54 protein-coding genes, 1 tRNA gene and 2 pseudogenes (2 of these 57 running past the window's edge) are annotated in these 56027 nt (G+C 67.9%); 18 read left to right on the forward strand and 39 right to left on the reverse strand.

What is annotated here, in order from left to right; genetic code table 11:
- The 4 genes from B5Y19_RS04170 to B5Y19_RS26385 form a co-directional block, all read left to right on the forward strand.
- Positions 1-2432, forward strand: the 3' portion of a protein-coding gene (locus B5Y19_RS04170) for a DUF3772 domain-containing protein (protein WP_055729038.1). Its footprint begins 190 nt before the window's first position; the window shows 2432 of its 2622 coding nt (coding positions 191-2622); its start codon lies off the left edge, out of view; the stop codon is at positions 2430-2432.
- 4 nt (positions 2433-2436) lie between these two features.
- Positions 2437-2961 (forward strand): CAP domain-containing protein, encoded by a 525-nt coding sequence (locus B5Y19_RS04175; RefSeq protein WP_244555475.1) that lies wholly within the window; start codon positions 2437-2439, stop codon positions 2959-2961.
- Positions 2962-3057: 96 nt separating this feature from the next.
- Positions 3058-4260, forward strand: coding sequence for a winged helix-turn-helix domain-containing protein (locus B5Y19_RS04180; protein ID WP_055729037.1), 1203 nt, complete (start codon positions 3058-3060; stop codon positions 4258-4260).
- A gap of 102 nt (positions 4261-4362) precedes the next feature.
- Entirely contained in the window at positions 4363-5049 is a 687-nt protein-coding gene (locus tag B5Y19_RS26385) for a DUF930 domain-containing protein (protein WP_244555476.1), read from the forward strand.
- 12 nt (positions 5050-5061) lie between these two features.
- On the opposite strand, the gene mutT is transcribed toward B5Y19_RS26385, so the two are convergent.
- The 6 genes from mutT to B5Y19_RS25590 form a co-directional block, all read right to left on the reverse strand.
- On the reverse strand, positions 5062-5466 hold the full coding sequence (gene mutT / locus B5Y19_RS04190; RefSeq protein ID WP_055729036.1) for an 8-oxo-dGTP diphosphatase MutT: 405 nt from the start codon (positions 5464-5466) through the stop codon (positions 5062-5064).
- An 11-nt stretch (positions 5467-5477) separates the two neighbouring features.
- The gene (locus tag B5Y19_RS04195; RefSeq protein WP_055729035.1) at positions 5478-5996 is read right to left on the reverse strand and encodes a peptidase associated/transthyretin-like domain-containing protein; all 519 of its coding nucleotides are present in this window, start codon (positions 5994-5996) and stop codon (positions 5478-5480) included.
- Complete coding sequence (locus tag B5Y19_RS04200) at positions 5993-6922, reverse strand: DMT family transporter (protein ID WP_055729034.1); 930 nt, start codon at positions 6920-6922, stop codon at positions 5993-5995. The genes B5Y19_RS04195 and B5Y19_RS04200 overlap by 4 nt, the downstream gene beginning before the upstream one ends.
- A complete protein-coding gene (gene argJ, locus B5Y19_RS04205) occupies positions 6903-8153 on the reverse strand; it encodes a bifunctional glutamate N-acetyltransferase/amino-acid acetyltransferase ArgJ (protein ID WP_055729033.1) in 1251 nt (416 codons plus the stop codon). Before argJ ends, B5Y19_RS04200 begins: the two co-directional genes overlap by 20 nt.
- Before the next feature lie 162 nt (positions 8154-8315).
- Positions 8316-9173: a peptidylprolyl isomerase gene (locus B5Y19_RS04210; RefSeq protein ID WP_055729032.1), complete on the reverse strand. Its 858-nt coding sequence runs from the start codon at positions 9171-9173 to the stop codon at positions 8316-8318.
- On the reverse strand, positions 9170-9418 hold the full coding sequence (locus B5Y19_RS25590) for a hypothetical protein (protein ID WP_139384257.1): 249 nt from the start codon (positions 9416-9418) through the stop codon (positions 9170-9172). The genes B5Y19_RS04210 and B5Y19_RS25590 overlap by 4 nt, the downstream gene beginning before the upstream one ends.
- 122 nt (positions 9419-9540) lie before the next feature.
- Between B5Y19_RS25590 and secA the strand changes: the two are divergent.
- Both secA and B5Y19_RS26705 read left to right on the forward strand, forming a co-directional pair.
- Positions 9541-12082: pseudogene (gene secA, locus B5Y19_RS04215) on the forward strand (preprotein translocase subunit SecA); the annotation flags it as partial.
- 77 nt (positions 12083-12159) lie between these two features.
- Positions 12160-12327, forward strand: a pseudogene (locus B5Y19_RS26705) (SEC-C metal-binding domain-containing protein); the annotation flags it as partial.
- 157 nt (positions 12328-12484) lie between these two features.
- Here B5Y19_RS26705 and B5Y19_RS04220 read toward each other — a convergent pair.
- On the reverse strand, positions 12485-13540 hold the full coding sequence (locus B5Y19_RS04220) for an acyltransferase family protein (protein WP_055729030.1): 1056 nt from the start codon (positions 13538-13540) through the stop codon (positions 12485-12487).
- 185 nt (positions 13541-13725) lie between these two features.
- Here B5Y19_RS04220 and B5Y19_RS04225 point away from each other — a divergent pair, with 185 nt between their 5' ends.
- The 5 genes from B5Y19_RS04225 to serA all read left to right on the forward strand — a co-directional run bounded on the left by B5Y19_RS04225 (position 13726) and on the right by serA (position 17676).
- Positions 13726-14079, forward strand: a complete 354-nt coding sequence (locus B5Y19_RS04225; protein WP_055729029.1) for a DUF2200 domain-containing protein — start codon at positions 13726-13728, stop codon at positions 14077-14079.
- Between the two features lie 114 nt (positions 14080-14193).
- The gene (locus B5Y19_RS04230) at positions 14194-14724 is read left to right on the forward strand and encodes a dihydrofolate reductase family protein (protein WP_055729028.1); all 531 of its coding nucleotides are present in this window, start codon (positions 14194-14196) and stop codon (positions 14722-14724) included.
- A gap of 150 nt (positions 14725-14874) precedes the next feature.
- Positions 14875-15855, forward strand: coding sequence for an SPFH domain-containing protein (locus tag B5Y19_RS04235; protein ID WP_055729027.1), 981 nt, complete (start codon positions 14875-14877; stop codon positions 15853-15855).
- 7 nt (positions 15856-15862) lie between these two features.
- Positions 15863-16309, forward strand: a complete 447-nt coding sequence (locus B5Y19_RS04240) for an NfeD family protein (protein WP_055729121.1) — start codon at positions 15863-15865, stop codon at positions 16307-16309.
- A 107-nt stretch (positions 16310-16416) separates the two neighbouring features.
- A complete protein-coding gene (serA, locus tag B5Y19_RS04245; RefSeq protein ID WP_055729026.1) occupies positions 16417-17676 on the forward strand; it encodes a phosphoglycerate dehydrogenase in 1260 nt (419 codons plus the stop codon).
- Positions 17677-17696: 20 nt separating this feature from the next.
- Here serA and B5Y19_RS04250 read toward each other — a convergent pair whose 3' ends face one another.
- Complete coding sequence (locus tag B5Y19_RS04250; protein WP_055729025.1) at positions 17697-17879, reverse strand: hypothetical protein; 183 nt, start codon at positions 17877-17879, stop codon at positions 17697-17699.
- A gap of 192 nt (positions 17880-18071) precedes the next feature.
- On the opposite strand from B5Y19_RS04250, the gene B5Y19_RS04255 reads away from it, so the two are divergent.
- Positions 18072-19073: an LLM class flavin-dependent oxidoreductase gene (locus B5Y19_RS04255; protein ID WP_055729024.1), complete on the forward strand. Its 1002-nt coding sequence runs from the start codon at positions 18072-18074 to the stop codon at positions 19071-19073.
- A 3-nt stretch (positions 19074-19076) separates the two neighbouring features.
- Here B5Y19_RS04255 and B5Y19_RS04260 read toward each other — a convergent pair whose 3' ends face one another.
- The 4 genes from B5Y19_RS04260 to B5Y19_RS04275 are packed head-to-tail and all read right to left on the reverse strand — an operon-like array spanning position 19077 to position 22619.
- Complete coding sequence (locus tag B5Y19_RS04260; RefSeq protein ID WP_055729023.1) at positions 19077-19931, reverse strand: metal ABC transporter permease; 855 nt, start codon at positions 19929-19931, stop codon at positions 19077-19079.
- Positions 19928-20791, reverse strand: coding sequence for a metal ABC transporter permease (locus tag B5Y19_RS04265; protein ID WP_055729022.1), 864 nt, complete (start codon positions 20789-20791; stop codon positions 19928-19930). Before B5Y19_RS04265 ends, B5Y19_RS04260 begins: the two co-directional genes overlap by 4 nt.
- Positions 20788-21705 carry a manganese/iron ABC transporter ATP-binding protein gene (locus tag B5Y19_RS04270; protein WP_411914136.1) on the reverse strand — a complete coding sequence of 306 codons (918 nt, stop codon included), beginning with the start codon at positions 21703-21705 and terminating at the stop codon, positions 20788-20790. The genes B5Y19_RS04265 and B5Y19_RS04270 overlap by 4 nt, the downstream gene beginning before the upstream one ends.
- Positions 21702-22619, reverse strand: coding sequence for a metal ABC transporter substrate-binding protein (locus tag B5Y19_RS04275; protein WP_055729021.1), 918 nt, complete (start codon positions 22617-22619; stop codon positions 21702-21704). The genes B5Y19_RS04270 and B5Y19_RS04275 overlap by 4 nt, the downstream gene beginning before the upstream one ends.
- Positions 22620-22745: 126 nt before the next feature.
- On the opposite strand from B5Y19_RS04275, the gene B5Y19_RS04280 reads away from it, so the two are divergent.
- The gene (locus tag B5Y19_RS04280) at positions 22746-23201 is read left to right on the forward strand and encodes a Fur family transcriptional regulator (RefSeq protein WP_055729020.1); all 456 of its coding nucleotides are present in this window, start codon (positions 22746-22748) and stop codon (positions 23199-23201) included.
- Positions 23202-23379: 178 nt separating this feature from the next.
- Here the strand turns inward: B5Y19_RS04280 and B5Y19_RS04285 are convergent, their stop codons facing one another.
- Both B5Y19_RS04285 and B5Y19_RS04290 read right to left on the reverse strand, forming a co-directional pair.
- Positions 23380-23652 (reverse strand): GNAT family N-acetyltransferase, encoded by a 273-nt coding sequence (locus B5Y19_RS04285; protein WP_055729019.1) that lies wholly within the window; start codon positions 23650-23652, stop codon positions 23380-23382.
- A gap of 16 nt (positions 23653-23668) precedes the next feature.
- On the reverse strand, positions 23669-25279 hold the full coding sequence (locus tag B5Y19_RS04290) for an OpgD/OpgG family glucan biosynthesis protein (RefSeq protein ID WP_055729018.1): 1611 nt from the start codon (positions 25277-25279) through the stop codon (positions 23669-23671).
- 276 nt (positions 25280-25555) lie between these two features.
- On the opposite strand from B5Y19_RS04290, the gene B5Y19_RS04295 reads away from it, so the two are divergent.
- From B5Y19_RS04295 to B5Y19_RS04310, 4 genes are all read left to right on the forward strand, one after another.
- The gene (locus tag B5Y19_RS04295; RefSeq protein ID WP_055729017.1) at positions 25556-26116 is read left to right on the forward strand and encodes a glyoxalase superfamily protein; all 561 of its coding nucleotides are present in this window, start codon (positions 25556-25558) and stop codon (positions 26114-26116) included.
- Positions 26117-26912: 796 nt separating this feature from the next.
- Entirely contained in the window at positions 26913-28058 is a 1146-nt protein-coding gene (locus B5Y19_RS04300; protein ID WP_055729016.1) for a type III PLP-dependent enzyme, read from the forward strand.
- A 329-nt stretch (positions 28059-28387) separates the two neighbouring features.
- Entirely contained in the window at positions 28388-28924 is a 537-nt protein-coding gene (locus tag B5Y19_RS04305; protein ID WP_055729015.1) for a GNAT family N-acetyltransferase, read from the forward strand.
- Between the two features lie 152 nt (positions 28925-29076).
- Positions 29077-30513 (forward strand): homospermidine synthase, encoded by a 1437-nt coding sequence (locus B5Y19_RS04310; protein WP_055729014.1) that lies wholly within the window; start codon positions 29077-29079, stop codon positions 30511-30513.
- Between the two features lie 178 nt (positions 30514-30691).
- Here B5Y19_RS04310 and B5Y19_RS04315 read toward each other — a convergent pair whose 3' ends face one another.
- The 4 genes from B5Y19_RS04315 to B5Y19_RS04330 form a co-directional block, all read right to left on the reverse strand.
- The gene (locus B5Y19_RS04315) at positions 30692-32086 is read right to left on the reverse strand and encodes an MFS transporter (protein ID WP_055729013.1); all 1395 of its coding nucleotides are present in this window, start codon (positions 32084-32086) and stop codon (positions 30692-30694) included.
- On the reverse strand, positions 32083-32754 hold the full coding sequence (locus B5Y19_RS04320) for an LON peptidase substrate-binding domain-containing protein (RefSeq protein WP_055729012.1): 672 nt from the start codon (positions 32752-32754) through the stop codon (positions 32083-32085). Before B5Y19_RS04320 ends, B5Y19_RS04315 begins: the two co-directional genes overlap by 4 nt.
- A 22-nt stretch (positions 32755-32776) precedes the next feature.
- The gene (gene trxA, locus B5Y19_RS04325; RefSeq protein WP_055729011.1) at positions 32777-33676 is read right to left on the reverse strand and encodes a thioredoxin; all 900 of its coding nucleotides are present in this window, start codon (positions 33674-33676) and stop codon (positions 32777-32779) included.
- Positions 33677-33760: 84 nt separating this feature from the next.
- Positions 33761-34285, reverse strand: a complete 525-nt coding sequence (locus B5Y19_RS04330; RefSeq protein ID WP_055729010.1) for a prolyl-tRNA synthetase associated domain-containing protein — start codon at positions 34283-34285, stop codon at positions 33761-33763.
- Positions 34286-34542: 257 nt separating this feature from the next.
- On the opposite strand from B5Y19_RS04330, the gene B5Y19_RS04335 reads away from it, so the two are divergent.
- Positions 34543-34617: transfer RNA gene (locus tag B5Y19_RS04335), tRNA-Gly, on the forward strand.
- A 415-nt stretch (positions 34618-35032) separates the two neighbouring features.
- On the opposite strand, the gene B5Y19_RS04340 is transcribed toward B5Y19_RS04335, so the two are convergent.
- The 21 genes from B5Y19_RS04340 to B5Y19_RS04435 form a co-directional block, all read right to left on the reverse strand.
- Positions 35033-36148, reverse strand: a complete 1116-nt coding sequence (locus B5Y19_RS04340) for an SGNH/GDSL hydrolase family protein (protein ID WP_055730540.1) — start codon at positions 36146-36148, stop codon at positions 35033-35035.
- A 5-nt stretch (positions 36149-36153) separates the two neighbouring features.
- Positions 36154-37986 carry a carbamoyltransferase family protein gene (locus B5Y19_RS04345; protein WP_055730539.1) on the reverse strand — a complete coding sequence of 611 codons (1833 nt, stop codon included), beginning with the start codon at positions 37984-37986 and terminating at the stop codon, positions 36154-36156.
- Between the two features lie 8 nt (positions 37987-37994).
- Entirely contained in the window at positions 37995-38144 is a 150-nt protein-coding gene (locus B5Y19_RS26010) for a DUF5989 family protein (RefSeq protein WP_176168560.1), read from the reverse strand.
- Between the two features lie 18 nt (positions 38145-38162).
- Complete coding sequence (locus B5Y19_RS04350; protein ID WP_055730538.1) at positions 38163-38582, reverse strand: SxtJ family membrane protein; 420 nt, start codon at positions 38580-38582, stop codon at positions 38163-38165.
- A 482-nt stretch (positions 38583-39064) separates the two neighbouring features.
- On the reverse strand, positions 39065-40534 hold the full coding sequence (locus B5Y19_RS04355) for an NAD-dependent succinate-semialdehyde dehydrogenase (RefSeq protein ID WP_055730537.1): 1470 nt from the start codon (positions 40532-40534) through the stop codon (positions 39065-39067).
- 134 nt (positions 40535-40668) lie between these two features.
- Positions 40669-41181: a homoprotocatechuate degradation operon regulator HpaR gene (hpaR, locus tag B5Y19_RS04360; protein WP_055730536.1), complete on the reverse strand. Its 513-nt coding sequence runs from the start codon at positions 41179-41181 to the stop codon at positions 40669-40671.
- 59 nt (positions 41182-41240) lie between these two features.
- Positions 41241-41654, reverse strand: a complete 414-nt coding sequence (locus B5Y19_RS04365; RefSeq protein WP_055730535.1) for a 5-carboxymethyl-2-hydroxymuconate Delta-isomerase — start codon at positions 41652-41654, stop codon at positions 41241-41243.
- Between the two features lie 19 nt (positions 41655-41673).
- Positions 41674-42834, reverse strand: coding sequence for a pyridoxal-phosphate-dependent aminotransferase family protein (locus B5Y19_RS04370; protein WP_055730534.1), 1161 nt, complete (start codon positions 42832-42834; stop codon positions 41674-41676).
- 49 nt (positions 42835-42883) lie between these two features.
- Positions 42884-43621 (reverse strand): amino acid ABC transporter ATP-binding protein, encoded by a 738-nt coding sequence (locus B5Y19_RS04375; RefSeq protein WP_055730533.1) that lies wholly within the window; start codon positions 43619-43621, stop codon positions 42884-42886.
- Positions 43622-43641: 20 nt separating this feature from the next.
- Positions 43642-44760, reverse strand: a complete 1119-nt coding sequence (locus tag B5Y19_RS04380) for an amino acid ABC transporter permease (RefSeq protein WP_244555477.1) — start codon at positions 44758-44760, stop codon at positions 43642-43644.
- A complete protein-coding gene (locus B5Y19_RS04385) occupies positions 44757-45941 on the reverse strand; it encodes an amino acid ABC transporter permease (RefSeq protein ID WP_139384258.1) in 1185 nt (394 codons plus the stop codon). The genes B5Y19_RS04380 and B5Y19_RS04385 overlap by 4 nt, the downstream gene beginning before the upstream one ends.
- A 67-nt stretch (positions 45942-46008) precedes the next feature.
- Positions 46009-47046: an amino acid ABC transporter substrate-binding protein gene (locus tag B5Y19_RS04390; protein WP_055730532.1), complete on the reverse strand. Its 1038-nt coding sequence runs from the start codon at positions 47044-47046 to the stop codon at positions 46009-46011.
- Between the two features lie 181 nt (positions 47047-47227).
- Positions 47228-48031, reverse strand: coding sequence for a 2-oxo-hept-4-ene-1,7-dioate hydratase (gene hpaH / locus B5Y19_RS04395; RefSeq protein ID WP_055730531.1), 804 nt, complete (start codon positions 48029-48031; stop codon positions 47228-47230).
- 3 nt (positions 48032-48034) lie between these two features.
- On the reverse strand, positions 48035-48901 hold the full coding sequence (locus B5Y19_RS04400) for a fumarylacetoacetate hydrolase family protein (protein WP_055730530.1): 867 nt from the start codon (positions 48899-48901) through the stop codon (positions 48035-48037).
- A 433-nt stretch (positions 48902-49334) separates the two neighbouring features.
- Positions 49335-50813, reverse strand: coding sequence for a mannitol dehydrogenase family protein (locus B5Y19_RS04405; protein WP_055730529.1), 1479 nt, complete (start codon positions 50811-50813; stop codon positions 49335-49337).
- 4 nt (positions 50814-50817) lie between these two features.
- Complete coding sequence (locus B5Y19_RS04410) at positions 50818-51558, reverse strand: glycerophosphodiester phosphodiesterase family protein (protein WP_244555478.1); 741 nt, start codon at positions 51556-51558, stop codon at positions 50818-50820.
- A gap of 28 nt (positions 51559-51586) precedes the next feature.
- On the reverse strand, positions 51587-52477 hold the full coding sequence (locus B5Y19_RS04415) for an ABC transporter permease subunit (protein WP_055730527.1): 891 nt from the start codon (positions 52475-52477) through the stop codon (positions 51587-51589).
- A gap of 10 nt (positions 52478-52487) precedes the next feature.
- Positions 52488-53495 carry an ABC transporter permease subunit gene (locus B5Y19_RS04420; RefSeq protein ID WP_079591148.1) on the reverse strand — a complete coding sequence of 336 codons (1008 nt, stop codon included), beginning with the start codon at positions 53493-53495 and terminating at the stop codon, positions 52488-52490.
- Positions 53479-54792 carry an extracellular solute-binding protein gene (locus tag B5Y19_RS04425; protein WP_055730526.1) on the reverse strand — a complete coding sequence of 438 codons (1314 nt, stop codon included), beginning with the start codon at positions 54790-54792 and terminating at the stop codon, positions 53479-53481. Before B5Y19_RS04425 ends, B5Y19_RS04420 begins: the two co-directional genes overlap by 17 nt.
- Positions 54793-54954: 162 nt before the next feature.
- Positions 54955-55902 (reverse strand): sugar-binding transcriptional regulator, encoded by a 948-nt coding sequence (locus tag B5Y19_RS04430; RefSeq protein WP_055730525.1) that lies wholly within the window; start codon positions 55900-55902, stop codon positions 54955-54957.
- Between the two features lie 6 nt (positions 55903-55908).
- On the reverse strand, positions 55909-56027 hold the final stretch of the coding sequence (locus B5Y19_RS04435) for an HAD family hydrolase (protein WP_055730524.1). 556 nt of this gene lie beyond the right edge of the window; the window shows 119 of its 675 coding nt (coding positions 557-675); the start codon falls outside the window, past its right edge; the stop codon is at positions 55909-55911.

Genomic DNA, 56027 nt, shown 5'->3' on the forward strand with positions numbered 1-56027 from the left:
CCTCGCCCGATTCGAGTGATGCCGAGCTGCAGCGGCAGCGCATCCGGCTTCAGCCCTCGCTCGATCAGCTGCGCCTGATCGTGGACGAGCAGACGCCGCGCGTCGATCAGGCCAAGCTCCGGCTCGACCAGCTCGGCGCGAAGCCCGATGCCAATGCTCCGCCCGAGAGCGCCGAGATCACGCGCGACCGCGAGGCCCGGGCCAAGGCATATGCCGATGCCGACGAGACGTTGAAGCTCGCCAAGGCGTCGCTGCTGCAGGCCGAGCAACTGCAGAGCAGCATCGGCGACAAGCGCCGCGAGATATTCGCCAAGGCGTTGTTCGCTGCCGGCCCTTCGGTCGCCAATCCCGAGGTCTGGAGCAACGCCATCGCCACCGCGCCCGAGGATCTGCGCGCGTCCGGCTACATCTTCGGCGGTTGGCTCGAGGGGGTGGGCGACGCCTTCTCGGGCGCGCGCGGCGGCGTGGTCGGCCTCGCCCTGCTCGGCGCCATCCTGCTCTATGTGGCCCGGGCCCGCTATCTGCCGCGCTTCAAGGCGCGCTACAGCAATCTGCAGGATACCGGCAACCTGCACTGCCTCTATATCGCGCTCGCCCATATCGTCGCCGGCGCGGCGCCGCCGATCCTGGCGAGCTGGCTGATCTACAAGGCGTTGAGCACGACGGGGCTCCTGCCGCCGCGCATCCAGCCCGTGATCTGGGCCGTGGTTGTCGGCCTCGCCTTCTTCGCCTTCATCCAGGCGCTGGCCGACGCTCTGTTCGCGCCGTCCAGCCCGCAGCGGCGCCTTGTCCGCGTCCTCGATGAGACGGCCCGGAGCGCCGTCTGGATCGCGTCCTCGCTCGCGCTCGTCATGTCGGTCGGCAAGGTCTTCGAAGCCTGGCTGCAGGCGATCGCTGCCGGTCTCGCCATCTCGATCATCGTCAAGGCATTCTTCGCCGTTCTTTTCGCGCTGACGCTGATCGCCGGTCTCTATCAGATCCGCGACGACGACGAGGTCGAGCAGGAAGCCTGCCTCGGCCCCTATGTTCCGGTGGATGGGGCGAGCCTCGGTCCGGTCCGGATCCTCGGCTGGGTCATCGGCTTCACCATCATCGCCGCCGTGCTCAGCGGTTATGTCGTTTTCGGCGCCTTCCTGGCCGAGCAGACGCTGTGGGTCGGCCTGGTCGCCTGCCTGTTCCTGCTCGCCTATCAGTTCATCGACCTCGGCATTCCGCGGCTGCTGACCGGGACGAGCCGCCTCGCCCTGACGCTCAAGGCTGGCATGGGGTTGCGCAGCACCACGCTCGACAAGGTCGCGGTGATCAGCGTCGGCGCGCTGAAGCTGCTGCTGATCGTCGTCACCGTCCTCATGGTGCTCGCACCCTGGGGGCTGGAATCGACGGATTTCCTGGTGTCGCTGCGGGCCGCCTTCTTCGGCTTCCAGGTCGGCGGCGTCACGATCTCGATCTCGACCATCGTCGTCTTCGCCTTCTTCTTCGCACTCGGCGTCGCGGCGACCCGGGCGCTGCAGCGCTGGCTCGACCACAAGTTCCTGCCGACGACCGCGCTCGATCCCGGCCTGCGCAACTCGATCACGACCGCGGCGGGCTATGTCGGCTACATCGGCGCGGTGGCGATCGCCGTCTCGGCGGTGGGCCTGAGCCTGGAGCGCCTGACGCTGGTCGCCTCGGCGCTCTCGGTCGGTATCGGTTTCGGCCTGCAATCGGTGGTGTCGAACTTCGTCTCGGGCCTGATCCTGCTCTGGGAGCGTCCGATCCGCGTCGGCGACCAGGTGCTGGTCGGCGACATCGAAGGCATCGTCAGGCGCATCAATGTCCGCTCGACCGAGATCGCGACCTTCGATCGTTCGACTGTGATCGTACCCAACTCCAACCTGATCTCCGGCGTGGTGCGCAACCGCGTCCGCAGCGACCGGACCGGCCGGGTGCTGATCGCGCTCACGGTGCCGCGCTCGCTTGAGGCCGGGCAGGTCAGGGCGATGCTGGCCGAGGTGGCCGGCGGCCATGGTGACGTGATGCAGAAGCCGCCGCCATCGGTTCAGTTCAAGAAGATCGGCACCACGACGATGGATTTCGAGCTGGTCTGCGTCGTCGCCGAGGTGGAGATCGCCGGGCGGGTCACCAGCGACCTCAACTTCGCCATCCACAAGCGCCTGGCGGAGATGGAGCCGGCAGCGGCAACCCCCGAATTGATGGTGCGCGGTCTCGAAGGCGTAGAGCACTCGCTCGACAGCATCGCGGCAGCGGTGGGACGTGGTGAGGGCGAACGCGGCCGCGCCAAGCGCCCGGCCGCGAAGCAGGCGGCGGCGCCTGCGCCGCGCCGTGCCCGCAGGCCGGTCGAGGCCGAGGAAACCGAGGAGGAGGAGCAGGCGAAGCCGGCTCCCGCTCCCGCCTCGGCCTCCGAGCCCGCCAAGGACGACAGCAAGGAATGATCGGATGCCCAGCTTTCTGCGCCGCGCCGCGGCTTCGCGCGCGATGACCTGCCCGGCGGCCATCGCCGGCGCGCTCGCCCTTCTCGGCGTCGCCGGCTGCACCGAGCCGCAACGCCAGGGGCAGCCGGCCTTCTATCGCGATCTCGGCTCGGCCTCGGCCCAGGTCGATGCCGAGCAGGCGCGGGCGATGATCTCCGCCTATCGCCTGAATGCCGGGCTCGGCACGCTCGCGCTCGATCCGGTGCTGGCCGAGGCGGCGCAGCGCGAGGCGGCGGCGATGGCCTCCTCCGACAAGCCGGCCCAGGCCGATGCGGTAAAGGCGCGCCTTGCCAAGCAGGGGCAGCCGGGCGCCGAGGCCAATCTCTCGGCCGGCTACCGCCGTCTGGCCGAGGCCTTCTCCGGTTGGCGGGACTCGCCCCAGCACGATCGCGTCATGAAGGACGCCAAGGCGAAGCGCATGGGCATCGCAACGGCTTATGCGCCGGGCTCGAAATACCAGGTCTACTGGGCGCTGATCGTCGCGCCCTGACGCCTTGCGGCGGGCGCTTCGCTCCCGCCACCGGCTGTCAGCGGCGGGGGCCCGCACCCCTTACGGCGCGGCGTGGAGCGGGCTAGCCTGCGGATCATGCCGCCGCGCCCCCGCCAACCCCTTTCCCTCACCACCGAACAGGCGCGGCGCATCTGGCTCCGGGCCCAGCGGCTCGATAGCCGCGAGCCCTTCGGGGCGGGGCCCGCCGCGGCGCGGGCGGCGATCGAGCAGCTCGGCTATGTCCAGATCGACACGATCAACGTGATCGAGCGCTGCCATCACCATATCCTCTATGCCCGCATCCCGGCCTATCGTCGGGCCGACCTCGCCCATCTGCAGTCGGTCGAGAAGAGCGTCTTCGAATACTGGACGCATGCGCTCTCCTACGTGCCTACGCGCGACATCCGCTATTTCCTGCCCGAGATGAAGGCGCATCGCGAGGAGCCGAAGCGCTGGTCGGCGGTCGGCGCCCGCGAGGAGACGCGCAAGCTCCTGCGCCGCATCCGCAAGGACGGGGCGCTCACGATCCGCGACATCGAGGAGGAACTGATCGAGAAGGCGCATCTCTGGGCCAGCAAGAAGCCGTCCAAGGGTCTGCTGGAGCGCGCCTTCTACGATGGCGAGCTCGCGATCGCGGCCCGCGCCGGCATGGTCAAGACCTATGAGCTGTTCGACCGGCACTTCCAGTGGGAGAAGAAGCCGACCCCGGCGAGCGAGCGGCAGATCACCGCCTACAAGCTCGACCGCGCGCTGCGCGCGCAGGGCCTGGTCAGCCTCGATTCGGCCTGCCATCTCGACGCGCCGAGCAAGAAGGCGGTGGCCGAGCTGATCGCGGCCCACGTCAGGCGCAAGGAACTCGTCCCCGTCGCGGTGGAAGGCGCCGGCAAGACGCAGCATTGGGCGATGCCGGCGTCGCTGGAGACGCCGGAAGCGCCCGAGGAGACGCTGATCCACATCCTCTCGCCCTTCGATCCGCTGATGATCCAGCGCAAGCGGGCGAAGCTGTTCTTCGACTACGCCCATGTCTTCGAGGCCTATCTGCCGAAGGAGAAGCGGACTTACGGCTATTTCGGCCTGCCGGTGCTGGCGGGGGACCGCATCGTCGCCGTACTCGACCTGAAGACCGACCGCGCCGCCGGCCGGCTCCTGATGCAGCAATGGACCTGGCTCGACGGCCAGGAAACGCCGGCGCTCAAGGCCGCGATCGAGGAGGAGCTGCAACGCTTCGAGCGCTTCCAGCTCGGCCGTGACGAAGCCGAGCCGGAGCCGCTGTCGGTGATCACAAAAATGTCGGCTTGATCGGCGCTGTTGCGCCCGTCGGGGCGAAAGGCGCGAAGCGAGCGGATGGCAGCGAGATTCCGGCCCGGTGCCACCGTGCCGCTACGGTATGCGGCTTGAGCCATGGCGGTCGCGCGCCGCATGCGCTGGGCGCTGCCCGATCCCGGCCTGCCGGCCGCAGGGATCATCCATGCGGCGCTGCTGGCCTGGCTCGCCTCGGTCGCCGTCCAGCGTTTCGACCAGCCCCCGGCCTTCGTCGAGCAGAGCGTCGACGTCGAGCTGCAGACGCCTGAGCAGTTCGAGGCGATGACGCGCCCACCGCCGCCGCCACCCGCGCCGGCGGTCGCGCCGGAGCCGGCCCCGCCGCCGTCCGTGCCGCCCGTCCCGGCACCCGCGGCGCCGCCGGTCTCGGCCGAAACGAGCGGGCTGGTCCGGCCGCGGCGCCTGCTGTCGCAGCAGGTCCTCGCCGATCCGCGCAGCCTGGACACGCGGGCGATGCTGCCGCGTCTGGCGCCGGAGGAGCGTGTCGAGCAGCTCTGCGGGCTGGAGGCGATGGGGCAGATCCATGCCTGGCAGGCGCGCTACGAACCGGATCGGGTCAGCGCCTATGCGACGGCCGACACCCGTTACGCCGATCGCATTCTCCGGGCCGAGGGCGCGGCCTTCCGCAGCCGGCGGCGCTGGTATGGGCTGCGCTTCGAATGCACGATCTCGACCGACCTCAAGCGGGTGACGGCCTTTGCCTTCCGGGTCGGCGAGCCGATACCGCAGGCGCGCTGGCAGGCGCTCGGCCTGCCGGCGCTGCATTGAGCCCGATGGCCGTCAGGCGCCGAGCAGGTCGATCAGCGGCGGGATGAGCGGCTCGTCGGCTGGCGGCATGGCGAGATCGCGCAGCTTGCCGGGGCGCATCCATTTCAGGGCCTGGCCCTCGCGGGAGACGACGGTGCCCTGCCAGCGCCGGCAGATATAGAGCGGCATCAGCAGGTGGAACTCGGGGTAGGCGTAGCTCGCGAAGGTAAGCGGCGCCAGGCAGTCCTCCTTCACGGTGATGCCGAGCTCCTCGGCGAGTTCGCGGATCAGCGCCGGTTCCGGCCGCTCGCCGGCCTCGAGCTTGCCGCCCGGGAACTCCCAGAGGCCGGCCAGCTGCTTGCCCTCCGGGCGCTGGGTGACGAGGACGCGGTTGTCGGCATCGATCAGGGCGCAGGCGACGACGAGGAGCAGCTTCACGAGGCGATGTCTCAGTTGCCGGAGAGGATGACCTGGACGGGCTCGGTTTCCTTGCCCGTCAGCGTGACGCTGTCATAGACCGAGCCGCCCTCCCGGGTGAAGGCGTTCTCGTCGCCCCAGATCACCTGGGTGGTGACGAAATAGGTGCCGGGCGCGACCTTGTCGAAGGTAAAGCGGCCATTCGCCTCGGCCTTGGTCGTGCGGGTGTAGTCGGCATAGGCGGGGTCGACGGCGTCATCGGCCGGATAGGCGCGGTGCGGGACGTATTTGTTCCGGCCGTAGAGCTGTGCGAAGCGCTCGCGTGCGAAGCCCGTGGCGGGCACGAGGCGCACGACCTGGCCGGCGGCGTTGACCACCACGCTGCTCGGCTTGGTGCGGAAGGCGTGGCCGGTGATCGTGCCGGCTCCCGGCTTCCGGATGAAGGCGGCCTCCTCGGCGGAGAAGGCCACCGTCGCCGGCGGGCGGCTGGCCTGACAGCCGGCCGTGATGGCGCCGGCCAGCGCCGCCGCAGCGAAGATCCCGGTTTTCATGACGCCCCCACCCTGCGCGGCGCCGTCGTGACGAGGAAGACGCCGGCCAGGATGATGCAGCCGCCGAGGACCTGCCGCAACTCCAGGGCTTCGTGCAGGACGATGACGCCGAGGATCACCGCCACGGTCGGGACGAGATAGCCTGTCATCGCCGCTCGCGTCGGCCCCGCCGCCCGGATCAGCCGCATGAAGACGGTGACGGGGATGGCGGTGGCGAAGACGCCGAGCGCGAGCATCGCGGGCAGGTGGTTGCCGAGGGGAGCGAAGGCCGAGGGGCCGAGCACGGCGAGCGTCAGCGTCGTCGCGATTATGCCGGAGAGCATTTGCTGGCCCAGCGCCAGCCGGGCCGGGTCGCCGGTGGCGGAGGGAACCGTCCGAACATAGATGTTGGCGGATGCATAGCTCAGCGTCGCCCCGATCATCGCCAAGACGCTGAGCGCGGTGCCGCCGCCCTCGAACAGGCGCGGCCCGATCAGCAGAGCGACGCCGGCCATGCCGAGCAGGATGCCGCCGAGCCGACGCCGGCTCAGCCTCTCCTCCGAGAAGGCGAAATGAGCGATGAGCGCGACGACGAGAGGCCCCGCCGCCTGGATCATCGCCGCCGGACCGCTGGCGAGCTGCGTCAGCGCATAGGCCACGAGCACGTTCGGCAGCCAGCCATTGGTGGTGCCGAGTACGATCCAGGGGATGATCTCCGCTCGGCGCGGCAGCGGGCTGCGCCGCCGCCCCAGGCTCCAGAGCGCCAGGACGCCGGCGCCGAGCAGGCCGCGGCTGGCGGCGATGGCGAGCGCCGGGACGTCCCCGCTCATCAGCTTGATGAACAGGTAGCTCGACCCCCAGAGCAGGGAGCAGATCAGCAGGTTGACGGCGATGAAGCTGCGCCCGGGCTCCTGCGGCGCTGCTGCCTCAGGAGCGATAGTCGCCATTGATCTCGACATAGGCCTTGGTCAGGTCGCAGGTCCAGACCGTGGCCTTGCCGCGTCCCAGCCCGAGATCGGCGGTGATGACGATATTGTCGCCCTTCATATACTCGGATACCGCAACCTCATCGTAAGACGGGGCGCGCGCGCCCTGCTTCGCCACGACGATGTCGCCGAAGCCGATGTCGAGCTTGTCGCGATCGGCCGGCTCGCCGGCCTTGCCGACCGCCATGACGACACGGCCCCAATTGGCGTCCTCTCCGGCGAGGGCGGTCTTGACCAGCGGCGAATTGGCGATCGAGAGCGCGACGCGCTTGGCGGAGCGGGCGGAAGCGGCGCCGGTGACGCGCACCTCGACGAACTTCCGCGCGCCTTCACCGTCCTTGCAGACGAGGTGGGCGAGCTCGAGCAGTATCGAATTCAGCGCGCGCTTGAAGCCGGAGAGCCTGATGTCGTTGACCTCGGTGATCGCGGGCACGCCCCGCGCCGCCGCCTTGCCGGTGGCGAAGAGCATCAGCGTGTCGGAGGTCGAGGTGTCGCTGTCGACGGTGACCGCGTTGAAGGAGCCCTTTACGCCCTTGGAGAGCAGGGCCTGCAGCACGGGGGCGGCGATCGGAGCGTCGGTGAAGACGAAGGAGAGCATCGTCGCCATGTCCGGCGCGATCATGCCGGCGCCCTTGGCGATGCCGGCGATGACGACCTCCTTGCCGTCGATCTTGGCCTTGCGGGTCAGCGCCTTCGGGAAGGTGTCGGTGGTCATGATCGCCTTGGCGGCGTCGATCCAGGGGCCGTCGGCGGCGCGCTTGGCGCATTCATCGAGCACGCCCTTGAACTTGGTCGCGTCGAGTGGTTCGCCAATCACGCCGGTGGAAGCGATGAAGACCTCCTCCGGCTTGCAGCCGGCGGCCTTGGCCGCGATCTCGGCGGTGAGCTTGACCGCGTCACGGCCCTTCAGGCCGGTGAAGGCATTGGCATTGCCGGAATTGACGACGACGGCGCGGGCCGAGCCTTGGCTCAGGTTCTCGCGGCACCAGTCGACCGGGGCGGAGGGGCATTTCGAGCGGGTGAAGACGCCGGCGACCTGCGTGCCCTGGTCGAGCAGCGCGAACCAGACGTCCTGGCGGCCCTTGTAGCGGATGCCGGCCTCGGCGGTGGCGAAGCGCACGCCCGGGATCGGCGGAACCTTAGGCTGGCGCTTCGGCGCGAGCGGGGAAACGGGGACATCCTTGCCGGCCATCGCGACTTCCTCCTGCGGAGCGCTGCTGGAAGACCGGCGAATCGTCCTTGTCGCCGGGCAGCGCGTCTCGTTCGAAAGCCCTCTGCCGCAGGCCGATGACGAAAACAAGAAGGGCGGCCGCAAAGGCCGCCCGCGAAATTGGTCTGAGACGGAGCGAAACGCTCAGTTCTTCTTGGGCTCGGTCGGCTTGGCGGCGTCGGGCTTGGCGGCCGGCGCCTCCGCCGGCTTGTCGAGCCGCTCGACCTTGGCCTTCTCGCGCAGCGCCAGGACGAGGTCCTGCTGGGCCTTGCGCTCGAGATACTGGTCGATCTGCGGCTTCACCGCGGCGAAGTCCGGCAGCGGCTTGGCGCGCTTGTCCTCGAGCCGGATGACGTGCCAGCCGAACTGGCTCTTCACCGGCTCCGAGACCTCGCCCTTCTTCAGCTTGAAGGCGGCCTCGGCGAATTCCGGCACCATGCGGTCCTTGGTGAACCAGCCGAGATCGCCGCCCTCCTTGCCGGAGCCGGGGTCCTTGGAGAGTTCGGCGGCGACCTTGGCGAAGTCCTCGCCCTTCTTCAGCCGCTCGACCACCGTCTTGGCCTGGGCCTCGTCCTCGACGAGGATGTGGCGGGCATGGGCCTCCTCCTCGGGAGCCATCGCCTTGGTGGTGTCGTCAAAGAGCTTCTTGGCCGCCTCGGCGGTGACCGCCTTCTTGCCCTCGCGGGTCAGGTATTCGTCGAGCAGCACCTTCTCGCGGTAATAAGCGAGGCGCGCGGCGAAATCGGGCGTGTCGGCGATCTTGGCCTCGGCCGCGGCCTTGGCGCCGAGCTTGAGGTCGACGAGATAGTTGATGACCTCGTCGCGCTTGCGGTCCTCGGGGAGCTGGGCGAGGCGCTCGCCGAGATCCTCGCTGGCGAGCTGGACATCCCGCTCGGTGATCGAGATGCCGTCGACCTTGGCGACGACCTTGTCGGCCTGGGCGAAGGCCGGGGTCGCGAGCAGCGCGAAGCCGATGACGGCGATGAAACGGGCTGAGTTCATGAGTGGCGGCCTTTCGTCGGAGAACCCGAGACGCTGTCGCGGCTGCACTGCCAGCTGAACGCGGCAAAGGCAAGGCGGATCAGGCGATTGCGGCCGCCGATCACGCAGCTTTGCGCGGCGCCGGCACCAGCGCCGTGCCGCCGCGGCAGGTCCGCCGCTCCCCGGCCCTTGGAAGCGGCGGGGCAAAACCCCACATCCTGAGCCGAATTCGCTTGCCGTTTCGCCGCCCTTTCGACGAAACGCACGCTGGACCCTGCCCGCGCACGCGTCTAAACACGCGGTCGCATTCAAGAGAATACCGGGCTTCCGACCCGCGCGCGAGGATCCGCGCCGGCCGGGGGCTCAAGCATCACCTGAAAGGCCCAACATGCTTGGCGCGCTCGCAAAGAAACTCTTCGGCTCGTCGAACGACCGCCGCGTCAAGGGCTATCAGCCCCGGGTGGCGGCGATCAACGCGCTGGAGAAAGAGCTGTCGACGCTGAGCGACGAGGCGCTGCAGGCCCGCACCGAGGAATTCAAGCAGCAGATCGCCGCCGGCAAGAAGCTCGACGACATCCTGGTCCCGGCCTTTGCCACGGTGCGCGAGGCGGCCAAGCGCGTGCTCGGCCAGCGCCCCTACGACGTGCAGTTGATCGGCGGCATGGTGCTGCACGAGGGCGCCATCGCCGAGATGAAGACCGGCGAAGGCAAGACGCTGGTCGCGACCCTGCCGACCTATCTCAACGCGCTCGAGGGCAAGGGCGTCCACGTCGTCACCGTCAACGACTACCTCGCCCGGCGCGACGCCGAGTGGATGGCGAAGCTCTACAACTTCCTCGGTCTCTCGGTCGGCATCATCGTGCACGGCCTCGACGACGAGGAACGCCAGCGCGCCTATGCCTGCGACATCACCTACGGCACGAACAACGAATTCGGCTTCGACTACCTGCGCGACAACATGAAGTACGACACTGCGCAGATGAGTCAGCGCGGACACCATTTCGCGATCGTCGACGAGGTCGACTCGATCCTGGTCGACGAAGCCCGCACGCCGCTGATCATCTCCGGCCCGCTCGACGACAAGTCGGACCTCTATGTCGCGATCGACAAGGTCGTGCCGGGCCTCGTCGCCGGCGATTACGACGTCGACGAGAAGCAGCGTGCCGTCTCGCTGACCGAGATCGGCAACGAGCATATCGAGGAGCTGCTGCGCGAGGCCGGCATCCTGACCGAGGGCGACCTCTACGACGCCCACAACGTCACACTGGTCCACCACGTCAACCAGGCGCTGCGCGCCCACACTCTCTTCACCCGCGACAAGGACTACATCGTCCGCAACGACGAGGTGGTGATCATCGACGAATTCACCGGCCGCATGATGCCGGGGCGGCGCTATTCGGAGGGCCTGCATCAGGCGCTCGAAGCGAAGGAAAACGTCACCGTCCAGCCCGAGAACGCGACGCTGGCCTCGATCACCTTCCAGAACTATTTCCGCCTCTACAAGAAACTCGCCGGCATGACCGGCACGGCCGCGACCGAGGCGGACGAGTTCTTCCAGATCTACAAGCTCGAGGTCGTCGAGATCCCGACGAATGTCCCCGTCGCGCGCAAGGACGAGGACGACGAGGTCTACCGCACCTTCGAGGAGAAGGTCCGCGGCGTCATCCGCGAGATCCAGGCGGCGCAGGAGAACGGCCAGCCGGTCCTGGTCGGCACCACCTCGATCGAGCGCTCCGAGCTGATCGCCGAGATGCTGGAGAAGGCGGGCTACAAGCTGCTCGACTTCACCGACCCGACGGCGCTGGAGCCGATTTACAAGGCGGCACGCGAGGGCAAGACCACCAAGGCCTTCGCCGTGCTGAACGCCCGCTTCCACGAGCAGGAGGCCTATATCGTCGCCCAGGCCGGCGTGCCGGGCGCGATCACCATCGCCACCAACATGGCCGGCCGCGGCACCGACATCCAGCTCGGCGGCAATGCCGACATGCGGATCAAGCACGATCTCGCCGGCATGGAAGAAGGGCCGGAGCGCGACGCGAAGGCCGCCGCCATCCGTGCCGAGGTGGCCGAGTTCAAGCAGCGCGTGCTCGCCGCGGGCGGCCTCTACATCGTCGGTACCGAGCGCCATGAGAGCCGGCGCATCGACAACCAGCTGCGTGGCCGCGCCGGTCGCCAGGGTGATCCGGGCCGCTCCAAGTTCTTCCTGTCGCTGCAGGACGACCTGATGCGCATCTTCGGCTCCGACCGGATGGACGGCATGCTGACGAAGCTCGGCCTCAAGGAGGACGAGGCGATCGTCCATCCCTGGATCAACAAGGCGGTCGAGAAGGCGCAGGGCAAGGTCGAGGCGCGCAACTTCGACATCCGCAAGAACATCCTGAAATACGACGACGTCATGAACGACCAGCGCAAGGTCGTGTTCGAGCAGCGCCGCGATTTCATGAAGCAGGCGAGCGTGCGCGAGACGATCGACGACATGCGCCATGGCGTGGTCGAGGACGTCGTCGCCCGCCACATCCCGGAAGAGGCCTATCCAGAGCAGTGGGACACTGCCGGCCTCAAGCAGGAGGTGCTCCAGTACCTCAATCTCGACCTGCCGGTGGAGGACTGGGCCAAGGAAGAGGGCATCGCCGACAGCGAGATCCGCGAGCGCATCCGCAAGCTCGCCGACGAGGACTATGCCGGCCGCATCGAGCGCAACACCGAAGAGGTCATGACCTATGTCGAGAAGCAGGTGCTCCTGCAGTCGCTCGACCATCTCTGGCGCGAGCATCTCGTCACGCTCGACCACCTGCGCCAGGTAATCGGCTGGCGCGGGCTTGCCCAGCGCGACCCGCTGCAGGAATACAAGCAGGAGGCGTTCGAGCTGTTCGACGGGCTGATCGGCCAGCTGCGCCAGCAGGTCACCGGTCATCTTTCGCGCGTCGAGGTCCGCTTCGAGCAGCCGGAAGACCAGCAGGCGCCGCAACTGGCGCAGGACGGTGCCGGTTCGGGCTTCGGCAGTGCTGGCGACTACGGCGGCAGCGGCGTGCAGTTCGCGGCGATCGACGCCGATACCGAGGTGCTGGACCGCAACCCGGCCGATCCCGCGACCTGGGGCAAGGTCGGCCGCAACGAGCCCTGCCCCTGCGGCTCGGGCAAGAAGTTCAAGCACTGCCACGGCCAGTTCGCCTGAGGCGGCTTTTCCGTTCGCGATCCGCGCGCCCGGCCCTGTGCCGGGCGCGTTGCGTTTGAAGCGGGCGTGCGCAGGAGATCGCGGCGACGGGCCAGGTGGTTGCGGGCAGCGGCTCCGACAGGTCCTTCTCGACAGCTGCCCACGCTGCCCAGCGCGCTCAGAGCGAGGTGCCGAACTCCCGCTGTCCGGTGCCGCGGGGCCGCAGGCTGAGCCAGGCCGGCCGCGCGAAGAGGAAGGACAGGGGCGTGTTCCTGACCAGCCGATGCAGCAGCAGCGGCACCACGACGGAGATGGCCGTCAGCAGCAGCGCGGCGACGCCGAGATCGATCGCAACGCCGGAGCGCAGCAGAATGCTCCGCCCGACCACCATCGGCAGGAAGAAGGCAAGGTAGATCGGCAGCGAGTTGCGCCCGCAATAGTCGAGCCAGGGCAGGCGCCCGGCCAGCAGCACCGAGCCGAGCAGGATCCCGAGCACGCCGGCGAGGCCGAGCAGCAGGTGGATGCCCGGCGCGGCCGTCTGGACCTCATGGCCGAGGAAGGGCGTCGCCAGCGCGCTGAGCGCGAACCAGCCGCCCCAGAGCGCGAGCGTCCTGCCGCGATGGGCGGCAGCGCGCTCGGCAGCGGCGCGGATCTCGGCCGAGAACACGGCCCCGGCCAGGAAGAAGACGAAATAGGCGGTGAACTGGTCGGGCACCATCCAGCCGGTGTTCAGCGGGGCGAGCGCCAGCAGGGCGGAGACGCCCAGCGCCGCATGGCGCCAGCGCCAGACCGCCCGGGCGGCGATGAAGAAGACGGTCAGCAGATAGATGAACCAGAGCACGCCAAAGGGATCGACGAGGCCGAGCGCGTAGTTCCGGGCGAAGCCGGCGACACCGGCCTCGCCCCAGGGCGGAAAGCGCATCAGCGCGTTGATGGTGAACCAGAGCAGGTAATAATAGGCGAGCGGCACGATCTTGCGGTCGATGAAGGCGCCCCAGCCGAGCCCGGCGAGCCGCGGCACGAACAGGCCCGAGAGCAGGAACAGGCCGGGCATGCGGAACTGCTTCGCCCAGGCGATCAGCGGGTCGATCCAGCTCTCCTGCCCGGCGGCGAGCTCCAGCCCGCCGGCGACATGCATGAGCACGACCAGGATGATGCAGATCCCCTTGCCGGTGTCGACCCAGCCGATACGGCCGCCAGCGGCGCGGCCGGATGGTGCGATGCTTTCTGCCATGATGCCGCTTCCTCCGATCGCAGCCTCGCATGGCCGGCTTAGCATAGGGTTAGGACCGCCGCGGGCGAGGGCAGGATGCCGTTAAGCTTTCGTCAAGGAGCGGGCGGAGCGCGACGGCTGGATAAGCGGCGTGCGGATGCTAGCCTGCCGTGCGCCAGCCGGAGAGATCGAGGGAGAGACCATCGATGGCAAAGCACAGGATCTACACGACCAGCTTCGCGAGCATCTATCCGATGTACGTCAAGAAGGCGGAGAGGAAGGGGCGCACCAAGGCAGAGGTCGATCAGGTGCTCTCCTGGCTGACGGGCTATGATCAAAGCGGGCTCGAAGCCCATCTCGACAAGCAGACCGATTTCGAGACCTTCTTCGCGGCTGCCCCCAAGCTCAATCCCGCGCGCGCCCTGATCAAGGGCGTGGTCTGCGGCGTCCGCGTGGAGGAGATCGAGGAGCCGACGATGCGGGAAATCCGCTATCTGGATAAGCTGATCGACGAGCTGGCGCAGGGGAAGGCGATGGACAAGGTTCTGCGAAAGAGCTGAGCTTGCTCTGTTGGCGAGCGGACCTCCGACGATGCGGCGCGCAGGTCGGGGCGCCACCTTTCCTCCGCGCCGGGAGGGTTCGCGCCGTACAGAAGACCGGGGGAGATTTTCAGCATGGCGAAACTCGTCTTTGGCATGAACCAGTCCCTGGACGGCTATGTCGACCATTTGGCGATGCGGACAGGGCCGGCGCTCTTTCGTCATTGGATCGAGCATGTGCGCGGCCTGGCCGGCAGTGTGTATGGTCGCCGGATCTACGAGCTCATGCGCTATTGGGACGAAGACGATCCCGCATGGGGGGCGGAGCAGCACGAGTTCGCGGCGGCGTGGCGGCGCCAGCCGAAATGGGTCGTCTCGCGCTCGCTGAAGTCGGTCGGCCCCAACGCGACGCTTGTCGAGGGTGACGTCGAGGCCGTTGTTCGCGGGCTCAAGACCCGGCTCGTCGGGGAGATCGCCGTTTCGGGACCGACCTTGGCGCAGAGCCTGACCGAGCTTGGCCTTGTCGATGAGTATCGACTCTACCTCCACCCCGTCGTGCTCGGGCGCGGCACGCCATTCTTCGCAGGCCCACGGCCGCCACTGCGCCTTCTGGCCGAGGATCGCGTTGGCGAGGGCGTGATCAGGTTGACCTACGTTCCCGCCTGATCGCGCAACGCGTCGGACGGAGGCCGCCGACGCGTCGGGTCGCGCATGCTTCCGCTGCGCGACCTGTGCTTGCATCCGTCCCCGGCAACCGCCAGTTTGAGCGCCGTTCGAGGCAGGGCTGGCGCCGGCGGCGTCGCGAGGGGGAGCGGAATGGAGCTGTCGGGATTCAACATCGCGGTCATCGTCGTCGTGGCGCTGGTGATCCTGACGATCGCGCGCGGCGTCCGCACCGTGCCGCAGGGCTACAACTACACCGTCGAGCGCTTCGGCCGCTATTCGCGCACGCTGAGCGCGGGGCTGGGCCTGATCTGGCCCTGGATCGACCGCATCGGCCACAAGGTGAACGTCATGGAGCAGGTGCTCGACATTCCCTCGCAGGAAGCGATCACCAAGGATAATGCCGGCGTGCGCATCGATGCCGCCGCCTTCTTCCAGGTGCTGGATGCGGCCAAGGCCTGTTACGAGGTCGCCTCGCTCAACGATGCGCTGATGGTCCTGACCATGACCAATATCCGCACCGTGGTCGGCTCGATGGATCTCGACCAGCTGCTCTCGCATCGCGACGAGATCAACGAGCGGCTGCTGCGCGTCATGGATGCCGCCGCCTCGCCCTGGGGCGTCAAGGTCACGCGCATCGAGATCCGCGACATCCTGCCGCCGGCCGATATCGCCGGGGCGATGAACCGGCAGATGAAGGCCGAGCGCGAGAAGCGCGCCGCGGTGCTCGAGGCGGAAGGCCTGCGCCAGGCCGAGATCCTCAAGGCCGAGGGCGCGAAGCAGTCGCAGATCCTCGCCGCGGAAGGCCGCAAGGAGGCGGCGCTGCGCGACGCCGAGGCGCGTGAGCGGTTGGCCCAGGCCGAAGCGGCGGCGACCGCCATGGTCTCGGAAGCGATCAGCCGTGGCGACATCCAGGCCGCCAACTTCCTGATCGCCGAGCGCTATACCGACGCGCTCAAGGCGATCGCCAGCGGCCACAACAGCAAGGTGGTGATCGTGCCGATCGAGGCCGCCTCGCTGGCCGGCACGGTTGGCGGCATCGCGCAGCTGACCAAGGCCGTCTTCGGCGAGGAGGCGGCGGCGCAGCGCCGCGGCGCCGGTTCGGTGCCGGCAGCCGGCCGGGGCAATGGCTGAGATGGCGATGTCCGACTGGCTCACGACCCATGGCGGCTGGCTCTGGGCGATCCTCGGCCTGCTGCTGATCGGCGGGGAGATGCTGGCGCCCGGCATCTTCCTGATCTGGCTCGGGCTGGCCGCCCTTCTCACCGGGCTCGTCGTCGGCCTCTTCGGCCTCGGCTGGCAGGCGGCGATGCTGGCCTTCGCCGTGCTCGCCATTGCCTGCGTCGTGGCGGGCCGCCTCCTGACCCGCCGCAAGGGCGAGGAGCCAGACGCCGCGACCGGCCTCAACGACCGCGGCCGGCAGCTCATCGACAAGGTCTTCCGGCTGGAGGCGACGATGACCGGCGGCGAAGGCCGCATCCGCGTCGGCGATTCGTCCTGGCGCATCATCGGTCCGGAACTGCTGGCGGGCACCGAGGTCAAAGTCGTGCGCGTCGAAGGTTCCACGCTCGTGGTCGAGAAGGCATGAGGTTTTTGCATCGCTTGCGGCGATTTGCGCGTCGGCATTGCATCTAGGGCGTTGGCCTCGCGCACGGTGAGGACTATAGCAACCGCTCCCCCACGAGCGCGGCAACCATGACCAGCCCCAGCGAACGCCTTTCCCTTCCGAAGGACCGCATCAAGGTCCTGCTGCTGGAAGGTATCAACGATTCGGCCGTCGAGCTCCTGCAGCAGGCCGGCTACAACAATCTGGAGCGGCTGCCCAAGGCGCTCGACCGCGAGGCGCTGCTCAAGGCGATCCAGGGCGTGCATGTGCTCGGCATCCGTTCGCGCACCCAGCTCAACCCGGAAATCCTCGCCGCCGCGGATCGCCTTTTCGCCGTGGGCTGCTTCTCGGTCGGCACCAACCAGGTCGATCTCGAAGCGGCGCGCCAACGCGGCGTGCCGGTCTTCAACGCACCCTTCTCCAACACCCGCAGCGTCGCCGAGCTGACCATCGGCGAGATCGTCATGCTGCTGCGGCGCATCCCCGACCGCTCGCGGGCGGCGCATGACGGCGGCTGGGACAAGTCGGCCAACGGCTCCTTCGAGGTCCGCGGCAAGACGCTCGGCATCGTCGGCTACGGCAATATCGGCAGCCAGCTCTCGACGCTGGCCGAGGCAATGGGCATGCGGGTGATCTACTACGATCACACCGACAGGCTGCGCCACGGCAACACCGAGCCGACCAAGAGTCTGAAGATCCTGCTCGGCGCGGCCGACATCATCTCGCTGCATGTGCCGGAGACGCCGCAGACGGCGGGCATGATCGGCGCGGCCCAGGTCGCGGCGATGAAGAAGGGCGCCTATCTGATCAACAACTCCCGCGGCACGGTGGTCGATCTCGACGCGGTGGCGGCGGCGCTGAAGAGCGGCCATCTCGCGGGAGCGGCGCTCGACGTCTTCCCGGTCGAGCCCGCCTCCAATGCCGAACGCTTCGTCTCGCCGCTGCAGGGGCTGCCGAACGTCATCCTGACGCCGCATATCGGGGGCTCCACCGAGGAGGCGCAGGAGCGCATCGGCGCCGAGGTCGCGCGCAAGCTCGTCGATTATTCCGATGTCGGCTCTACGGTCGGCGCCGTCAATTTCCCGCAGGTGCAGCTGCCGGCGCGGGCGATCGGCACCCGCTTCATCCATGTCCAGCGCAACGTGCCGGGCATGCTGCGGCGCCTCAACGACGTCTTCGCCAACCGGCAGGTCAACATCGCCGCGCAGAACTACCAGACCGACGGCGAGGTCGGCTATGTCGTGATGGAGGCGGACGGGGTTTCGAGTGGCGATGCGCGCGATATCCTCAAGGAGATCCGCGCGCTCGACGGCACGATCCGCGCGCGCCTGCTTTACCAGCGCGACTAGGAGCGATCCTCGAGCCGCGGTCAGGTCTTGTCCTTCGAGCCCGGCTTGGTCGGCTCCTGGGCGGCGACGGGGTCGCTGGCGGGGAAGGTGTCCTTCAGGGCCCTGTCAAGCATGGCGTCCTTGCCGTGCTCGCGCTCGGCCTTGCGCTGCGCCTTCTGCTCCTTGCGCAGGCTTTCCTTGGCCGGATTGGCGGTGGTGGTCATGATCGCTCCCTTCGGCGTGGCGTTCTCCGGCTGGTAAACGCGGCACCGCGCCGGCCGTTCCGCCAGAACGCCAGCGCAGGCGCGCCATGACGCGGCGGTCGCGCCTCTGGATCGTGGAGCCCAGCCTTCCCATCTGGTGAAGCCACGCCTTCCCGCCGGCTCTCTGTCCGGTGTCAGCCAGCAGGGGCCGCCATGGTCGCGATCTCCGTCCTCGATCTCGTTCCCGTCGTCGAAGGGGAGGGGCCGCGCGATGCGCTGCTGAAATCCATCGATCTCGTCCGCCATGCCGAGACGCTCGGCTACAAGCGCTACTGGGTGGCCGAGCACCACAACATGGTCGGCATCGCCAGCGCCGCGACCTCCGTCGTGATCGGCCAGCTCGCGGCCGCGACGAGCACGATGCGGATCGGCGCCGGCGGCATCATGCTGCCGAACCACGCCCCACTCGTCATCGCCGAGCAGTTCGGCACGCTGGAGGCGCTGTTCCCCGGCCGGATCGATCTCGGCCTCGGACGGGCGCCCGGCACGGACCAGATGACGCTCCGGGCGCTGCGCCGCAGCCCGATGTCGGCCGATTCGTTCCCGCAGGACGTGCTGGAGCTGCAGGCCTTGTTCGCGCCGGCGGGGCCGAACCAGGCGATCCGCGCCGTGCCGGGCGAGGGGCTGAACGTCCCCCTCTGGATCCTGGGCTCGAGCCTGTTCGGGGCGCAGCTCGCGGCCGAGCTCGGCCTGCCCTACAGCTTCGCCTCGCATTTCGCGCCGGATGCGCTGATGCAGGCGCTCGCCGTCTATCGCGAGCGCTTCAAGCCGTCGGAGCAGCTCGCGGCGCCCTATGCCATGCCGGGCATCAACGTCGTCGCCGCCGAGACCGATGCGGAGGCGCGGCATCTGGCGACCTCGCTGCAGCAACGCTTCGTCGGCATGGTCAGGGGGGAGCGCGGCAAGCTGCAGCCGCCGATCGACGACATCGAGGCGTACTGGTCGCCGGCCGAGAAGGCCCATGTCTCGCAGATGCTGCGCTATGCCTTCATCGGCTCGCCCGAGACGCTGAAGCGTTCGCTCGGCGCCTTCATTCGCGAGACCGGGGCCGACGAGATCATGATCACCGCCCCGATCTTCGATCATGACAAGCGCAAGCGCTCCTATGAGCTCGTGGCCGGGATCGCAGCCGAGCTCGGCGCGGCGGCGGGCTGAGGTTCAGGCCGGCTGCGCCGCCCCGCCTGCGCGGCGTGCGGCGCGGCGCAGGTTGACGACGAGCGCGACTGCGAAGAGCGCGGCCTGGACCACAACGATGCAGGGGCCGCTGGCGGCGTCGAGATGGTAGCTGAGGATCGTGCCGGCGAGGCTCGAGATCAGCGCCGAGGCGACGGCGACGGCGAGCATGCGGTCGAAGCGGCGCGTCGTCAGGAAGCCGATCGCGCCGGGCGCGATCAACATCGCGACGACGAGGATGATGCCGACGGCCTTGAGCGCCACGACGATGGTCAGTGCGAGCAGCGCCAGCAGGCCGAAATGCAGCCAGCCGACCGGCAGGCCGATGGCACGGGCATGGCCTGGGTCGAAGGCGTGCAGCAGCAGGTCGCGGCGCTTCGCCAGCAGGATCGCGGCGGTCGGCACGGCGATCGCCGCCGTCTCGGCGATGTCGGGCCAGCGCACGCCCAGCATGTCCCCGAAGAGGATGTGCATGAGATGCTGATCGCTGTCGACCTTGACGAAGAGGACGAGGCCGAGCGCGAACATGCCGGAGAAGACGATGCCCATCACCGTATCTTCCTTCACCCGGCTGTTCTGCTTGAGATAGCCGATGCCGATCGCGCAGCCGAGCCCGGCCCCGAAGGCGCCGAGCGCGAAGGGCAGGCCGGTGACATGGGCCAGGACGACCCCGGGCAGGATCGCATGCGAGACTGCGTCGCCCATCAGCGACCAGCCCTTCAGAACGAGGAAGCAGGAGAGCACGGCGCAGACGGCGCCGACCATGAGCGCGACGATGAGCGCGCGCTGCATGAACTCGTGGGCGAGGGGAGCCAACAGCCAGGTTTCGACGAAGCTCATGGCGTGGCCTCCGGCAACGGGCGGCGCGCCGCCCGGGCAGCGGCGAGGCGGCCATGCTTCGGCGCGAAGACGAAGGCGAGCAGGAAGAGCAGCGTCTGGAACACGACGATCAGACCGCCGGTCGACCCGTCGAGGAAGTAGCTGAGATAGGCGCCGATGGCGCTGGTCGAAACGCCCATCGTCACCGCGAGGGCAATCAACCGGCCGAAGCGGTCGGTCAGCAGATAGGCGGTGGCGCCCGGCGTCACCACCATGGCGATGACGAGGCAGGCACCGACGGTCTGGAGCGCGGCGACCGTGCAGGCGCTGAGCAGCACGAAGAACAGGATCTTCAGCCGCACGGGATCGAGCCCGACGGTGCGTGCCTGGTTCTCGTCGAAGAAGACCAGCATCAGGTCCTTCCAGCGAGCCAGCAGGATGAGCAGCGAGACACCGGCGATGATCGCGACCTGGACCACGTCCTCCGGCGCGATGCCGAGGATATTGCCGAGCACGATCGACTGGACGTTGACCGATGTCGGGTTGATCGAGACGACCAGCAGGCCGACGGCGAAGAAGGTGGTGAAGACGATGCCGATCACGACATCCTCGCGCAGCTGCGTCCGCACCCTGACCAGCGCCATCGCCAGCGCCGCGAACAGGCCGGAGAGGAAGGCGCCGGCGGCATAGGGCAGCTTGATCAGATAGGCGAGGGCGACGCCAGGCACGATGGCATGGGCGAGCGCGTCGCCCATCAGCGACCAGCCCTTGAGCATCAGGTAGCAGGAGAGGAAGGCGCAGACGCCGCCGACCAGCGCCGAGACCCAGATGGCGCGCTGCATGTATTCATAGGCGAAGGGTTCGAGCAGCAGGTCGATCATCGGCGGGCATCCTGCCGGTCGAGCGGTGCGTCCTCGCCCGCCAGCGCCTTGCCGTCCTCCTCGCCATAGAGCACCAGCGGACGCTCGTCGTCGCTGATCACGGTGAGCTGGCGGGTGTCGGCATCGGCATGGAGCGCGGCACCGCCGAGCTGGATGTGGCGGAGTGCCCCGCCGAAGGCGCGCTGGAGATTGGCGGGGGTGAAGGTCGTCGCGGTCGGCCCTGCGGCGAGGACGGTGCGGTTGATGATCACGACCTGGTCGCAGAATTCCGGGATCGAGCCGAGGTTATGGGTCGAGACCAGCATCAGCCGGCCCTCGGCCCGCAATTCGCGCATCAGCGCGACGATCTGGTCCTCGGTCTTGACGTCGACGCCGGTGAAGGGCTCGTCGAGCAGGATCACCTGCCCGCCTTGTGCCAGTGCCCGCGCCAGGAAAACGCGCTTGCGCTGCCCGCCCGACAACTCGCCGATCTGGCGATGGCGGAAGGGCAGCATGTTGACGCGGGCCAGCGCCTCCCCGACCGTGTCGCGATCGGCCTGGCGGGGGATCCGCAACAGGCCCATATGGCCGTAGCGCCCCATCATCACGACGTCCTCGACCAGGACCGGAAAGTTCCAGTCGACCTCCTCGGCCTGGGGCACATAGGCGACGAGGCCGCGCTTGAGCGCCTGGCGCACCTCCAGCCCGGCGATGGCGATGTGCCCCGCGGCGGGGCGGACGAAGCCCATCAGCGATTTGAACAGGGTCGACTTGCCCGAGCCGTTGACGCCGACCAGCGCGCAGATCGTGCCGGGGCCGAGCGCGAAGGAGGCGCCTTCCACCGCGGTGACGCCGTTGCTGTAGCGGACGGTAACGTCCTCGACGGCGATCGAAGGGCGGATGTCCCGCGGCCGGGCGGCGGGAGTTGCCGTCACTGGCCGAAACCCTTGGCGATGGTGTCCACCGTGACCTCCATCAGCTTGAGATAGGTCGGCACCGCGCCGTTCGCGGCCGAGAGCGAGTCGACGTAGAGCACGCCACCATATTGCGCGCCCGTCTCGCGGGCGACCTGTTTCGCCGCGCGGTCGGAGATGGTGCTCTCGCTGAACACTGCGGGGATGCGGTTCTTGCGCACGGTGTCGATCAGCCGGCGCACCTGCTGCGGGGTGCCCTGCTCGTCGGCGTTGATCGGCCAGAGATAGGCTTCGCGCCAGCCATAGTCGCGGGAGAGGTAGCTGAAGGCGCCCTCGCTGGAGACGAGCCAGCGCTTCTCGGCGGGTACCTTGTCGAGGCGGGCGCGCAGCGGCGCGTCCATCGCCCGGATCGATTCGGCATAGGCCTTGGCGTTGGCCGCATAGGTTTCGGCCTGAGCCGGATCGGCCGCGCTCAGCGCCTTGCGGATGTTCTCGACATAGATCAGTGCGTTGGCGGTCGACATCCAGGCATGCGGATTGGGCCTGCCCTCATAGGGGCCTTCCTTGATGCCCATCGGCTCGATGCCGTCGGTGACGACGGTGCTGGGCACGTCCTTGACGTTGTCGAAAAAGCGCTCGAACCAGCGCTCGAGGTTGAGACCGTTCCAGAGCACGAGATCAGCCGATTGCGCCTTCACCACATCGAGCGGGGTCGGCTGGTAGTCGTGGATCTCGGCGCCGGGCTTGGTGATCGATTCGACGATCGCCGCAGTGCCTGCGACGTTCTGCGCGATGTCCTGGATCACCGTGAAGGTGGTGACGACGCGCAGGGGCTTGCGCGGCGTGGCCTGCGCAGAGGCGTCGGTGGCGGACAATGAAGCGGCCAGCGCGATCGCGGCGGCACCCCAACCCAGAAACATTCGACGCGGAAGCATGCTGACCCTCGCAGTTACGGACCGGCAGAACGCTATTGCAAACGAATTGCAATTGTCAACGCTGATGCGACCTATTTGCGATAAGGTGGTTTTGCAAATGCCTCCTAGCATTGCTATTTGCTAGGCATGACCGAAACCGACCGGCGCGTCGCCGTCTTCGAGACCCAGCTCAAGGGAGCCGGGCTGCGCATGACGCAGCAGCGGCGGCTGATCCTGCGCGTGCTGGCGGAGGCGGACGACCACCCCGATGCGAAGGGCATCTTCACCCGCGCCTTCGCCCTCGACCCGACACTGTCGCTCTCGACGGTCTACCGGACGATGAAGGTGCTGGAATCGCAAGGCGCGATCGAGCGCCACGCCTTCGAGGACGGCGTCTCGCGCTACGAGCACGCCGGCCAGGAGCACCACGACCATCTGATCGATGTCGATTCGGGCGAGGTGATCGAGTTCTCCTCGGACGCGATCGAGGAATTGCAGCGGCGCATCGCGGCGGAACTCGGCTACGAGCTCGTGCGGCATCGGCTCGAGCTCTATGGCCGCAAGAAGCAGCCGGCGCGCAAGAACGGCCGCAAGAGCGGCTAGAGCCCTTTTCGATCAGGCGGAGCTAGCGGAAGTCGTCATCGCGAGGAGCGAAGCGACGACGCTATCCAGGGGCTGGGCTGAACGTCGCAGCCAATCCTGCCTGGATTGCGTCGGTACGCTCGCAATGACGGCGTGGTTCCGTCAAATCCGGCAGGCTCTCGATCGTGGCGCCGAAGCCTCAGCCGTCGATGATGTCGTCGTATTCGCGGTGCTTCGCGATCCAGCCCTTGAGGAACTCGCAGCGGACCACGGCCTTGCGCCCGCTCGCGCGGATCAACTCGAAGACGCCCTTCGCCAGCCGCGAGCCGACGCCCTGCCCGGCGAACTGCGCGGGCACCTCGGTATGGACCAGAACCAGCCGGTTGCCGTCGCGCCTGTAAGCGACGAGGGCGGTGCCGCCGTCGAGAGCCAGTTCGAAACGGTTCTGTTCGGGATTCTCGACGACGTCCATGATCGGCTCCTCCGGCTCAGCCCTGTGCTTCCGAACGCCAGGGATAGCTCCAGGTTTCGGTCAGCGCCTTGCCGCCGCTCTTGAGGAAGGCGCGCATCTCGGCGAGCTGGCCGGGCTCGACCACGACATCGATGAAGGCGCGGAAGCCTTCGGTCTTCGGGTTCGGCACGATGAAGGCCCGGTCGATCCGGCCATAGGCGATCGAGGGCACGATCTCGACCTTCTCCGGCTGCTTCAAATGGTATTCGAGATCGCCGCCGGCGAAATCGACGATGAAGCGGCGGGCGCCGTCGGTCACCGGCTCGCCCGAGCCGAGCGCCTTGGGCTTGGCCTGATAGGTGTTGATCACACGCCCGCCGGGATGCAGGTCGCCGGAATCGAGCATGGCGATGAGCTTGTAGCCGAAGGAGAATTCCCGACCCGGCTCAAGCGGCGTCTTCGGCGCCCAGAGCGCGACGATGTTGTCGTTGGTCTCGTCCGTCGTCGGCATCTCGATCAGTTCGACGACGCCCTCGCCCCAGTCGCCCTGCGGCTCGATCCAGTAGGACGGCCTGAGCTCATAGGCGAGGTCGAGGTCCTGATAATGCTCGAAGGTGCGGTCGCGCTGCATCAGGCCGAAGCCGCGGATGTTGCGCTCGACGAAGGAGGAGACAGCCTGCTGCTTCGGATTGCGCAGCGGCCGCCAGATCCATTCGCCGCTGCTGGAATGAACCATCAGCCCATCCGAATCATGCAGCTCGGTGCGGAAATCGTCGAAGAAGCGGCGGTCGTTCTCGCCGGTGAAGAACATCGAGGTCAGCGGCGCGAGGCCGAGCTTCTCGACGGGCCGGCGCGGATACAGCGTGGCCGCGACGTCGACCACGGTGTCGTGGTCCGGGTAGATGGTGAAGCGATAGGCGCCGGTCACCGAGGGCGAATCGAGCAAAGCGTGGACGATGACGCGCTCGGCATCGGCCCGCGGCGCCTCGACCCAGAATTCGCGGAAGACCGGGAACTCTTCGCTCACCGTGCCGGCGCCGATGGACAGGCCGCGCGCCGAGAGACCATAGCGCTGGCCGCGGCCGAGCACGCGGAAATAGCTCGCGCCGATGAAGGAGATCAGCTCGTCGAGAACGCGTGGATCGTTGAGCGGATAGTGCAGGCGGAAGCCGGCGAAGCCGAGATTGACCGGCAGCGGCTTGTCGAAGCGGACCTTGCCGTAATCGAAGAGGTTCGCGGCATAGGGCACCGGCGTCGGCACGCCGTCGCGCACCACGTTCACCGTCACCGGCCGGGTGAACAGGAAGCCGGGATGGAACATCTGCATGCGAAAGGGCGAGCCGTTCTGGGCCAGCAGCGCCCGGTCCGGCCGGAAACGAATGTCGCGCCAGGAATCGTAGTCGAGCTTGGCCAGAGCTTCCGGCAAGGCCGCGATCGGCTCATAGGGCACGGCCGCGATCTCGCGGGCGCGGCGCTGCACGTCCTCGAAGCCGAAGCGCGGTTGCGGAGCGGCGTTCTGCGGCGGTGTCTGCGGCTGGCCCTGGCCTTGCGGCTGGGGCTGCTGGGCCAGCAGTACGGAGGGCGCCGCCGACAGGCAGAGCGCGGCTGAAAGTCCGCCCAGGACGCGGCGGCGATCTGTCGTGGTCATGCGTGGTCCGTGGTTCCGTCGCGTCGTCCGGCAAACATTCGTGTGAGCCATGACTTAAGGCCATCAAATGGGGCCGGTCTAGGGCATCCGCCATTGACAGGAGATGAAGATCTCGCAACCTTCGCGGCCGGCCGGATGCGGCCTGCCGCTCGCGCCCCGAAAGGGCAAAGTGAACGCATCCCGAGAAGTTGCTGTCCTGATCCCGATCGACTCGTGGACGGATATCGGCAAGGCGAGCTCCGATCTTGACCGTCCGCAGCGAGAAGGATCACGACGATGCGTAGCTTCCGCGATGCGAAGCTGATGGCGAAGAGCCTGCGCGAGGCCATGGCCGCGCGGCAGGTGCCGCTCTCCCATTCCGAAACCCTGGAAATCGTGGCGCGCCAGTTCGGCTATGACGGCTGGAACGTGCTGGCGGCCAAGATCGGCGAGGCGGAGCCCGAAACGCCAGGCACAGGCGCCGGCGAGGCCGTGCGCCTGCGGATGGGGATTCCCATCCTCAGGATCTTCGACGAGGCGAAGGCCAGGGAGTTCTATCTCGGCTTCCTCGGCTTCACCATGGACTGGGACCATCGCTTCGGGCCGAACATGCCGCTTTACATGCAGGTCTCGCGCTCGGGGCTGCAGCTCCATCTCTCGGAGCACCATGGCGATGCCAGCCCCGGTTCGACGGTCTTCGTCTGGATGCAGGGCATCGACGCCTATCGCGCCGAGCTGCTCGGCAAGCATTATTCCTACTCGCGGCCGGGCATCCAGGAGGACGGGCCGGGCGGCCGGACGCTGGAAGTGCCGGACCCGTTCGGCAATCGGATTCGCTTCTGCGAGAAGCGCGGCTGAAACCCTTCCGCTCGCGTGACGGCGCTGCCACGTTGCGATGTGGCATATGCCGGAGCGTGCAGACCGCGCCGCCACGCTCGCCTTGCGGCGATCATCCAGGTCTTGAGCCCTGCCCTTGAACAGCGAAGACGTGAATGGTCGGGACGAGCCCGACCATGACGGCGAGGCGGCTATGTGAGGCCCGGCATCGCGCCGTGGTTTTGGCATCGCTGGTGCAGGCACTAAGCCATAGCCGGCAAAGCGCTTTCCGCCTCGGAGCCCGCCCCTAAATCGATGCGGATCGGCCTTGCAAAAAAATGCGGCTCCGGGCTCACAAAACACTTGTGATCCGGAGACGTCGTCCGTATATCGCGTTCACCCAATTCGCACGTGCCTGTGGCCGCGTGCCGGTCGGTGGGCATCCGGACAAGAGGCCGGACAGCCGCCAGGGGTTGGAAGACGGATGGAGGGGATGGACATCCCTCAAATCACGCTTCCCAGTCTCCGCAAGGAGATTGCTCCCCGACACAGACCGGCAGCCGGAGGCAAAACCGGCGAACCCCGAATCTCCACGGGGGACGCAGCTTAAAGCAACGACGGAGCGGGCTTTTTTGGTCTCGCCGGCTTTCCACAGGCCGGCACCGAAGAGGCTTGTCCTTCATTGCCGGCCGTGCGGGGTCTTCCCCAATCGAACGGTGTTTCGGGTCCGGACGGTTCGTCCGCTGTAGCAGGCGTCTCCACAGCGCCTCGCGAACGCGACGACTCATCCGGCGATACATCGCACCGACGCCGCTTGCGTCGTAGGGGAGTCGCGCCGATGACCGAGCGCATCCGTGAATTTCTTCGGACCCGACGTGAGGACGGTCCCTGCGTCGTCATCGACACCGATGTCGTGCGCGAGAACTATCATGCCTTCGCCCGCGCCCTGCCCGACACCCGCGTCTTCTACGCGGTGAAGGCGAACCCGGCGGCGGAGGTGCTCGCCCTGCTGGCCAAGCTCGGCTCCTGCTTCGATTGCGCCTCGGTCGTCGAGATCGAGCTCGCGCTCGCGGCTGGCGCCACGGCGGACCGCATCTCCTTCGGCAACACCATCAAGAAGGAGCGCGACGTCGTGCGCGCCATGGAGCTCGGCGTGCGCCTGTTCGCCGTCGACTGCGTGGCCGAGGTCGAGAAGGTCGCCCGTTCCGCCGAGAAGACCGGCGCCAAGGACGCGCGCATCTTCTGCCGGATCCTCTGCGACGGTGCCGGCGCCGACTGGCCGCTTTCGCGCAAGTTCGGCTGCGTGCCCGAAATGGCCGCGGACGTGCTCGAGCACGGCCATCGCCTGGGCCTCCTGGCCTATGGCATCTCGTTCCATGTCGGCTCGCAGCAGGCGAATGTGAACGCTTGGGATTCCGCCCTGGCCTCGGCCTCGGGCATCTTCAAGGAGTGCGCCATCCGCGGCATCTCGCTGTCGATGGTCAACCTCGGCGGTGGTTTCCCGGCGCGCTACCTGAAGCCGATTCCGGGCGTGCCGTCCTATGGCGACGCGATCTTCCGGGCGCTGTCGAAGCATTTCGGCAACCAGCTGCCCGAGACGATCATCGAGCCGGGCCGCGGCATGGTCGGTGAAGCGGGCCTGATCGAGGCCGAGGTCGTGCTGATCTCGAAGAAGGCCGAAACGGACGAGGTCCGCTGGGTCTATCTCGACATCGGCAAGTTCAACGGTCTCGCCGAGACCATGGACGAGGCGATCCGCTACCCCATCCGCACGACGCGCGATGGCGATGCGACCGTCCCGTGCGTGCTCGCCGGCCCGACCTGCGACTCGGTCGACGTCATGTACGAGAAGACCCCGTACATGCTGCCCTTCTCGCTGGAGATCGGCGACAAGGTGCTGATCGAGGGCACGGGCGCCTATACGACGACCTATTCGGCCGTCGCCTTCAACGGCTTCCCGCCGCTGAAGCAGTACGTCATCTGACGTCGGAGGGAACGCGAGCTCCCTCCTGATCCAATCGGGTCCGGCGAAGCGCCCTGCCGCATGGCAGGCTGCCTGACGCCAGTCGGGTGGAGCGTTCGTATCTCCAGAACGGAGATGCGGGCGTGGCTCCCGCCGGACCCCCTTCCACACAACCCATCCGCTAGATCATCGCGCGTTTGTTCGGACGCGATAACGATGATCTAACTTATTGGTATCGCATCGGATTCTTCCGAAAAGTGGCTTCCACTTTTCGGCCCGATGCGGTGGCCGCGTTCGCGCGGCGCCGGGAAGGTTCGCCGCAAGGCGAGCGCTCCGGCAGGAGGTGCGTCATGATCACGATCCGCGACGAGATCGCCGCCGACATTCCCGCCCGCGAGGCGCTGCTCGACCGTTGCCTGGGCGAACGCCGCACCGCCAAGTCCAGCGAGCGCCTGCGCGAGGGCCGGCTGCCGGCCGAGGGGCTGGCGCTCGCGGCCGAGCGCGACGGCGAACTGCTGGCGACCGTGCGCCTCTGGCATGTCGAAGCCAATGGTGTGCCGGCGCTGCTGCTCGGCCCGCTTGCGGTCAAGCCCGAGCTCCAGGGCGAGGGGCTCGGCAAGGCGATGATGCGCGAGGCGCTCTGGCGCGCGGCCTGCCGCGGGCACGGTGCGGTCATCCTCGTCGGCGACGTCCCCTATTATGCCCGTTTCGGCTTCGACCCGGCGCTGACGCACGACCTCGCCATGCCCGGCCCGGTCGAGCGCGAGCGCTTCCTCGCCATCGAGCTGCGCGGGGGCGCGCTCGCCGGTGCCCGCGGCGTGCTGGCCGCCACCGGCGCCGTGGCTTCCGCAGCCTTCGAAGCGAAGGAGGTGGCGCAGGCCGCCTGAGACCTCGCTTCTCCCGTCATCGCGCCGTCATTGCCCGGCGCTTTCCATGCGCGGACCGCGTGGAAGGCGTCGCGGCGATTGACGGCGCGATTTTGCGCTCATACGAGCTTTTCTGCTGTTTTTTATCCCCAGGAACCCAGGAGTTTGGAAGAATGACGAATTGGCCCGTCTACGGCGAGATCACCGGCCCGGTCGTGATGATCGGTTTCGGCTCGATCGGCCGCGGTACGCTGCCGCTGCTCGAACGGCACTTCAAGTTCGACAAGAGCCGCTTCGTCGTCATCGCACCAGACGATTCCAATCGCCATCTGCTCGACGAGCGCGGCATCCGCTTCATCCAGGAAGCGCTGACGCCGGCTAACTACAAGGACATCCTGGAGCCGCTGCTGACCGCCGGCGGCGGGCAGGGCTTCTGCGTCAACCTGTCCTGCGACACCGGATCGCGCGACCTGATGGAGTTCGCCTCCAGCCTCGGCGCGCTCTATATCGACACGGTCAACGAGCCCTGGCTCGGCTTCTATTTCGACGACAGCAAGGGCCCGGCCGAGCGCTCGAACTATGCGCTGCGCGAGATGACGCTCGCCGCCAAGCGGGCGCGTCCGGCAGGTACGCCGACGGCGGTCTCCTGCTGCGGCGCCAATCCCGGTATGGTCTCCTCGCTGGTGAAGCGGGCTCTGACGAACCTCGCCGCCGATATGCGTCTCAATGCGACGCAGCCCCAGACCCGGGAGGAATGGGCGGCGCTGATGCAGCGCGTCGGCGTCAAGGGCATCCATATCGCCGAGCGCGACACGCAGCGTTCGAAGAATCCCAAGCCGCCGGGCGTGTTCGTGAACACCTGGTCGGTCGAGGGCTTCATCGCCGAAGCCGTGCAGCCCGCCGAACTCGGCTGGGGTACGCATGAGAAGTGGATGCCGGCGAACGCCTATGGCCACGAGACCGGCTCGCAGGCCGCGATCTATCTGATGCAGGCCGGCGCCGAGACCAAGGTTCGGAGCTGGTGCCCGACGCCGGGTGCGCAGTACGGCTTCCTGGTCACGCATAACGAGTCGATCTCGATCGCCGACTACTTCACCGTGCGGGACGAGACGGGCAAAGCCGTTTACCGGCCGACCTGCCACTACGCTTACCACCCGGCGAACGATGCCGTGCTCTCGCTGCACGAGATGTTCGGCAATGCCGGGCGCCCGCAGGAAGAGCATCATATCCTCGAGGAGAAGGAGGTCGTCGACGGCATCGACGAGCTCGGCGTCCTGCTCTACGGCCATGACAAGGGCGCGTATTGGTTCGGCTCGCAGCTCTCGACCGAGGAGGCGCGCAAGCTCGCCCCGTACCAGACCGCGACCGGGCTGCAGGTGACCTCTTCCGTGCTCGCCGGCATGGTCTGGGCGCTGGAGAATCCGCGCGCCGGGATCGTCGAGGTCGAGGAGCTCGACTTCAACCGCTGCCTCGAGATCCAGCGACCCTATCTCGGGCCGGTGAAGGGCTACTACACCGACTGGACGCCGCTCGACGGCCGTCCGGGGCTGTTCCCGGAGGATATCGACGAGAGCGATCCCTGGCAGTTCCGGAACATCCTGGTTCGCTGAACCGTCTTCCCGTGCGCGCTGCGGCACCTCAGTGCTGCGGCGCAGGCACGGGACCGTTTTCCAGCAAGGGCGTCTTCTCGTGCAGAGGGCGCCCTTTCCTTTAACGGGCGCCTCCTTCGTCGTGCGGTCCCGCATCTGCGAGCAGCACTGCGTGCCGCGGCGCGTGCGGAGTGACGCCCTAGGGCCGGCGGACCTTCACACCCGCCAGTAGCCACGCCCCGGCCAGGAAGAAGACGATCAGGACGGCCAGGCCCGCGCGCTGGCTGGCGAAGATGCTCGTCGCCAGCGCGACCAGCGTCGGGCCCAGGAAGGACGTGACCTTGCCCGACAGGGCGAAGAGCCCGAAGAACTCGCCGATGCGGCCGGGCGGTGCGAGCCGCGCCAGCAGGCTGCGCGAGGCCGCCTGCAGCGGGCCGGCGACGAGCCCGATCAGCAGGCCGAGCGCCAGATAGACCCGCTCCGGCAGCGAGGCGTAGAGCCCGTCGCCGGGCACGGGTGGGGCTGCCGGGATCACGAACAGGATATGGTCGGCGCCGAGCGAGAGGATGCCGAGGCAGGCGAAGAGCAGGCAGGCGATAGCGCCGAGCACCACCGGCTTGCCGCCGATGGCGTCGTCGAGCTTGCCGCCAGCCCAAGCGCCGAAAGTGCCGGTGACGGTGAGCAGTATGCCGAAGACGCCGAGCTCGATGGTCTGCCAGCCGAAGACGCCGGCCGCATAGATGCCGCCGAAGGCGAAGAGCGCGACCAGAGCGTCCTGGTAGACCATGTTGGCGAGCAGGAAGCGGCCGAGCGAGGGCTGCTTCGGCAGCTCGGCCAGCGTGTCCCTGAGCCGCCCGACGCCGCCTCTGGCTGCCTCGGCGAAGCTCAGCCCCGTCCTGTGCGAATCGGGAGTGAACAGGAACATCGGCGTGACGAAGATGACGAACCAGAGCGCGGTGAGCGGCCCGGAGAAGCGGTCGCCCTCGCGTGCCACCGCGTCGAGCCCCAGGATCGGCGCGATGCCGGCCAGCGTCTTGCCGGTATGGGGATCCGCCGCCAGCAGGCCGAGCGTGATCGCGAGCGAGAGAAGCCCGCCGAGATAGCCGATCGCCCAGCCGGTGCCGGAGAGCCAGCCGAGGCGCTCGGGCGGCACCAGTCGCGTCATCATCGCGTTGTTGAAGGTGGTGGCGAATTCGGCGCCGATCGTCGCAACGACGAAACCGGTGAGCGCGATCGGCACCGCGAGCGCCGAGCCCGGCGCGGCGAACCAGAGCGCGCCCGAACCGAGGACCAGCAGCGCGCCGAAGGCGGCGATCCAGGGCTTGCGTGGCCCGGTCCTGTCGGCGATGCCGCCGAGCAGGGGCGAGAGCAGGGCGATGCAGAGGCCGGCGAGGCCCGTCGCATAGCCCCAGAGCGCCTGGCCCGCCGCCGCGTCCTGCGCCAGCGCAGACGCGAAGAAGGGCGCGAAGACGAAGGTGGTGATCAGGGTGAAGAAGGGCTGCGCGGCCCAATCGAAGAACAGCCAGGCGGTGACCGCCCGGCGCGGTGGCCAGACGGCCGGCGGAGCTTCGACAAGCGGCGCGGCTACGGTCACTGCAGGGTCGTGTCCGGGTCGCCGCCGCCGCGGGCGAGCTCGATCTCGGTGATCGCCACCAGCACCTCGGCCCGGTCCTTGAGCGTCGCCGCCTCGAGCAGGGCCTGCTTCTCGCGCGGCCCGAAGGGGCACATCATCGAGAGCGCGTTGACCAGCGCCTCGTTCGGCGCCTCGTTGACGCCCTTCCAGTCGATCTTGAGATCGTTGACCCTGGCGAAGTCGCGCAGCGCCTTGAGCAGGCCCTTGCGGTCGACCCTCTCCTCGCCGGCGCGGGCGACGAAATCGGTCGCGAAGGGCTCGTAGTCGACCCGCGCCTGCCGATAGGCCGTCGTCACCGACAATTCCTCCAGCAGCCGGAAACGGCTGATGCCGGTCAGCGTGATGATGTAGCGCCCGTCGCCGGTCTCGGCGAGCTGGGTGATGCGGCCGAGGCAGCCGACCTTGAGCAGCGGCGGGATCTCGGGCTGGCGCCCGTCATCGGGCTCGGGCTGGATCATGCCGATGACGCGCTCGGCCTTCAGCGCGTCGTCGATCATGGCGAGATAGCGCGGCTCGAAGACGTTGAGCGGCATCTGGCCGCGCGGCAGGAGCAGGGCGCCGCCCAAGGGGAAGAGCGGGATCACCTCAGGGCAATCCCCGGCCCCCTCATAGACGGCGTTCATGCCCATGGGCGCTTCGTCCTCTTCCACCTCAGGAGAACAACAGGGTCGACAGCTTGCGGCGGCCGGCGACGCTGGCCTCGTCCATCGGGCCCCAGGCCTCGAAGAACTGCAGCAGCTGCTTGCGTGCGCCGTCCTCGTTCCACTTCCTGTCGGCCCTGATGATGGCGATCAGATGGTCGACGGCCTCCTCGCGCCGGTCGCGGGCGTTGAGCGCCAGCGCCAGATCGAAGCGGGCCTGGTGGTCCTTCGGATCGGTTGCGACCTTCGCCTCCAGCTCCGCGGTGTCGCCGAGCGAGGCGGCCTGCTCGGCGAGCTCGATCGCGGCGCGCACGGCGGCAACCGCCGGATCCCCGGCCTTGTCCTGCGGCGCCGTGCCGAGGATGCCCTTGGCGCTTTCGATGTCGCCGGTGTCGAGATGCAGCCGCGCGAAGCCCGTGATGGCGGCGAGGTTATCGGGCTCGGCCTGGAGCACGCCGGCATAGAGCTCGCTCGCCCCGGCGGCGTCGCCGGCCTCGGCCGCGGCCTGCGCCGCAGCGATCAGCTCCTCCGCCGCACCCGGGCCCACCGGCCCGACGAGGCGCTCGATGAAGGCCTTCACCTGGCTCTCCGGCTGGGCGCCCATGAAGCCGTCGATCGGCTGGCCCTGCTTGAAGGCGATGACGGCGGGGATCGACTGGATGCCGAGCTGTCCGGGGATCTGCGGATGCTCGTCGATGTTCATCTTGACGAGCTTGACCTTGCCCTTCGCCGCCTGCACCGCCTTCTCGATGACGGGGGTGAGCTGCTTGCAGGGGCCGCACCACGGCGCCCAGAAATCGACGAGGACCGGCTGCTGCATCGATTCGGTGATGACGTCCTGGCGGAAGCCCTGCGTCGTGGTGTCCTTGATCAGGCCGGTTTGCGCGGCCGCTTCGCCATTGACCAGCATGGGTCGCCCTTCGTGATGATTCGTCGCGTTTTGGGGGGCGCACCGATGCGGCCGCCCGCGCCGTTGCCCCATAGATGGGATGCTTCAGCCGTTCTGTCCATCGGGCGGGACCGGCAAATCGACGATCAGCGGCTCGTGGCCGGTGCCCCGCAGAAAGGCGAGGAGGTCGTCGCGGCCGATCCGCAGCGTCGCCGTGTTGATCAGCGGATGGAAGTTGAGGTCCTCGCCCGTCATCAGATTGGCGTCGAGCACCATGGTCACGGTCTGGTCGCGGTCGTTGACGATGGCGAAGGCGGTGACCGAGCCAGGCGTCACGCCGAGCTTTTCCTGCAGGAGCTCGACCGAGCCGAAAGAGAGCCGGCCGCTGGCGCCGAGCGTTTCATGCAGGCGCTTCAGGTCGATGCGGGCATGAGCTTCGGCCGAGACCAGGAAGAGCCGGCCCTTCTTGTCCTTCAGGAACAGGTTCTTGGTGTGGTGGCCGACCATGGCGTCGCGATGCGGCGCCGTCTCCGCGACCGTGAAGACGGCGGGGTGGTCGGTGCGCTGGAAGGCGATGCCGCTCTCGGAGAGACGGGTGCAGAGCTCGTCGGGCGTCAGGGGGTTGTTCATGGCGGGCAAATCGAGAGGCGGGTCATGGCGCGAGGGAGCGGCAGGCGTTGTGCGAATCGACCGTCTCGACCGGCGAGACGGAGCGTCGCGCGCCGCCGGTCCATGCCTAGCCGCCCGGCGTGTCGACAGCAAGACAGGGCCGTGGAAGCCGGGCTTGCGCGGGGCGGAGAAAAAAGTTTCGACAAGGCGCTTGCACTCCGCCGCGCTTTGGGGCAATAACCCGGCCGCGCCGCCAACACGGCGCGACTGTCTCGGATGCGGGTGTAGCTCAGGGGTAGAGCACAACCTTGCCAAGGTTGGGGTCGAGGGTTCGAATCCCTTCGCCCGCTCCAGACAATCTCAGGACTTGAGAAGCATGCAAGCGTCGGATCTTCCGGCGCTTTTTGCTTTTTTGACTTCGGGCGATCCGGCGCTGTTTTCGAGATGTTCCGAAGGCCCGTGGTTACCTGGGGGTTACAAGTTCGCTCCGTCGCGAGCCGCGGAGCCTCACCTTCTGAAGCGATTCTCTCGGTGCCGGCGCAGGGATTGCGAATGAGGTCGACAATGGGTTCGCAGCGGCGGTGACCAGGAGACCGGTCTGTTTCGGCTCACCGGCGAATTCACCGCCTCCGTGGTGACTGCGCGGCGTCGAGACGCTGGCCGGGTATCCGAGATGATGGCCATCTTCACGGGCCATGCATCCCAATGTTCCGAACGATCTCCCGACGCTGCGACCGTCTCCGGCCGTCCGAACGGGTTTGCAAAAGCTCAGGGCTGCGCCGCCAACGCTGCTGCGATCGCCCGGCCGGCCACGGCATGGCCATAGGCGTTCCAGTGAGCGTCGGAGGCGAAGGCGAAGGGCTTGTGCTCGGCCGCCCATTCAGCCGCGAAGACCGGGTGCAGGTCGAGGAAAGGCACGCCATGCCTGGCTGCGGCCGCAGCGGCGATGGCGTTCAACCGGAGCGCCGGGCTGCCGTCGCGCCCAGCCTCGATCGCGGCGCGGTCGCCGTCCATCACCAGTTGCAGGCGGGCGCCGGCGGCCTGCGCCAGCGCCTTGAGACGGCCGACGACATGGTCGGTCGCCGCCCGGATATCGGCCTCCCGGGCCAGCACGGCACCGATCTCGACATTCGCCGCATAGCCGCCTTCGGCCGCCTGGGCCGGGCCGAGGATGGCCTCGGCGATCGCCTGCGGGCGCACCTGCCAGCGATAGAGGAAGAAGCCGGCCGTCGCCGTCCGCCTCAGGATCTCGACCGGCCCCGGGTGCCAGGGCGTCGGCGGCAGCTCGCCGGTGACCTTGCCGTTCTCGACGACGAGCTTGCGGAAGCTCGAGGTGTAGCGGCCGGGCTTGAAGACGAAGCTCTCGTCGAAATCATTGTGGACCAGCAGGACCACGATCGTATCCGGCCGCGCCTGCCCGACCTCCCGCTCCACCATCTGGACATATTGGCTCATCGGCGCGCCGGCGATGCCGTAGCGGTAGGTTTCGACGGGGCCGGCGGAGCCGAGCGCCTCGGCGGCGACCTCGGCGAAGCTGCGGTCGAAAGGGACCTGGAGCGCCTCGACGAAGCTGTCGCCGACGAAGGCGAGGCGCCGCACGCCGGGCTTGCGCTCGCGTGGATAGGCCGGCAGCGGCGAATTCCAGCCCTCGCCGTTGATCGAGAACGGCGCATCGATCTCGTCGCGCACCCGCCAGTGCCCGCTCTGGCCAGGAGCGTAGCGCACCAGCTCGTCGATGAAGGCGTTGCGCGGCACGTCCGAGCCCGGCAGCACGAAGCGGAAGACCACGAGCTCGCAGAAAGCGAGGAAGACGGCGATGCTTCCCGCCATCACCGCGAGATTGACGAGCAGACCGCGCTGACGGGAGCGGGCAGGAACGGCCATCGAGGTCAATCCAGCTCGAAGCGCGAGGTGTAGTCGAGCGCCAGCGCCGGGTCCTGGCGCTCCTTGCGCAGGACGCAGGTGCCGACGACCAGCATCTCGATATCCGAGCCCATGAAGCAGCGGAAGGCATCCTCCGGCGTGCAGACGATCGGCTCGCCGCGGACATTGAAGCTGGTGTTGACCAGCACCGGGCAGCCCGTGGCGGCCTTGAAGCCGCTCAGCAGCCCATGGAAGCGCGGATTGGTCTCGGCATGCACGGTCTGGAGCCGCGCCGAATAGTCGACATGGGTCACGGCCGGGATTTCGGAGCGGGCGACGTTGAGCTTGTCGATGCCGAACAGCGCCTCCTCCGCGGCGGTCATGGTCCGCCGGCGCTCCCGCCGGACCTCGGCGACCATCAGCATGTAGGGCGAAACGTCCTCGTGCTCGAACCAGTCGCCGACATCCTCCGCCAGCACGGCCGGGGCGAAGGGGCGGAAGGATTCGCGGAATTTTACCCGCAGATTGAGGGTTTTCTGCATGCTCGGGCTGCGCGGATCGCCCAGGATCGAGCGGCCGCCCAGCGCGCGAGGGCCGAACTCCATGCGGCCCTGGAACCAGCCGACCGCCTTGCCGGCAACGAGCCCCTCGACCGTCTGCGCCAGCATGCCGGCTTCGTCGTGTTCCTCGAAGACGGCGCCGACGGCGCGCAGGCGTCCGGCGATCTCGTCCGGCGCGAAGGCGGGTCCGAGATAGGCGCCCGCCATGCCGTCGAGGCCCGTGGCGACGGTCCGCGGCTTGCCGAACTCGCGGTGATGGGCGGCGAGCGCGGCCCCGAGCGCCCCGCCCGCATCGCCCGATGCCGGCTGCACCCAGACCTTGTCGAAGCGGCCGTCGCGCAGGATCTTGCCGTTGGCAACGCAGTTCAGCGCGACGCCGCCGGCCAGGCAGAGATTGCGCTCCCCTGTCTCGGCCGCGAGCGAGCGCGTCATCCGCAGCACGACCTCCTCGGTGACGGCCTGGATCGAGGCGGCGATATCCATGTGGAACGGCGTCAGCTGTGCCTCGCCCGCCCGTGCGGGTTCGCCGAACAGCGCCTCGAAGCGGGCGTTGGTCATGGTGAACCCGCCCATATAGTCGAAATAGCGCTGGTCGAGCCGGAAGCTGCCGTCCGGCTTGAGGTCGACGAGATGGTCGAGGATGGTCTGCGTATGCGCCGGGCGGCCATAGGGCGCCAGGCCCATCAGCTTGTACTCGCCGGAATTGACCTTGAAGCCGGCATAGTGGGTGAAGGCCGAATAGAGCAACCCGAGCGAATGCGGGAAGTGCAGCTCCTTGACGATGTCGAGCGCGGCTCCGTTGCCGAGCGCGACCGAGCTGGTCGGCCATTCGCCGACGCCGTCGAGCGTCAGGACCAGCGCCCGCTCGAACGGGGACGGGTAGAAGGCGCTGGCGGCGTGGCTGAGATGGTGCTCGCTGAACAGGAGTTTCGCCGGATCGAATTCGGCGTCGAGCGCCTTCAGCTCGTCGCCCAGCAGGCTCTTCTGGAACAGCTTTTCGCGCAGCCAGAGCGGCATCGCCGTGAGGAACTGCCGGAAACCGCGCGGTGCCACCGAGAGATAGGTCTCGAGGAGCCGCTCGAACTTGACGAAGGGTTTCTCGTAGAACACCACCGCGTCGAGCTGGGACAGCTTCAGCCCGGTCTGCGCCAGGCAATAGCCGATCGCCTGCGCGGGGAAGCCGGCATCGTGCTTGACGCGCGTGAAGCGTTCCTCCTGCGCGGCCGCGAACGGCACGCCATCGACGACCAGCGCCGCCGCGGAGTCGTGATAATAGGCCGAGATGCCGAGGATGCGCATCGCGTCGGTCAGAACAGCGTGTAGATGAAGGGGGCGACGGCCGAGCCCTTGGTGAGCACGACGAGCCCGCCCATCACCACCATCATCACCACGATCGGGATGAGCCAGTATTTCTTGCGGGCGAGCAGGAACTCGGTGATCTCGCGGAGGAAGGACAAGGGGCGCTGCTCCTGCTCTCAATACTGCTTGGTCATCGGGCCCGGCCCGGCGGGATCGCGCGCGATCCAGTAGCTTTGCGCGCCGCGGTCAAAGCCGGGCGGGATCGGACGCTTGCCAAACAGACGCATGATCAGCGCGATCGGCGTGAAGACGAGGAAGAACATGGCGCCCATGATCAGCGGCGTCATGATCTTGTGCAGCAGCAGGCCGAAGCGGAACCAGAGCGCGTTCAGCGGTTTCAGCAGCGCCGGCACCAGCAGCGCCGCCCCGGCGAACACCGCCGCGGCGCTGCTCCAGCCGAGCGCGAAACCACCATGGCCGCGCCAGAGCGCGAGCAGCGCCAGGATGGCGAAGAAACCGGCCATGACCAGCCCGAACTGTCGTTCGCTGGATTTGTTGACGGTCTCTTCCGGCCCGCGTCGCTGAAAATCAGACATCGCCCGCTCCGCTCGTCGCCCTTCGGATTTCGTTCGGTCGGCGCCGCATCAAGGCGGGCAGCCGGGGCTCTTTAGAACATCGGACGGAAAAGTGGAATCCCGGTTCTCCGAACATCCCATGCCGAAACAATGGGCCGGATCGCCATTTGCTTCCGACGAGACGCAGGGCGAAGCAGGTGCCGACTTCGTCAAGCATGCCGGAGGAGGCTGTCTATACGCTCGCCCGCCGAATGCGGATCCGGCTTAAGCACAAGCCGATCTGCTCGATGCTGGGACAGCGTCTGCTTTCCCGGCACCGTGCCGCACATGTTCGACAATCCCGGGCAGACGGTCGCCCGTGCGATCCGGGTGACCACGCTGCATTCCGATACGCCGGCCCGGGAAAGTTGACGCAAGAACCGCCAGGGCTCCGCCAGATTGCGCCGATCGAGTCGCGGCGGGGGGGCGATGCGCCGGCCGGGCCGGCGCCGCGCTTCGAGCTGTCAGGCGCCGAGGCCACCCATCAGCACGTATTTGATGTCGACGAACTCGTCGATGCCATGGGCGGAACCCTCGCGGCCGAGGCCGGATTCCTTGACGCCGCCGAAGGGTGCGACCTCGGTGCCGAGGATGGCCGAGTTGACGCCGACCATGCCGTATTCGAGCTCCTCCGCGACGCGGAAGGCGCGGCCGAGATCCCTGGTGTAGAAATAGGCGGCGAGGCCGAAAGGCGTGTCGTTGGCGAGCCGGACGACCTCGTCCTCGTCGGCGAAGCGATAGACCGGTGCGATCGGGCCGAAGGTCTCCTCGCGCGTGACCAGCATCCTGGTCGTCACGCCCGACAGCACGGTCGGCTCATAGAAGGTGCGGCCGAGCGCATGGCGCTTGCCGCCGACCATCACCTTCGCGCCGTTGGCGAGCGCATCGGCGACATGGCGCTCGACCTTCTCGACCGCCCGCTCGTTGATCAGCGGCCCCTGCACGACGCCGACCTCGGCGCCGTTGCCGACCTTCATCTTGGCGACCTCGCCGGCGAATTTCTCGACGAAGGCGTCGTGGATGCCGGCCTGGACGAAGAGCCGGTTGGTGCAGACGCAGGTCTGGCCCATGTTGCGGAACTTGGCGGCGATGGCGCCCTGCACGGCGGCGTCGAGATCGGCGTCGTCGAAGACGATGAAGGGGGCGTTGCCGCCGAGCTCGAGGCCGACCCGCTTCACCGTCGAGGCCGCCTGCTGCATCAGCAGCTTGCCGACAGGCGTCGAACCGGTGAAGCCGATGAAGCGCACCGCCGGGTGCGAGGTCATGACCTTGCCGATCGCGACCGCGTCACCGGTGACGATGTTGATGACGCCCTTGGGGAAGCCCGCCTGCTCTGCCAGCGCGACGAGGGCGAGCGCGGTGAGGGGAGTGTCCGGCGCGGGCTTGACCACGAAGGTGCAGCCGGCGGCGAGGCCCGGCGCGCATTTGCGCGTGATCATCGCGGCCGGGAAGTTCCAGGGCGTGATCGCGGCGCAGACGCCGACCGGCTGCCTGGTGACGATGATGCGCGAGCCCGGGAAGGGCGAGGGAATGGTCTCGCCATAGATGCGCTTGGCTTCCTCGGCGTAGAACTCGACGAAGGAGGCGGCATAGGCGACCTCACCGCGGGCTTCGGCGAGCGGCTTGCCCTGCTCGGCGGTCATGATCCGTGCCAAATCCTCCTGGTTCGCCATGATCAGCTCGAACCATCTGCGCAGGATCTGCGAGCGCTCCTTGGCGCTCTTCTTCGCCCAGGGCTTGAAGGCGCGGGCTGCAGCCTCGACCGCCGCGGTGGTCTCGCTCTCGCCGAAGCGCGGCACCTTCGCCAGCACGTCACCGGTCGCCGGATTGTCGATCGCATCGACGCCCTCGCCGATCCAGGCGCCGTCGACATAGCATTGGGTGCGCGCCAGCGAGGGATCGCTCAGCGTCAGGCCGGTGAGAGCCACGGTCATCCAGAATTCTCCTGTCGAATGGGGCGGCGAGGCTCAGCCTCGCCAATCGCCTTCGCCCTGTCCAATCCGCATATGCATGGCAGGGGCGCTTGCGCTCGGCGGCGGACCGTCCGAAAGCGCGCGCCGCGGCTTCCTCAGCTCGCGATCTCCGGCCCCTCAAGGCATTCTTCCAATTGCCGGAGCAGGCTCTGCAGCTCAAGCAGGCGCCCGCTGCCATAGCGGCCGGTGATCTCGCGATAGATCGCCTCGGATTCGGTGCCGGCGCGCTCGATCAGGTCGAGCCCCTTCGGCGAGATCGCGACGATGCCGCGGCGCAGATCGGTGGACGAAGTGCTGCGCAGGATCAGGCCGCGCTCGTCGAGGTCCTTGAGGATGCGCGACAGGCTGGGTGCGAGCAGGAAAGTCGCCTCGGCCAGCTCCGTCACCTCGAAATTCTCGCCCGAGGTCAAAGCGCGCAACACGCGCCATTGCTGCTCGGTGATGCCGAAGCGCCTGAGGCTCGCCCGGAAATGGCGCATCACGGCCTCGCGCGCCCGCAGCAGCGACATCGGCAGCGATTTCGAGAAATGCCGGATCCGGACGCGGGCGGCGGCCTGGTCGGGATCCCGCGGCGTCGCGCTCGCATTCCTGCGCACTGGTTCAGACATGAAAGCTCCCGGGACCGTGGCGCGGCGTCGCCCGAAGCCGATACCGCGCCAGCCTTGCGTCAGGCTACCACCTTCTCCGGAAGGCCGCGCCGTTTCAGATATTCGCGATAATTGCTGGTCTTGAAGTTCAGCGTCTCGTCGGCCTCCTCCATCTGCACGGAGAGGCCGAGCGGCCGCGACGCGCTGACCGGCGCGAGCAGCGCCTTCGCGGCGTCGAAGACGCGTCCCGCGGCCACTTTCTTGTCCTCGTCCGAGCGGCCCTTGGCGATGCGCAGCAGCACGTGCACGAAGGCGTTGTCGGGGTGCCCGTCGACGATCAGATAGTTGGCGACGGGGACGCCGCGGGTGCGGGCGCCGGCGAAGGGAAAGACCGTCCCGTCGCCGATGAGCGCGTCCTGCACCGCCTTGAGCAAAGCGGGGACCTCGATGTCGGCTTCGAGATTGGCCGAGTACTCGACCCAGATGTGAGGCATGGCGGCGTTTCCGTGGTCTTCAGCGGAGGGAGGCGATGGCGGCGGCGACGCCGCAGCCCGGCGCCGGCACCTTGTGGCCGAGCGCGGTCAGGCTGAGTTCGAGGTAGTGCAGGTCCGTCAGGATCTCGGCTTCGCTGATCTGTCCCATCGTGCCGATGCGGACGACCCGGCCGTTCAGCTTGTTGCGGGCGCCGGCGATGACGGTGTTGTAGGTCTCGTACATGTGCTTGACGATCGGGCCGGCCGACAGCGGCTCGGGAACGGAAGCGACGACGACGGTCTGCGATGCGGAGGCAGGGTCGCCGAAGGCCGGCAGGCCGAGGGCGACGCAGCCGGCGCGCAGGGCGTCCGAGAGCCGCTTGTGGCGCGCGAAGACCTGCGGCAGCCCTTCCTCATGGATCGCCCGCAGCGATTCCTGGATGCCGAACAGCAGGGAGACCGGGCAGGTGAAGGCGGTCTCGTGCTTGTCGACGGTGGCGAGCGCCTTGCGCATGTCGAGATAGAAGCGCGGGCAGCGGTCGTCGCGCTCGATCACCTTGCGCGCCTTCTCGCTGACGCTGGCAAAGCCGAGTCCGGGCGGGCACATCAGCGCCTTCTGGGAGCCGGTGACGACAATGTCGACGCGCCATTCGTCCTGCCGCAACTCCATGCCGGCGAGGCCGCTGACGGAATCGACGAGGAAGAGCGTGTCGCGGTCGCGCAGCAGCCTGCCGATCGCGGCGAGGTCGGTCACCGCGCCGGTCGAGCTCTCGTTGTGGACGGTGATGAGGGCGCGATAGTTCGCGGTCTCCAGCTTGGCTGCGACCACGGCCGGGTCGGGCGCCCAGCCCCATTCGCTCTCGATGACGTCGACTTCGGCGCCGAGTTCGCGCGCGATCTGGGCGTAGCGGTCGCCGAACTGGCCATGGGCCAGGGCCAGCACCTTCTCGCCCGGCGCGAGCACGTTGACGAGGCTCGCCTCCATGACGCCGGTGCCGGAGGCGCCGAAGGTCAGCACCGGCGCCTTCGTGCCGAACAGCGGCTGGATCAGGCGCTGGATCTCCTCCAGCACCACGCGCATCTCGGGGCCGCGATGGTTGATGATTGGGCGGGCGGTGGCCTGGCGGATGCGCTCCGGGATCGAGATCGGGCCGGGCAGGCGCAGGCGGTACGGATAGGGGCTCGAAGGCGACGTCGTCACGGGAAGAAGCTCCGGAAGGCTGGGCTTGGCATGGCCGGCTTTTCGCCGGTCAGTGGATGACCTGCTGGATGAATTGGCGAGCCCGCTCGGTACGGGGGGCGGAGAAGAAGCTGTCGGGCGTGCCCACCTCGGCGATCGCGCCATCGGCCATGAAGACGACGCGGTCGGCGACCGCGCGGGCGAAACCCATCTCATGGGTGACGCAGATCATGGTCATGCCGGTGCCGGCGAGCTCGATCATCACGTCCAGCACCTCCTTGACCATTTCCGGGTCGAGGGCCGAGGTCGGCTCGTCGAACAGCATGACGTCCGGCTCCATCGCCAGCGCCCGGGCGATCGCGACGCGCTGCTGCTGCCCGCCCGAGAGCTGGTTGGGGAATTTCAGGGCCTGATGGCCGATATGGACGCGCTCCAGCAGCTCCATCGCGCGCGCCTCCGCGGCGGCGCGGGGCACGCGCTTCAGCTTGATCGGCCCGAGCGTCAGATTGTCGAGGATCGACAGATGCGGGAACAGGTTGAAGCTCTGGAAGACCATGCCGACGCGCTGGCGGATCTTCTCGATGTTGTCGTCGTCCTGGTCGACGCGCTCGCCGGCCACGGTGATCGTGCCCTGCTCATAGGCCTCGAGGCCGTTGATGCAGCGGATCATCGTCGACTTGCCGGAGCCCGAGGGCCCGCAGACAACGATGCGCTCGCCGCGCCTGACCTCGAGGTCGATGTCCCTGAGGACATGGAACTGGTTGTACCACTTGTTGACGTTGGCGAGCTGGATGAGCGGATTTTCCATGGCGTGATGACCCGATGCGTTCAGGAGCGCTCGGCGCGCGCGAAACCGGCCTCGATGGCGCGGCTGTAGCAGGACAGCCCGAAGCTCATCAGCCAGAAGACCAGGCCGACGATGAAGTAGCCCTCGGCCTGGGAGCCGGCCCAGAGCGGGTCGGAGACGCCGGCCGAGACGATGTTGAGCAGGTCGAACAGACCCACCACCATCACCAGCGTCGTGTTCTTCAGGAGCGAGATCGTGGTGTTCACCACGCCGGGCACGACCTTGCGGACGGCCTGCGGCAGGATGATGTGGAGCATCGTCCGCCAGTAGCCGAAGCCGATCGCCATCGCGGCTTCGTACTGGCCCTTCGGCAGCGCCTGCAGCCCGCCGCGCACGACCTCGGCCATGTAGGCGGCCTCGTAGAAGATGATGCCGGCGACGGCCAGCGCGAGCGGGTTCGGCTTCATGCCGGAAGGCAGGAAGAACGGCAGCATCACGATCGCCATGAACAGCACGGTCAGGAACGGCACGCCGCGGCAGAACTCGATGAAGCCGATGCAGAACCAGCGGATCAGCGGCATCCGGCTGCGTCGCCCGAGCGCGAAGAGCACGCCGAAGGGCAGCGAGAAGGTGATGCCGGAGACGGCGAGGATCATGGTCAGCAGCAGGCCGCCCCACTGATCGCTCGGCACGACGGCAAGCCCGCCGAAGCCGCCATGGAGCAGCAGCACGGTCGCCAGCGGCAGCACGATCATCATGAAGAGGCCGGCATAGCGTTTGCCCGGCAGGCGCGGCACCATCAGCCAGGCGAGGCCGAAGACCAGCAGCGCCAAGGCGATGTCCGGCCGCCAGCGCTCGGCCGGAGGATAGAAGCCATAGACGAACTGCGGCGCCTTGGCGGCGACGAAGGCCCAGCAGGCGCCGGTGCCGGTGCAGTCGGCACGGCTGGCGCCGCTCCAGCTCGCATCCAGCAGCGCCCAGGGGACGATCGCCCAGGCGATGGCGCCGAGCACCGCGACCACGGACAACGAGAGGACAGCGTCGCGCCAGGAGGCGAAGATGCGCCGGCGCAGCCAGGACAGGATGCGGCCGGCCGGGGCGGCCGCGCTGGCAGGGGTGGGCCGGGCGCGGCCGGCCGGCAGGGTGGCTGCGTTGGTCACCGCTCGACGATCCGGGTCATGTGGTTGAACAGGTTGATCAGCGCGCCGATCAGCAGGCTGATCGCGAGATAGACGGCCATGGTCATCGCCACGATCTCGATGGCGCGCCCGGTCTGGTTGATGCTGATGCCGGTGAAGACGCCGACAAGGTCGGGATAGCCGATTGCCACGGCAAGCGAGGAACCCTTGAGGATGTTGAGATACTGGTTCGACAGCGGCGGCAGCAGCACGCGGACGGCCTGCGGGATCACGATGAAGCGCAGCGTCTGCCACCAGCCGAAGCCGATCGCGGCGGAAGCCTCGCGCTGGCCCTTGTTGACGGATTCGATGCTGGCGCGAACCAGCTCGCCGATGAAGGCGGCGTTGTAGATCGCCATGGCGAGCACGAGCGCCGACAGCTCCGGCACCAGCACCCAGCCGCCGACGAAATTGAAGCCCTTGAGCGTGGGCAGCGAGACGCCGAGCTGCGCGCCGCTCAGGCCGACCGCGAGCGCCGGCAGCAGCAGGAGGAGGGCGAGCGAGGGCAGCCAGGCATTGACGCGCCGGCCGGAGCGCTCGGCACGGGCGGTGAGGCTGCGGAAGAGCACCAGGGCGGCGGCGATGGCGACGAGGATGGCGAGAGCGAGCAGGCCGGGACGATCGGTCGTCAGCGCGGGAACGAGAATGCCGCGGTTCGAGAGATAGACGACATCGCCGAGTGCGACCGCGGCGCGGGGCGCCGGCAGCGCCCTGAGCGCGACGTTGTACCAGATCAGGATATGGAGCAGCTGCGGCAGGTTGCGCACGATCTCGACATAGATGCGTGCGGCGCGGGACATCGCCCAGTTGCCGGAGAGCTGCGCGATGCCGACGGCGAAGCCGAGGATGGTCGAGAAGACGATCGCCAGAACGGTGACCAGCAGGGTGTTGGTGATGCCGATCAGGAAGACGCGCCAGTAATTGTCGCTGGCCGTGTAGGGAACGAGGTGGAAGGCGATTTCGAAGCCCGCTTCCTGCCAGAGGAAGTCGAAGCCGAGCTTGAGCCCGCGCGCCGCCAGATTGTCCTGCAGGTTTCCGATCGCGACGAAGGCCAGCAGGGCGAGCGCCGCGACGAGAAGGCCCTGATAAAGCCAGCCCATGGCGCGCCGGCGGCCGAAGGACGGGCGGCGGGGCGGCAGGGGAGCGGCAGGTGAGATGCTCATCGTTCGACGCGTCGCTGCTTGTCGGGGCGGGGAGGCCGGCACGGGGAGCGCCGGCCTCGACTGGTTGTCAGCGCAGCAGGGGCGAGGACATCAGGCCCTTGTTGTTCCAGAGGTTGTTGAGGCCGCGCTCGAGCTTGATCGGGCTCTTCGCGCCGAGGTTGCGCTCGAACATCTCGCCATAGTTGCCGACCGCCTTGATGGCGTTGAGGGCCCAGGCATTGTCGAGGCCGAGCTTCACGCCGAAATCGCCGGTCACGCCGAGCAGGCGCTGAACCTCCGGCGAGGTCGAGCTCGCCTTCATCTGATCGGCATTGGCCTGGGTGATGCCGAGCTCCTCGGCGGCGATGAGGGCGTTCAGCGTCCAGGCGATCACGTCGCGGAAACGGCTGTCGTCCTTGCGCACGACCGGGCCGATCGGCTCCATCGAGATCAGCTCCGGCAGCACGACCCAGTCATCCGGGTTGCCGAGCTTCGAGACGGCGCCGGCGAGCGCGCTGAGCACGTTGGCGTAGACGTCGCAGCGGCCGGAGGCGAGGTTCTTCTCGTTCTGGTCGCGGGTGTTGGCGGCGACGGGCGTGAACTTCATGCCGTTCTTGCGGAAGAAGTCGGCGAGATTCAGCTCGTAGTTCGAGCCGGCCGAGACGCAGATCGAGGCGCCTTCGAGCTCCTTGGCGCTCTTCACGCCCAGCGACTTCTTCGCCAGGAAGCCCTGGCTGTCATAGAGATAGGCGCCGGGCCATTCGACGTTGAGTTCGATGTCGCGGATGAAGGTGTGCGTCGCGGTCCGGGCCAGCACGTCGATGCCGCCCGACTGGAGCGTGGCGAAGGCCGTCTTGATCTCGAGCGGCACGAACTTGATCTTCTCGGCATCGCCGAGGACCGCGGCTGCGACCGCGCGGCAGAAATCGACTTCGAAGCCGGACCATTTGGCGTTGCTATCGAGCGTGCTCATGCCCGTCTGGACACCGCTCGAGACGCCGCAATTGAGTGCGCCGCGCCCGGCGATCGCCTTCTGCGTGGCGCCGCTCTCGGCCGAAGCCGCCGTTGCGGCGAGCATCAGGCAGCCGGCGGCCAGCGTCCACTTGTTGCGCAGATTTCCGAGCATTCAGCCCTCCCCAGTGTCTGTCACGAAGCGGGGGCGGCTGGTGAGCCGCTTCCCCGCGACGCGGCCGAGGTGACACATAACAAGTTAATTATCAAGTTAATTATATGGCGCCAACGAGAGCGCCTGCCCATCGCGGGCAGCGGCTCCGGCGCGGGCGGAGCCGCGCCGGGACGTTCTCGGATCATTCGAAGAAGCAGCTCACCGTCCCGAGCGGCCCGTAATCGCCGACGATCGTGTCGCCGTGGCGCGCCTCGACCGGCCGGATGAAGGAGCCGGCGAGCACGATCTGCCCGGCCGAGATATGTTCGCCATACTGCGCCAGCCGGTTGGCCAGCCAGGCGATGCCGCGCGCCGGGTGGTTGAGCACGCCGGCGCCGAGCCCGGTCTCCTCGACCTGGCCGTTGCGCGAGACGATGGCGCCGACCCAGCGCAGATCGACCTGGTCGGGCCGCATGGCGCGGCCGCCGACCACGATCCCGGCATTGGCGGCGTTGTCGGCGATGGTGTCGACGATGGTGCGCGCCTGCTTCGTCTGCGGGTCGACCCGCAGGATGCGCGTGTCGAGGATCTCAAGCGCCGGGATCACGTAGTCCGTCGCGTTCAGCACTTCGAAGATCGTGACGTCCGGCCCCTTCAGATCGGCTTTCATCACGAAGGCGATCTCGGCCTCGATGCGCGTCTGGATGAAGCGGTCTTTCGGGATGGTGGCGCCGTCCTCGAAGCGCATGTCGTCGAACAACACGCCGGAATCGGGCGTATCGATGTTCAGCGCGTACTGCATGGCCTTGGAGGTGAGGCCGATCTTCCAGCCGATCACCTTGCGGCCCGCGCTGCGCTTGCGCTCGACCCAGGCGCCCTGGACGGCATAGGCGTCGTCCATCGTCATCTGCGGGAAGCGCAGCGACATCAAACCGGTCTGCTGTCGGGTCCGCTCGGCCTCGTCGAGGTCGCGGGCGGCGGCGGCGATTTCATCGGGCGTCAGCATCTTTCAGGCCTCGTCGGCGACGGTGTTGCGGAGCAGGCCGATCCCGTCGGCCTCGACCTCGACGACGTCGCCGGGCTTCAGCCAGATCGGCGGGTCGAAGCGCGCGCCCGCACCGGTCGGCGTGCCGGTGATCAGGATGTCGCCGGGGACGAGCGTGGTGAAGGTCGAGATGTAGTTGATGATCTTCCGGAAGGAGAAGATCATCCTGCTGGTCCGGTCGCTCTGGCGGACCTCGCCATTGACCCGGGTCGTCAGCGCGATGTCGGCGATCTGCGCCTCGTCGGTATAGGGCACCAGCCAGGGACCTATCGCGCCGGAACGGTCGAAGTTCTTGCCCTGGGTGACGTTGAACTTGGCGTGGCGAACCCAGTCGCGCAGCGTTCCCTCGTTCGCCAGCGTCAGGGCGGCGATGTGGTCCAGGGCGTCGCGCTCGGCGATGCGGCGCCCGGGCTTGCCGATCACGATCGCGATCTCGCCCTCATAGTCGAGCTGCTCACTCTCCGGGGGCCTGATCAGCGGGTGCTCATGGGCCGTGAAGGAGCGCATGAAGCGGGGGAACAGGGAAGGGTTCGGCGGCGCTTCCTTGCCGTCCTTGTACTCGGCGTTGCGGTCCGGGAAGTTCACGCCGACGCAGATGATCTTTTCAGGGGCGAGCGAGGGAAGCGCGTAGCGGATATCGGCGAGCGGCAGGTCGGGGCCGAGCGTGGCGCCGGCTTCGGCCAGGGCCGCGAAGGCGCCGTCGGCGACGACATGCTGCAGGGTCGGCCAACGCGCTGCAAAGCGGGCGGAGAGGTCGACGACGCCGCCAGCGGCAACCAGGCCGTAGCGCGTCTCATTGCCATGAACAAAACTGACGAATTTTGGAGCCAAGACCCGCTTCCTCACAATCGGCGCAAAGGGCGATGAGCCGGCAGAGCGGACGGGCACCGGGTGGCATCCAGCCTTCGGCCTTGCCGCGCGGAAGCCGAACACCGTGCCAGCACCATCTAATTATCATGTTAATAATCTGCGGGGCCGACCTGTCAACCAGGGGCCGCGGCTGTCCCGGGCGAATTCCGGCCGGCCGATGACGCGCAGCGGTCCGCGCGGGCTGAGGTTGGTGGCGGGGAGAGGAGAGGTGGTGTCGGGAGCCGCTCATGCATGCCGCGGCGCGGACGCATGTCGGCGCGCCGGATCGGCTTCGGCGGCGGGATGAGGGTCTGCCGATTTCACACGGAACCGGGCCGTCATCCCGGCTCTACGCTTCGCTCCGGCCGGGATGACGGCGCAGTTCTGTGCAAAGTCAGTACGCTTTGGCGGGCGCTCAGCGCCCCTGCAGATAGTGGTCGAGGGCGGCGCGGGTGCCCCGGTTCCAGATCCTCTGCAGGCTCTGGCGGAATGCAGTGCGGAAGCGCTCGTCATCGGCCAGGTCGCCATAGATGTCGCGCATCCGGAGCCAGGCATCGGGCTCGGAACGCGCCAGCCGCGCCTGTTCCGTCAGCCGCCCCCAGCCCGGATCGTTCGGGGCGATGGGCTGGCCGCTTTCGGTCTCGCCATGGCAATAGCGGCACCAGAGGGCGCAGATGAGGGCGAGCCCGTCGATCGGCCGCCCGGCGCGCAACGCGTCGCGCAGGGTGGGCAGGATGAATTTGGGCTGGCGATTGGAGCCGTCGAGGCAGAGCCGGCGGATGGTGTCGCCGATCTTGGGATTGGCGAAGCGGCGCTCGATCGTCTGCTTGTAGGCCGCGAGATCGGTATCGGGCACGGGCGGGACGAGCGGAACGACCTCCTCGTCGAGCAGCGCCGAGAGAAAGCGGGCGATCTGTCCGTCCTGCATCGCCTCATGGACGAAATGGATGTCGAGCAGGCCGGCGGGGTAGGCGATCGCCGCGTGCCCGCCATTGAGGATGCGGATCTTCATCAGTTCGAAGGGCGCGACATCGGCGACGAACTGCACGCCGACCTGCTCCAGCCGAGGCCGCCCGGCCGGAAAGCGATCCTCCAGCACCCATTGCCGGAAATCCTCGCAGAAGACCGGGCGCCGGTCGTCGATGCCGAAATCCTCGCGCAGGCTCCGCCTTTCGCGCTCCGAGGTCGCGGGCGTGATCCGGTCGACCATCGCGTCGGGAAAGGCGACGGCCTCGCGGATCCAGCGGGCATCGGCCGGATTGACCAGCTCGACCAGCCCGGCGACGGCGTTTTCGGCGACATGGCCATTGCCCGGCAGGTTGTCGCAGGACATCACCGTGAAGGGCGCGAGGCCGGCGGCGCGACGGCGTAGCAGCGCCGTTGCGATCAGGCCGAAGGCGGTCTTGGGGTCGGCAAGGCCGTCCGCGGCATCCGCCGCGATCTCGGGATGGCCGGCGTCGAAGGCCTGCGTCGCAGGGTCGACATAGTAGCCGCCCTCGGTCACCGTCAGCGAGACGATCCGCGTCCGCCCGTCGGTAAGCTGCCGCAGGATCGTGCCCCTGTCGGCGGGATCGATGAAGCCGATCATCGCGCCGGTCACGCGCGCCCGGGCGGAGCTGGCCTCCTGTGCGACCACGGTGGTCAGGAAATCCTGAGCGGCGAGATCGCTGCCCATCGCGGCGTCCTCGGCGCGCACGCCGGTGCCGAGGATCGCCCAATCCCGATCAAGCCCTGCCTCGAAGAGCTCGTCGAGATAGGCGGCCTGGTGGGCGCGGTGGAAATTGCCGATACCGAAATGGACGATGCCGGGGCTCAGCGTGTCGCGCCCGTAGCGCGGCACCGAGACCGGGCCCGCGATCCCGCCGAGACCGGCGCGCGAGAGGGCGACCGCCATGGCGTCAGGCCGCTCTGGCAGCCATGAGCTGCAGGGCGAGGTCGGGCCGGTCGCTGGTGATCTGCGAGACCGGCTGACCGAGCCAGTAATCGAGCTCGCCGACCGTGTTCGGCACCCAGACGCCGAGCCTGTCACGGCCGACGATGCCGAGCGCACGATCGAGCGCGAAGCGCAGCAGCGACTGCTCGACGGCGATGATGCAGCCGAGGTCGACGAAGCGCTGCAAGGTCCGGTCGACGCCGCCGAAGGCTTCGCAGGAACGCCGGTCGACCGAGGCGAGCCGGCGCATGCCCGGCGCCTTGGCCTTGATCTCCATGATGACCTCCGGGACGAAGCAGGTCAGTACCACGCGCGACGCCATCCTGCGGGCCTCGACCAGCGCGATCACCTTCTCGAGCAGGCCCGGATAGGGATTGCCGAAGGCGTCCATCTTCATCTCGACCTCGAGCTCGATGCCGGTGGGCGCGAAGACGTCGAGCACCTCCGCCAGGGTCGGGATCGTTTCGCCGAGCGTGTCGGCGAGCCGGACCCGGCCGAGCGCCTCGCGCGAGAGCTGCCCGACCGGGCCCTTGTGATCGGTGGTTCGGTCGAGCAGCGGGTCGTGGATGACCATGATCTCGCCGTCAGCGGAGAGATGCACGTCGAGCTCGACCGCGTCGACCTTCAGCCCGCAGACATTGCGGAAGCCGCTGAGGCTGTTCTCCGCCCAGATGTTGCGCGCGCCGCGATGTCCGATGATCCGCATGATGGGAAGCCCTGCCGGTGATGGTTCGCTATTTGCCGCTGTCGACCAGGCCCTTCACGAACCAGCGCTGGAGCAGCAGGATCACGAGGGTGGGTGGCAGCATGGTCAGGAAGGCCGCGTTCATCAGCACGTGCCAGGTCGGCAGCGAGTCGCTCTGCGGCATCAGCTTCTTCAACCCGATGACGGCGTTGGCCATGGCGGGCTCGGTGGTGAGCAGCAGCGGCCAGAGATACTGGTTCCAGCCCATCAGGAAGAGGATGATCGCCAGCGCCACGATGTTGGAGCGCGAGAGCGGCAGCAGGATCAGGCGGAAGAACTGCCAGGGCGTGGCGCCGTCGATGCGGGCGGCCTCGCAGAGCTCGTCCGGCACGGTCAGGAAGAATTGGCGGAAGAGGAAGGTCGCCGTGGCGGAGGCGATCAGCGGCAGGATCAGGCCGGAATAGGTGTTGACCAGGTTCCAGTCGAGATCGACCAGCGCCTGGACGCCGAGCCAGGAACCGAGAAGATTCAGCGGCAGCGCGACATTCGCCGCCGATTCATAGGTCGGCACGATGCGCACCTCGATCGGCAGCATCAGCGACATGAAGATCAGCCAGAACACGGTCATCCGGAAGGGAAAGCGGAAATAGGTGACGGCGAAGGCGGCGATCACCGAGACCGCCAGCTTCCCGATGGTGATGCCCGAGGCGATGATGAAGGAGTTCAGCAGCAGCCGGCCGAAATTGGCGCTGTCGAGCACCGTCCGCACATTGGTGAAGAACTGGTCGCCCGGCAGCCAGGACATCGGCACCCGCATGATCTCCTGCTGCGAGAGCGAGCCGGTGACGAAGACGAAATAGATCGGCAGGCAGACGAGGGCCGCGCCCGCCAGCAGGATGAGATGGCAGACGAAATCGATGATGGGGGTGCGCTCGTTCATCGCTCGCCCCCTAGACGCTGTAGTTGACGCGCCGCTCGATGAAGCGGAACTGCGCGAAGGTGAGGAGCAGCGCCAGGGCCATCAGCACGACCGATTGCGCGGCCGACGAGCCGAGATCGAGCGTGACGAAGCCGTCCTGATAGACCTTGTAGACCAGGATCGAGGTCGCCCCGGCCGGGCCGCCGCGCGTCGTGGCGTCGACGATGGCGAAGGTCTCGAACAACCCGTAGACGAAGTTGATCACCACCAGGAAGAACAGCGTCGGCGCGATCATCGGCAGCGAGATGCGCAGGAAGCGCTGGATCGGCCCGGCGCCGTCGAGATAGGCGGATTCGAGCAGCGAGTGCGGGACCGAGAGCAGCGCGGCGACGAGGAAGATGTAGTTGTAGCAGATATGCTTCCACGACGCCGCCATCACGATCAGCGCGAGTGCATGCCAGGCGTTGCGGTTCGGATCCCAGTCGAAGCCGATGCCCTGGAGCATGTGCGCCACCGGCCCGACGCGCGGATTGAAGAGGAAGGCGAGCATGATGCCGGCGATCGCGGGGGCGATCGCGTAGGGCAGGAGCAGGATCGTGCGGTAGGCGCCGCGTCCGCGCAGGATGTGGTTCGAGGCGAAGGCCAGCAGCAGCGCGAGCGAGAGCGTCAGCAGGTTCTGCGCGAGGGTGAAGATCAGCGTCACCTGCACGGAGGACCAGTAGACGCCGCTGCCGAACAGCCGCGTGAAATTCTGGAACCCGACCCATTGCGTCGTCGCGCCGAAGGGGTCGGTGAGCTGGAAGGCCTGGATCAGCGCCCTGATCGAGGGAATGAAGAAGAATAGCAGCAGGATGAAGAGCTGCGGCGCCAGCAGCCAGAAGGGCAGGTGCCAATCCCTGAAATGAGCGCGCTTCAGCCCGCTCTCGGCCCCGCCCTCCGCCGCGGCACGAGCCGGGCGGCGCCGCAGCGGCCAGCGCAGGCGCAAACCGCCTCCGCCGGCCGCAACGGGCAGGTCCGCCACGCTACTTCTTGCCTGCATTGAGCTGCTCGTAGCGGCGCAGCGCCTCATTGCCGCGGGAAACCGCGTCATCGAGCGCCTGCTGCACGGGCTTGCGACCGAGGAAGGCGGCCGAGACCTCTTCCATGATCGCGACGTTGATCTGGTTGCTGTTGCCGATGCGGAAGCCCAGCGAATTGTCGCTCGGGGTGCCGCGCATCAGCTGGACGACCGCGATCTCGCGCGTCGGGTTCTTGTCGTAATAGCCCTGCGCCTTGGCGGCCTCGTAGGCGGCAGTGGTGACGGGCACGTAGCCGGTCGCCTGGTGCCACCAGACCTGGGTATCGGTCCGGGCGAGGAAATCGTAGAAGGCGGCGATCGCCTTGTACTTCTCCGGCGAATGGCCCTTCAGCGTCCAGAGCGCGGCGCCGCCGATGACGCTGTTCTTCGGGGTGACGCCCTGTTCATAGGGCAGCCCGGTCGCGTTCCAGTCGAACTTGGCGGCAGCGACAACCGCGGCATGGGAGGCGGTCGAGGCGATGATCGTCGAGCATTCGCCGGAGGTGAAGAGCTGGATCGGGATGACGCCCTGCCCGGCGATCTGCATCGCGCCGGAGGTGATCAGCCGCTTCATCCGCTCGACCTGGCCGACGAGCTTGCCCTTGTTGAAGACGAAATTCGTGTCGAGCCCGTCCATCCCGTTGCGCTTGGTCGCGTAGGGGATGTCGTTCACGGCGCTGTAGTTCTCGAGGAAGCTCCACTCGTAGTCGCCGGGGAGCACCATCGCGCATTTCGAGACGCCCTTGGCCTTGATCGCCTCGAGTTGCGGCTCGAGCTCCTGCCAGGTCGCACCCGGCTTGTCGAAGCCGGCCGCTTTGAAGTGGTCGCGGTTGTAGAACAGGATCGGCGTCGAGGAATTGAACGGCATCGCCTGCAGCTTGCCGTCGATGGCGTAGTAGCTGACGACCGGGGCGATATATTTCGCGACGTCGATCGGGCGGCCCTGCTGGGCCATCAAATCGCTGGTCGAGATGATCGCGCCCGAATTGACCATGGTCAGGAAAGAGCGCTCGTTCGACTGTACGATCTCGGGCTGGCGCTTGGCCCGGTAGGCTGCGATCGTGCCGTTCAGCACCTCGTCATAGGTGCCCTTGCCGATCGCCTTGACGACGTAATCCTTCTGCGAGTCGTTGAACTTCTTCACCAACTCGTCGACCCGCTCGCCGAGCGCGCCGCTCATCGCGTGCCAGAATTCGATCTCGGTCGCCGCCTGGACGGCGGATACTCCCGCCAGGAGCAAGGCGCCAGCACCCGCGAGCGCACCAAAGAAAGGTCGCATTCAAAGCCTCCCTCATGAAATTTATACGAGCATATGCTCTTGATTGAAGCATATGCTCGCACACTGGCTTCTTATGTCAACTGTGGGTGACGAACGCATGACAGTGCCGCCGGCACCGTGCCGGCGGGGCGTGAAGGTCGGAGAAGGCGGAGTTGGGCCGGCTCAGCCGGCAAGGAGCGCCCGCGCAGTGTCCTCGTCGGTGACGAGGCCGTTGATGATCCGCCCGCGCAGCGCGGCGCGCAGGGGGGCGACCTTGGCCGGGCCCTGGCCGATGCAGATGCGCAGGCGGTCGCTGCCAGGCTCGGGCGGCACGCTCGTCACGCGCAGATTGGTGCCGCGGTCGAGCAACCGGCCCTCGGCGTCGAAGACCCAGCCCGTGACCTCGCCGACGGCGCCATGGCGGACCATTTCGAGCAGCTCGCTGCGCGTCATGAAGCCGTCCCGATAGAGCACGGCATCGTCGCCGATCTGGCTGATGCCCATCAGCCAGAGATCGGCCTCGCCGGCGATGGCGCGGATGCGTCGGATCGACTCGATCTCGATCAGCTGGGCCCGTTCCTCGGGGCTCGAGACATAGAGCGGCAGCGGCATCGGAAAATGCTGCGCCTTGGTGATCTCGGCGAGCTTGACCAGCGTGTCGAAGGGGCTCGCCGAGCCGTCGGGCGAGATCGTCCCCACCAGCGAGACGAGCCGGTGCAGCGGGCATGACATCGGCGACACCCGTTCGATGCTGGCGCGCATCGAGCGCCCGGTGCCGAGCGCCATCACCAGCGATTTACGCGAGCGCAGCCAGCGTTCGATCAGCACGCCGCCGAGCGAGGCGACGCCGGATGCCGCGGTCTCGCCGGAGCCGTCGGACGGGGCGATGTCGCAATGCTGCAGCTCGAAGCGGTCGCGCAGGCGCGCGGCGAGTTCCATGCAGCTGCTGATCGGGTGGTTCATGTGAAAGCTGATCAGGCCTTCGCTGCGGCAGAGCGAGACGAGGCGCTGTGCGGCCGGGCGCGAGATGTTCAGTGTCTGCGCGATGTCGTCCTGCGTGCGCCCGGCGATGTAGTAGAGCCAGCCGGCGCGGGCGGCATCGTCGAGGCGGGTGTTGTCGCTGTCGGCCATGACGCGTCAGCCGGCCGCAGCGGGCAGGGCGAATTCGTGCCAGGAGCCGAGCAGCCGGTCGGCGCCGGCCGCGACCAGGGCGCTGCGCTGGTCGAGCACGGCGAAATGGCTGCCTGCCGTCAGTC

It is taken from the genome of Allobosea thiooxidans (assembly GCF_900168195.1).
Classification (GTDB): Bacteria; Pseudomonadota; Alphaproteobacteria; order Rhizobiales; family Beijerinckiaceae; genus Allobosea; species Allobosea thiooxidans.

Coding starts and splice junctions, on each gene's coding strand:
- B5Y19_RS04175 (WP_244555475.1), top strand. CDS start 2,437: ATGCCCAGCTTTCTGCGCCGCGCCGCGGCTTCGCGCGCGATGACCTGC.
- B5Y19_RS04220 (WP_055729030.1), bottom strand. CDS start 13,540: ATGGCAGAAAGCATCGCACCATCCGGCCGCGCCGCTGGCGGCCGTATC.
- B5Y19_RS04355 (WP_055730537.1), bottom strand. CDS start 40,534: ATGACCGTGGCTCTCACCGGCCTGACGCTGAGCGATCCCTCGCTGGCG.
- B5Y19_RS04280 (WP_055729020.1), top strand. CDS start 22,746: ATGACCGAAACCGACCGGCGCGTCGCCGTCTTCGAGACCCAGCTCAAG.
- B5Y19_RS04195 (WP_055729035.1), bottom strand. CDS start 5,996: ATGAAAACCGGGATCTTCGCTGCGGCGGCGCTGGCCGGCGCCATCACG.
- B5Y19_RS04345 (WP_055730539.1), bottom strand. CDS start 37,986: ATGCGCATCCTCGGCATCTCGGCCTATTATCACGACTCCGCGGCGGCG.
- B5Y19_RS04275 (WP_055729021.1), bottom strand. CDS start 22,619: ATGCTTCCGCGTCGAATGTTTCTGGGTTGGGGTGCCGCCGCGATCGCG.
- B5Y19_RS04255 (WP_055729024.1), top strand. CDS start 18,072: ATGGTCGCGATCTCCGTCCTCGATCTCGTTCCCGTCGTCGAAGGGGAG.
- B5Y19_RS04210 (WP_055729032.1), bottom strand. CDS start 9,173: ATGAACTCAGCCCGTTTCATCGCCGTCATCGGCTTCGCGCTGCTCGCG.
- B5Y19_RS04200 (WP_055729034.1), bottom strand. CDS start 6,922: ATGGCGACTATCGCTCCTGAGGCAGCAGCGCCGCAGGAGCCCGGGCGC.
- B5Y19_RS04310 (WP_055729014.1), top strand. CDS start 29,077: ATGACGAATTGGCCCGTCTACGGCGAGATCACCGGCCCGGTCGTGATG.
- B5Y19_RS04350 (WP_055730538.1), bottom strand. CDS start 38,582: ATGTCTGATTTTCAGCGACGCGGGCCGGAAGAGACCGTCAACAAATCC.
- B5Y19_RS04225 (WP_055729029.1), top strand. CDS start 13,726: ATGGCAAAGCACAGGATCTACACGACCAGCTTCGCGAGCATCTATCCG.
- B5Y19_RS04290 (WP_055729018.1), bottom strand. CDS start 25,279: ATGACCACGACAGATCGCCGCCGCGTCCTGGGCGGACTTTCAGCCGCG.
- B5Y19_RS04250 (WP_055729025.1), bottom strand. CDS start 17,879: ATGACCACCACCGCCAATCCGGCCAAGGAAAGCCTGCGCAAGGAGCAG.
- B5Y19_RS04410 (WP_244555478.1), bottom strand. CDS start 51,558: ATGCGGATCATCGGACATCGCGGCGCGCGCAACATCTGGGCGGAGAAC.
- hpaR (WP_055730536.1), bottom strand. CDS start 41,181: ATGTCTGAACCAGTGCGCAGGAATGCGAGCGCGACGCCGCGGGATCCC.
- B5Y19_RS04430 (WP_055730525.1), bottom strand. CDS start 55,902: ATGGCCGACAGCGACAACACCCGCCTCGACGATGCCGCCCGCGCCGGC.
- B5Y19_RS04375 (WP_055730533.1), bottom strand. CDS start 43,621: ATGGAAAATCCGCTCATCCAGCTCGCCAACGTCAACAAGTGGTACAAC.
- argJ (WP_055729033.1), bottom strand. CDS start 8,153: ATGGCCGGCAAGGATGTCCCCGTTTCCCCGCTCGCGCCGAAGCGCCAG.
- B5Y19_RS04240 (WP_055729121.1), top strand. CDS start 15,863: ATGTCCGACTGGCTCACGACCCATGGCGGCTGGCTCTGGGCGATCCTC.
- hpaH (WP_055730531.1), bottom strand. CDS start 48,031: ATGCTGACGCCCGATGAAATCGCCGCCGCCGCCCGCGACCTCGACGAG.
- B5Y19_RS04390 (WP_055730532.1), bottom strand. CDS start 47,046: ATGCTCGGAAATCTGCGCAACAAGTGGACGCTGGCCGCCGGCTGCCTG.
- B5Y19_RS04340 (WP_055730540.1), bottom strand. CDS start 36,148: ATGGCCGTTCCTGCCCGCTCCCGTCAGCGCGGTCTGCTCGTCAATCTC.
- B5Y19_RS04300 (WP_055729016.1), top strand. CDS start 26,913: ATGACCGAGCGCATCCGTGAATTTCTTCGGACCCGACGTGAGGACGGT.
- B5Y19_RS04425 (WP_055730526.1), bottom strand. CDS start 54,792: ATGCGACCTTTCTTTGGTGCGCTCGCGGGTGCTGGCGCCTTGCTCCTG.
- B5Y19_RS04385 (WP_139384258.1), bottom strand. CDS start 45,941: ATGAGCATCTCACCTGCCGCTCCCCTGCCGCCCCGCCGCCCGTCCTTC.
- B5Y19_RS04415 (WP_055730527.1), bottom strand. CDS start 52,477: ATGAACGAGCGCACCCCCATCATCGATTTCGTCTGCCATCTCATCCTG.
- B5Y19_RS26385 (WP_244555476.1), top strand. CDS start 4,363: ATGGCGGTCGCGCGCCGCATGCGCTGGGCGCTGCCCGATCCCGGCCTG.
- B5Y19_RS04230 (WP_055729028.1), top strand. CDS start 14,194: ATGGCGAAACTCGTCTTTGGCATGAACCAGTCCCTGGACGGCTATGTC.
- B5Y19_RS04285 (WP_055729019.1), bottom strand. CDS start 23,652: ATGGACGTCGTCGAGAATCCCGAACAGAACCGTTTCGAACTGGCTCTC.
- B5Y19_RS04305 (WP_055729015.1), top strand. CDS start 28,388: ATGATCACGATCCGCGACGAGATCGCCGCCGACATTCCCGCCCGCGAG.
- B5Y19_RS04235 (WP_055729027.1), top strand. CDS start 14,875: ATGGAGCTGTCGGGATTCAACATCGCGGTCATCGTCGTCGTGGCGCTG.
- B5Y19_RS04365 (WP_055730535.1), bottom strand. CDS start 41,654: ATGCCTCACATCTGGGTCGAGTACTCGGCCAATCTCGAAGCCGACATC.
- B5Y19_RS04330 (WP_055729010.1), bottom strand. CDS start 34,285: ATGAACAACCCCCTGACGCCCGACGAGCTCTGCACCCGTCTCTCCGAG.
- B5Y19_RS04405 (WP_055730529.1), bottom strand. CDS start 50,813: ATGGCGGTCGCCCTCTCGCGCGCCGGTCTCGGCGGGATCGCGGGCCCG.
- B5Y19_RS04180 (WP_055729037.1), top strand. CDS start 3,058: ATGCCGCCGCGCCCCCGCCAACCCCTTTCCCTCACCACCGAACAGGCG.
- trxA (WP_055729011.1), bottom strand. CDS start 33,676: ATGCTGGTCAATGGCGAAGCGGCCGCGCAAACCGGCCTGATCAAGGAC.
- B5Y19_RS04260 (WP_055729023.1), bottom strand. CDS start 19,931: ATGAGCTTCGTCGAAACCTGGCTGTTGGCTCCCCTCGCCCACGAGTTC.
- serA (WP_055729026.1), top strand. CDS start 16,417: ATGACCAGCCCCAGCGAACGCCTTTCCCTTCCGAAGGACCGCATCAAG.
- B5Y19_RS04320 (WP_055729012.1), bottom strand. CDS start 32,754: ATGGGCATGAACGCCGTCTATGAGGGGGCCGGGGATTGCCCTGAGGTG.
- B5Y19_RS04295 (WP_055729017.1), top strand. CDS start 25,556: ATGCGTAGCTTCCGCGATGCGAAGCTGATGGCGAAGAGCCTGCGCGAG.
- B5Y19_RS04265 (WP_055729022.1), bottom strand. CDS start 20,791: ATGATCGACCTGCTGCTCGAACCCTTCGCCTATGAATACATGCAGCGC.
- B5Y19_RS04420 (WP_079591148.1), bottom strand. CDS start 53,495: ATGCAGGCAAGAAGTAGCGTGGCGGACCTGCCCGTTGCGGCCGGCGGA.